The following is a 55,632-nucleotide window of genomic DNA, read 5'->3' as shown; positions in this document are numbered from 1 at the left end:
AACGCCAGGCGTCACCCGCACGTTCTGCCCGGACTGTGGAAGCTCGATAGGCTATAGCGACGAAGGCCTGCCGGACGAGTTCTATGTGACCATCGGCTTCCTCGACAAACCTGAAGGTTTTCGGCCGCAAGCCCATGCCTATTGGGACCTGAGGCTACCGTGCATCGAGTTTGATGACAGCCTGCCACGCATCGACCGATATTCGAGGAAGCGCGACCCGACGTTCGGCAACCCGCGCGACCGGTAGTCGCGGTGCGAGCCGCGAGGGCATCGGCGGAACCTGACTACCGCTAGCGGGTTATTCGGGCAGACCCGTCGGGTGCCACCATGCCATCGACCGTGATCCAAAACACACAATACGATCCCGCCACCAAGATCCTCTCGGTCTGGTTTGTGCCGAGCGGCAGACGTTACGATTATGAGGGTGTTGCGCCGGCAACTTATGCCGCTTTCACCAAAGCCTCCTCAAAAGGCCGCTTCTTCAATGAATTCATCCGAGATCGCCATCGATACCGCCGCGTGGCGTGACAAGTTCAGCCATGAGCAGGCGATGCACGGAACCTGACCGGCATCGTCTCGTTGACGTCTCGTCGAAGCAAACCAGGCAACGACAGTTCATCTGGATATGGTCGGGCGTTGGCACCGGCAAAGATCGATCGGAACAGGGCTTCAAGGGAGTTCAAGAGCCATGACGGCCAAGAAGCAGAAGACCGAAAGCAAGGACAAGAAGGCGCTGCGCTTGGCAGAGACCACCGACGTCTCACCCAAGCAGGCCAAGGAGCTCATGCGAAAGCATGGCAAGGACAGCCCCAAGGTCGAGAAAGAAGCCAGAAACTTCAAGGCGGAAGGATAGGATCCGCATTGACGCCCGACCTGTATGACCCTGCAAGCGATCGGCCGCCAGGCAATTCGGTATTAAGGGGGTGCCCCGGCCTTTTCGGCCGCGAGCGCAAAGGGGAAGCGCAGCACCAGGTTGCGGTTCTCGTCAAAAATCTCGAAGGCCAATCCGGTACGCAGCGGCTTGCCATGCAGCAGCTCTTCGGCGAGGATTTCCTTCGCCGACGCCATCGCGTTTTCCTCGGCGCTCGCGAGATCAGGAAATTCCTGGCCCTCCGGATCCTCCTGCAAGCTTCCGCTCTCATCTCGAAGGTCGAAAAAGTATCTGGACATGCCGACTGAACTCCTGCTCATCGCGATGGTGGCCTCGGAAGCGCCAGCCTCAGATTTCAGTGCCTGATATACCCGGATTGTCGAAGAGCACGGCGAGGCCATGCTCTATGGCGCAGGCCGCAATCAGATCATCGAAGGCCTTTCCCGAAAGCGGGCAACTTGGCATCACCTCTCGGATTGCGGTTCCGGCGTTGGCTGTAGAGATCACATCGTGGCGCTTCTTGCGTGTCTCGACATATTGCTCGACCAGGATTTTCAGGCGCCTCACCGCAACGTCGTCCGTAAACATGGATTCCTCAGCCAAAGCCTGAAGTAAGGCTGTCGGCCTGATCATCGTGCCGACGGTCTCGGGGTTAGCCGGGATTGCTCGCACAATATTTCCATGGGCAGTTGGTTCCCCCGACCGCTCGCTTGGTAATTTTCGTACAGGGAATACCCTTGCCCGCGCTTTTGTCGGGCCGAACCGACAGCCGACTTCAGATGCCGATGGCGAGCCTTCAGGCTTGCATCACCTTGCGGCTGTGACGTGCAACGACACTTTCCTCATCGGTCGCAATCACGCGCACCTCCACCTTGCTCTCCGACCGACTGATGATTTCGGCGTGGGTGTCGTTGGCGTGTTCTTCAAGCACCACGCCAAGCCAGGTCAATTTTTCGCATATGGCGTTGCGGATAGACGCGGACCGTTCGCCGATGCCGGCGGTGAACACGAGGCATTCAAGACCACCCATCGTGTTTGCAAGCGCCGCGGCCTCTCTCGCGGCGCGAAAGGCGAAAAGCGCCATCGCCTCATGAGCGCGAGGATCATTGCTCGCTTCCAGCGTCCTCATGTCGCCCGAAATACCGGATACGCCGAGCAGTCCCGACTTCTCGTAGAGGATTGTCTGCAGTTCCTCAGCCGCGATGCCTCTTTCCAGCAGGAAGTACAACAGCACGCCGGGATCGATGGCGCCGCACCGCGTGCCCATGACGAGGCCATCCAGCGCCGAAAACCCCATCGTCGTATCGATGCTCTTGCCCTGCTGCAAAGCGCAAAGGCTGGCACCATTGCCGAGATGGGCGACGATGGTGCGTTTCGTCGCAAGAGTTGGCGATATCCCGCTGAGTCGCCCGGCGATGTATTCATAGGAGAGACCGTGAAACCCGTAGCGGCGCAAGCCTTGCCCTTCATACTGGCGCGGAAGGGCGAAGCGCCGCACGAGCGGATCGATCGTCTGGTGGAAAGCGGTGTCGAAACAGCCAACCTGTGGCAAGTCCGGTTGCAAGGCAGCTATCGCGCGGACCGGCGCGAGACTGCGAGGCTGATGCAGCGGAGCAAGCGGCGTCAACCTGTCGATGGCGTCGATGATGTCTGGGGTCAGACGGACAGGTTCGATGAATTCGCTTCCGCCATGCACGACGCGATGGCCGGCGCAGAGCAGGTTTCTTTCGCCAATTTCGCTCTGCACCCAATTCAGCATCTCGCCTATGGCCGCATCACGCGGCTTGTCGGCGGCGAGCTGCCGCTCGCACTGCACCGTTCCGTTGGCCGCTTTTGCGCGGAGTGTGGGTGTGTCGCCCAAGTCCAACGTGCCGCGTGAAACGAGCTGCAGATCCTGCGACGAGGCAATATCGTAAAGCGCGAACTTTATGCTGGACGAACCGGCATTCAGCGCCAGGATCGACCGGCGGGTCATCGGCGCGCCTTTGCCGCGCTTTTGCCGGGCCAGCTCCATTCCTGGATTTCGGGCATGTCTTCGCCGTGCTCGCGGACATAGGCCCTGTGCTTCACCAGCCGGTCGTGGAGTTCGCCCGCAAGCCCTTCGGCCCTTTCGGCCAGTCCCGGCACGCGTTCGATGGCGGCGAGCGCGAGGTGGTAGCGATCGAGTTCATTGAGCACCACCATGTCGAACGGCGTCGTCGTGGTGCCCTCCTCGCGGAAGCCATGCACATGCATGTTGTCATGGTTGGCGCGACGGTAGGTCAGGCGATGAATGAGATAGGGATAGCCGTGATAGGCGAAGATGACAGGCCGTGTCTTCGTGAACAACGCGTCGAAGTCTCCATCGGCAAGGCCGTGCGGGTGCTCCGTGTTCGACTGCAGCGTCATCAGGTCGACAACATTGACGACGCGGATTTTCAGGTCGGGGATTGCGGAGCGCAGAATGTCGGTCGCAGCAAGTGTCTCTAGCGTCGGCACATCGCCGGCGCAGGCCATGACCACATCGGGCTCCTCGCCCTGAGCAACCGTACCGGCCCATTCCCAGATGCCCGCCCCCGCCTTGCAATGCGCTTCGGCTTCTTCAATGGACAGCCATTGCGGTGCCGGCTGCTTGCCGGCGGTAATGACATTGATGCGGTTATAGGTTCTCAGGCAATGATCGGTGATCCACAGCAGGGTGTTGGCGTCCGGCGGAAAATAGAGCCTTACCGTATCGGCCTTCTTGTTGGCGACCAGATCGGCAAAGCCCGGATCCTGATGGCTGAAACCATTGTGGTCCTGCCGCCAGACATGGGAGGTCAAAAGGTAATTGAGCGAGGCGATCGGCTTGCGCCAGGCAAGCTCGCCGGAGGTCTTCAGCCATTTGGCATGCTGGTTGACCATCGAATCGACAATGTGGATGAAGGCTTCATAGCAGGAGAACAGGCCGTGCCGGCCGGTGAGCAGATAGCCTTCGAGCCACCCTTGGCAAAGATGCTCACTGAGCACTTCCATGACACGTCCGTCACGGGAAAGATGGACGTCGTAGGGTTCGATGCGCTGCATCCAGGTCCGATCGGTAACTTCGAACACCTCATCGAGGCGGTTGGATGACGTCTCGTCCGGCCCCATCAGGCGAAAATTCCGCGCCTCGGCATTGAGGCGGAACACCTCGCGAAGATAGCTTCCGCAAATCCGCGTCGCTTCAGCGATAACGCCACCTGGACGCGGCACTTCCAGCCCCAGGCTTTTCCAGTCTGGAAGCACAAGATCGCGCTTCAGCAGTCCGCCATTCGCGTACGGGCTTGCACCCATGCGCTTTGTCCCTGTTGGGGCAAGTGCCGCTAGCTCTGGCAACAGGTGTCCGCTTTCATCGAACAGCTCTTCCGGTTTGTAGCTTCGCATCCAGTTTTCGAGGATCGTGCGGTGGTCCTCATTTCCGCGTGCGTTCGACACCGGCACTTGATGCGAGCGCCAGAAACCCTCAACCTTCTCGCCATCGACCTCCTTGGGACCTGTCCACCCCTTGGGGCTGCGCAGCACGATCATCGGCCATTGCGGGCGTTGACCATGCCATCCCGGAGCCCGTGCCTGCTCCTGAATGGACCGGATGCGATCGAGCACCGTGTCGAGCGTCGCGGCCATCGACTGGTGCATGGAAAGCGGCTCGTGGCCTTCGACGAAGAACGGTTCGTAGCCATAGCCGGCGAAAAGCTTTCGCAATTCCTGGTCGTCCATGCGGCCGAGGATCGTTGGGCTGGCGATCTTGTAGCCGTTGAGATGCAGGATCGGCAGGACGGCGCCGTCCGACATCGGGTTCAGGAACTTGTTGGAATGCCACGCCGCCGCGAGCGGACCGGTCTCGGCTTCGCCGTCACCAACGACGCAGGCAACCACCAGGTCCGGATTGTCGAAGGCCGCACCGAAGGCATGGACCAAGGCATATCCCAGTTCACCGCCCTCATGGATTGAGCCGGGCGTCTCGGGCGCGGCATGGCTTGGCACGCCGCCGGGGAAGGAAAACTGCCGGAACAGTTTCCTGAGGCCGTCTTCGCCCTGCCCGATATCGGGATAGATCTCGCTATAGGTGCCCTCGAGCCAGGTGTTGGCAACCATTGCGGGACCGCCATGGCCCGGGCCGCAGATAAACAGAACATCAAGGTCGCTTTCGCGGATAACGCGGTTCATATGCAGGTAGAGAAAATTCAGCCCCGGCGTCGTGCCCCAATGTCCAAGCAGCCGCGGCTTGACATGTTCGGCCTTCAACGGTTCGCGCAACAGCGGATTGTCGAGCAGGTAGATCTGGCCGACCGAGATATAATTCGCGGCGCGCCAGTAACGGTCCAAGAGGTCGATCCGTTCGTGGCCGATAGCCTGCGGCGTCGCGGCTGCCTTGTCGTTCATCGACATCTCCAGCTTCGGTTCGCTGGTGATAACTGGGGCATCTTTGCGCTTGATCAACCCCCGACTGCCGCCGTCCGGGGCGGCGTCGCGACCCGCGCAGCCAAGAGACCGGACGCTATCCCGGCGGGCACACGGCTCTGTCCGCAGATAGTCGGGAACCTTGAAGTCTTCTGGCGGTTAGAAACTGGAATCGCGAAGGCAGGCTCAAGGCAGGTACCGCGAAGGATCGCCTCGAAGCGTTGCACCAAAGGGGAGCTAAAAGATGCTCGATCTTCCTCGTGCCCGTGATCGAATGGTCAAAATCCATGTCGGCCGGCGCGGCATCCATGACCGTGAGATTCTGCAGGCTATGCGCGAAGTTCCACGCGAGGCCTTCGTCGAACCCGGCTTCGAGGAATTTGCTTATGAAGACACGCCGCTGCCGATCGCCGACGGCCAGACCATATCGCAACCCTACATCGTCGCGTTCATGATCGAGATGGCGGATGTCAAACCGGGTGACCATGTGCTCGAAATTGGCACCGGCTCGGGGTACGCGGCCGCGGTGATGAGCCGGATCGTCGAACAGGTCTACACGATAGAGCGTCATCCCAGTTTGGCCGAAACCGCGAAGCGGCGGTTTGAAAAACTCGGCTACCAAAACATCGAGGTTCGGACAGGCGATGGCACCAAGGGCTGGCCGCAGGCGGCGCCGTTCGATGCCATCGTGGTGACAGCCAGCGGTCCCGGCGCACCGCTCGCCCTTCAGGAGCAACTCGATGTCGGCGGCAGGCTCGTCATTCCGGTCGGCGACGACCCGGATTTGCAACGTCTGCTCAAAGTCACCCGGACAGGCGCCGCAACCTATAGCGAGGAGGATTTCGGTGGTGTGCGCTTCGTCCCTCTGATCGGCGAGCAGGGTTGGTCGGAAAACGGCACGGTCACCGACGTCGGTCGTCCGCTTCGACATCCCCATCCGATCAGCCTGCCTGATATGATCGCGGCCGCGGCCGAACCCCTGCCCGATTTCGACGATCCGGCCTTCGGCGCATTGTTCGATCGGTTCGCCGACCGGCGCATTGTTCTGCTTGGCGAGGCAAGCCATGGCACGTCCGAATTCTACAGGGCGCGCGCGGCAATCACCCGCAGGCTCATCGAACGCCACGGCTTCACCATCGTCGCGGTCGAAGCGGACTGGCCCGACGCGGCGGCGATCGACCGCTACGTTCGCCATCGTCGGCCGCGAACCGGCACTGGTGCGCCATTCCAGCGATTTCCGACGTGGATGTGGCGCAACACCGATGTCGCGGCCTTCACCGACTGGATGCGCCGTCACAACGAGAAGCTAGAGCCTTCGGAGCAAGCAGGGTTCTACGGCCTCGACATCTACAATATGAGCGGTTCCATCGGCGCGGTCCTCGACTATCTCGACCGGGTCGATCCCCAGGCAGCCAAGATCGCGCGCGAACGCTATGGCTGCCTGACGCCCTGGCAACACGAACCGTCCACCTACGGCCGCGCGGTGCTCACCGCCGGCTATCAAAAATGCGAAAAAGCGGTGCTGGAACAATGCCGGGACTTGCTCGCCAAACAGCTCGAATATGCAAAAAGGGACGGCACCGACTTTCTCGATGCCAGTCAGAATGCCCGGCTGATCGCGTCCGCCGAACACTATTACCGGATCATTTACTATGGCGGTGCGGAGTCCTGGAACCTGCGCGACACGCACATGTTCGAAACGTTGGAACATTTGCTGCATGCCGGCGGCCCCAACGCCAAGGCCGTGGTGTGGGCGCACAATTCCCATATCGGCGATGCCCGCTTTACCGAGATGGGCGTCGTCAGGGACGAACTGAACATCGGCCAACTCTGCCGGCAGCGTTTCGGGGATGAGGCAGCGCTGATCGGTATGGGCACGCATTCCGGCACTGTAGCGGCCGCCAGCAACTGGGATGGCAAAATGGAGGTGAAGCAAATTCGCGCGTCGCACGCCGACAGCTACGAACGGCTTTGCCACGATTCCCTTGTGTCGCGGTTCCTGCTCGACCTCGGGCGCGACACAACGCTGCGTGAGCGGTTGCTGGAACGCAGGCTGGAGCGATTTATCGGCGTGATCTACCGGCCGGAAACCGAGCTGGGCAGCCACTATGCGGACGCTTCCCTGCCCCGGCAGTTCGACGCGTTCGTATGGTTCGACAAAACCGCGGCAGTGACGCCGCTTGGCCCGGAGCATGCAAGAACCGGCGTTCCCGACACCTATCCATTCGGGCTTTAGGCGGCGCGCGGCGAACCAATGAAGAAGCCGAGGCGTGGAACCGGAACGAATTATCCGGTCTGCGATTTCAAAACTGCAATCCCCGTCGAAGGAGTTTTCTCATGACCGGAACCAAACATCCGAAATGGAAAAAACCAAGCGATGCCGACTTGGCGAATAATCCTGGTATCGGGACTTCCAAGGGAACGATCAAGGAAGGCGAAGAGTTCGAGCTTGAAGGCGAGAACACGGTCGAAGGTGACGTCGAAAACGACACGACCGCCGCTGGCGGGATCGATCCAAGACAAAAGATGCGGACCAACAAATAGCTGCCCTGCGCGTCGCTGGGATCAACTTCGCCGGAAGGAGTGAACCATGCCACTTGCCCTTAGCAGTGCCGCCTTTGCCGAAGGCGGACAAATTCCCGAAAGATACACACGAGACGGCAAAAACGTATCGCCGCCGCTGAAATGGTCTGGAGTGCCAGATGAAGCAAAGAGCCTCGTTCTCGTCGTTCAGGATCCTGACGCGCCGAGCGGAACGTTTGGTCATTGGGCGGTGTTCAACATCTCCCCGGACACAAGGGAACTTCCCGAGGCCGAAAGCGGCAAGCCGGGTCCGGGCGCACTCAGGCAAGCAACGAACGATTTTGGCAACGCCTACTACGACGGCCCTGAACCACCCGTCGGACATGGCGTTCACCACTACCATTTCCGGTTGGCCGCGCTCGACACGCCGAGCCTCGCCATTCCGGCCAGCGTGGGCATCGAGCGCATCTGGCGGGAGGCGCAGAAACATTCGCTCGAGCAGGCTGAACTCATCGGAACCTACGAACGCAATCCGTAAGTTGATGACCGAGGTGGCATTGCCCTGCTGCTGCGCGGAACGGTTCTCCTCCTCGCCGGTTGTCTGGGAAAGGAGATGCCGCCATGTTTGGAGATATCATGTGGTTGGTCGTCGTTGCCGGCGGCCCATTGCTGCTGATCGTGCTGATGGCCTATGCCGTTATCGCACGTCGTCGGCGTGGACCCGCCGAACGAAGGGAGAGCGACCGAGCGACCGACCGGCTATACCAGGACAAGCGTTGATCCGCATCGGCGAGACCTCCGATTGGCAAGACATCCAATCGGCAAGACATCCAATCGGCAAGACAGGGGATCGTATGCCGCACCGAAGCGACGACGATCCCCAACTACGGTCAGCGCATTATCCTTTGCCGCAACCACGCAAAGAACCTGCCGCTGATGGCTGAGCGGACCCGCGTCGCAGCCCAGCGCGCTTTCATGGTTGAGCCGACGTGGCAATCGCAGACGATGTCGTGCAACTGCCAGTCGTTCAACTCGAAAAAGCGCTTTGCCTCACCATATGTGTCGTCTTTCAAACCCGATGCGCGCAGCACTGGATCTTCGAAGGCAACCGAAATTGCCGTACCCTCGCCCCGCATCATCGCACGTGCTTCAGGGTGCAAATGTTCAGTGGCTGCAAAGGCCCCAAGGCATCGCTCGGGATTACGCTCCAGCAGTTCAGCCCAGCGCTCTACGCGCTGATTTCGTGTCATTGCGGAATAGGCAGCCGACGATTCAATCTTGGCGACGGCATGCAGTTGGTCGAGTGTTTGATGTTTCATGGCCAGCTCCTGTTGAGGCAGCGAAGCGCCCACGCCTTCAAGGGAATTACCGCGCGTTAATGCTTCGACAAGAGCGCCAGGCTGGAGAATTCGACACAACCGGATTGGGCCGGCGGGATCATAAACACGCCGGCTGCGTTCATCGACGGGGCTGCTTGTGACAAGCTACTGATCCGCGACGGGATGCATCCATGTTCATCCAGCCAATCGACTATTTCCTTGCCGTCTGGTTCGCTCTTGCCGCCGCCTCGACGCTTTATGTCGGCTTCGATCAATACCGCAACAATCCCGAACCGGTGGTGATGAAATGGGGTTTCATCCTGGTGACCCTCTATATGGGTCCATTGGGGCTGCTGCTTTATGTGCTTGCAGACAAGGAGCCACGGCCGGGCGAGCATGAAGACTTTACCAGGCCGCTGTGGAAACAGGGGGTCGGTTCGACCATCCACTGCGTTGCCGGCGATGCGACCGGCATCATTCTCGCCGCAGTCATCACGGCAACGCTTGGCTTGCCGATGTGGCTCGACCTCATCGTCGAATATCTGGCGGGCTTTGCCTTCGGCCTGTTCATCTTCCAATCGCTGTTCATGAAATCGATGATGGGCGGCACCTACCGGGAGAACGTGCGCAAGAGCTTCCTGCCCGAGTTCATCTCGATGAATTTCATGATGGCCGGCATGGCACCCGTCATGAGCTTTCTGATGATGGGGCGCGACATGCGCGCCATGGAGCCGAACGAGCTTTTGTTCTGGGGCGTGATGTCGATCGGCGTCATCGCTGGCTTCACGCTCGCCTATCCGGCCAATGTCTGGCTGGTCGCGCGCGGGCTGAAGCACGGATTGATGACGCAGCGCCCGCAGGCGAACGAAACGAGCAGTGGAGAGCCGACCGCCCACCAACAGCATGCTATGCATCACCCCAACGCCGGCGACGGCCGACGAAGCCGCAACACCTCCCATAAGTCCAAACGCAGCGGCCACCAGATGGAGACGGACGCTACCACGCCGCAGATTGCGGCCCTCGGTATTGTGTCGGTGTTGGCGCTGGCGATCGGCATGGCCGCGCCGGCCAACTGGCTGAACCTGACGCTTTCGGCGCGTGACGTCGGCGGCGCGATCATGCCGCAAGGCATGATCATGGGTCGCGACACGCCGGCGGAGGCCATGCGTGACATGGCTGCAACCGATCCGCGTCGCGTTACCTCGTCCTATGCTCTTGCCGCCAAGGGCGACCAGGAACTGCCATTCCGCCTGGAGAACGGCGTCAAGGTGTTCGAGCTCAGACCATCGGTGGTCCGCTGGCAGATCCTGCCCAACGTCGCGGTCGACGCCTATGCCTACAATGGCCAGATTCCCGGTCCGCGCATCCACATTCGCCAGGGCGATAAGGTTCGCATCGACGTCACCAACGACCTGCCCGAAGAAACCACGGTGCATTGGCACGGCATGATTCTGCCGAACCAGATGGATGGGCCTGCCGAGATCACCCAGCCGCCGATCGAACCTGGACAATCCTATTCCTATGCATTCACCGCGACCCAGCACGGGACCTATTTCTATCATCCGCATGCCAAGCCGGACCGCACCCAGGCGCTGGGGCTTTATGGGGCGCTGATCATCGATCCCGCCAATCCTGCCGACGAGGTTCCGGCTGACCACGACTATGTCATCGAACTTCAGGAATGGCTGGTGCGTGATGGGCTGACCTACCCCTCAATGCCAATGGAAGGCGGCATGCCGAACTTCTTCACCATCAACGGTAAGGCCTATCCCGCAACCGACACCATTCCTATGAAGGTGGGCGAGACGCTGAAGGTGCGTTTCATCGGCACCAACAACGGCTTCGTCCATCCAATGCATATCCATGGCGGACCCTTCGAGGTCGTCGCCCGTGACGGAGACGCTTTCTCCCTCGGCACGCTTCCTGGCCGATACCATCAATGTCGGACCGGGACAGCGCTATGACGTCGTGTGGAAGGCGCTGCGTCCCGGCAAGTGGCTCATTCACTGCCACATCCCGCATCACACGACGAACAACAATGTCGAGGAGAAGGGCGGCGGCGGGTTGATGGTCGTCATCGACGTCGGCTAGATCTGCCAACCCCTGTGGATTTACCGATGTTATTCGGAGGCCGCGTTGTTGCGCGCTACTTCTTGATAATGGTTCCGTTGCGCAAGTCGAATGCTTCGGTACCGCGAGCCTGACGGTAGAAATCGTCCTGCAATTCGCCCCACTCGCCGAGAAAGGCGCCGCAATTGCTGCAATGAATTGGCGTCGATTCCTCCGCGTTGTCGGGAATGTCCATTTGGATAGTCCCACAAGCCTTGCAATCGAGTTTGTCGTCCAACCGTCGTCCCATTTCCCAATGATTGCGCATTTTCGGCCATGAGCCAATTGTCGATTTCGTACCAAATCGCTTCAACCGCCGGTGAGTCCTCCAGCCATGGCTCATCGGTCAATCGCGAGAGTCAAAAAGGACGGCCAGCCCCAGTTCCCGTGCCAGCTCGACGATCGTCTCCATCAACTCATCGTCTGTGTCCTGCAAATAAGGCGCGTCCCTGCGAGCGGCCTCTATCGCCGCTTTGACCGAAACAATGTCGCCGTATCGCGCACTTCGAAGCTCCTCTGCCAGAAACGCCTTGGCGGTACCGACAGGTCTTATTGCCCATCTGGCGATGCTCATGCGGCTCCCTCCCATGGTCACCTCTGCTTGATTTTGATCCTGTCCAAGGTGCAGATCAATCGATGGTACGATTCCGTACGAAACCGCCCAACCGGTTGGGAGACAGCCGTGTGACGGACGCCCTGGCCAAGGTTTTCGGCGTCTCTCTGGGGTGAGTTGGGACGAAATCGCCCGGCGGGACCAGCCCCGCGGGAACCATCGCTCAGCATGGGGGTTTCTTCAAAATCTCCTCGAGGATGCAAGGAGCGACCATGCGCATGTTGACGATAGCTCTCGCACTTTCCGGGGCGGTCATCATTCAGCCCGTCTACGCCCAAACTGTTGGCCCGCAGCCTCCCCAGGTGACGCCACCGCAGGGCGAAGTGCAACCGGAGCTGGCGCTGCCAGATCCAGGCTCTGCTGATTTGAATTTCACCGGCGTTGCCATTATCGCCGTCGAGGATTTGCCTGACGAAATCAAGGCGCAGGCGGATGCCGTGATCAATCAAACCAGCGCCGAAGATTTGCTTCGCCTGCAAAACTCAGTCGATGCTTCGCCTCAGGCGACATCGGCTTTGAGGGCGAATGGGCTCAATTCCTCGCAGGTTGTCGCTGCAAACATAGATGGCGATGGCACGCTGACCCTGATCATCCAGACGACGACTTGAGGCGCCGAAGCAACCATTCAACTTTGCCGATCTGCAGGCGATGGGCTTTCTGTCTCGAGGTTGCGCACTTGCCCCGCGATAAAGAAGCTCCCCTTCGTCTATGCGTGGACGGGAGGCTCTTCATTCTCGTCGGGATTGGGCAGCGGGGTCTCGTCCGGGAGCCTTTCCGGTTCGGGTTCCTCGATCGGCTGGGGCTTCCATGTTGGAGGCGGCACGGGCACATCGCGATTTGGGTCTGGCTGTCTTGGCTGTGGCATCTAACTATCTCCGTTCAGTCGGAACAACTCGTGCGCCGTGGCATGGTTCCTGGCAGAATCCAGCCATCGAGATCGTTACGCCCTCAGGGCACGCGCATGTTGGTCCGCCCAGGTGCCGGCCCAAAAGTTTGCAGATCGTTCGGAACCGGTCGGATTTTCGAGCCGTTGTCATCGACAGGGATCAAGGAGAAGCGCGATGAAGGACAAGCAAGGAAATATCGACCATACATTGCCGCAGGTCGCCATCGACGATCAGCAGGTGCGACAACTGGCGGCCACGACCGATTTGCCGTCCAGGCAGGCTCGCGAACTGGTGCGCCGTCACGGCAACGATCCCCGGAAGCTGGAAGAGTTGGCGAAGTCGATCAACGCCACCAATTGAGTTCAGGCCAATGGGCACCACGGCGCATGCCGCTGGCGTCAGATTTCGAGCAAGGCGTAGGGGCGGCCGCTTGGCTTGGTCACATGCATGGCGACGTTGTAGACCTTGGCTCCGCCAGGCGTTTGACCTTCGTAAGAACCGCGATGTGCATGACCGTGCACGACAGCACTAACCTGGAATCGATCGATCGTCTCCGCCAGGCGTGAAGAGCCCAAAAATGGAAATATCTCCGGCGGTTCTCCCGCGACTGTGTCGGCAATCGGCGCATAGTGGAGGATCACCAGCGTGCGCTTCGCCCGCACCTGGCGCATCGCGTTTTCAAGTCGCATTGCCTCGTTCACGCTTTCGGCGACCATCGTCTTGATGGCCGGTTCACCGAATGAGCCGAGCATGCGTGACCCGAAGCCGCCTATGAATCCCTTCACGCCGACAAAACCCACCTCTTCGATTTCGACTGCCTGCCCGTCGAGGAGATGAACATGCGCCTGGCGCAGGATGTTCGTGACGTCTTCCACCGCACCAGACTCGTAGTCATGATTGCCGAGCACCGCCACGACCGGGATCGAGCAGTTGCGCAGATCCTCGGCCAGCATCTCCGCTTCACGAGGCTTGCCGAGATTGGTCAGATCTCCCGTGAGAACGAGAATGTCCGCTTCGCTCGAAATTTCGCCGAAGAGGTTTCGATACGAGGTTTGCGCATCTTCCCGCACATGGAGATCCCCGACCGCGGCAACTTTGAGCGCGCGTGCGCCGTCCTTGGGCCCGCTGCTCTTGACGGGATCAGCCATCACGGAATTCTCCCACACCACCGACGCCGGCGAAGCCCCATTCCTTGACGTCGATTTCGTAATCGGTTTGCGAAAGCAGCCGCCCACGGCAGATCTTCATCCTTGGAGACGGCAACTGCCGTTGCTTGGCGAGGCGGTCGAGCAATTCATCGAGCAGCCACGCCGGGATATGATCGCGCTCGCTCGGATAGATCCATCTGAAATTGATAAGCTGCATCAACAGAACCTCCCAATGAACCTCCAGATAAGAAAGCAGCCGGTGCCAATCGATCTGATCGCCCGCCTTGAGAATCGTATGAGCGATATCGGCGCCATCGTGTCGCCCTCTGTCCTGGATAAAGCATTTGGACCAGATGAGTTCGGTCGGGCCGATGATCCGCACCCTGCTGCCCAACAGCTCTGTTTGGCGGGCGTGTTCCAGCCACAGGTCGCCAACAGGCACCGTGCCGTTGGCCGAGCCGAATATGACGTCGAAGAAATGCGTGCCCTTGAACACCTTGCCGAGCCACCGGTCATCCTCGATTTCGACGGCATATCCAAGCTGCTTGAAATGGGCGAGGATCCGCGCGTAATCGCCTGCCTTGCAGAAAATATCGAGGTCCTTGGTCTGGCGGGTGACACCCGTATAAGCGCTTACCGCGTAAGTCCCGGCGACCAGAAAGGGTATGTCGGTGGCGGTAAGCTCGCGGATTGCTTCCGTGTAAAATACCTCCGCCTCGGCATTTTTGAGCGTCGGCGCCGCTTTTGCATCTATCTTGGGAAGCGAGACCAGAACGTTTTCAGGCAATGGACCATTGGTCATGAAACGATGACTCCGAATCCGGCAACCGGTAGTCGCCCGCTGTGGTAACAACGTGAACCTCGCCTGGTTCCGCTACCAGGCGACCAGCCAAGGTTCATTCTCGTCACGCACTGGAAATTTCGGGATCGCGCCTGCCGATCCAAACCGCCAACGTCCTCGTCGGCAGCGCAATGTCGCCTCGAGATCGGCCCATGCCACCGCCAATGTCCCATTGGCCCAAATTTGAAACACCAGGTGGGTGATCGATCTCGATTGTTTTAGAGTTTATTGGGCTTACCCAATCGGCCCACAAAGCTGAAGCCGAGGCGCTTGACTTAGACGCAACCGATTGGCGTGCGCTAAGCCATCATCAGGATCCATCAAGCCATGACACCCTCGCCTCCCTTTCTCGGCTTTCCCGATCGCCTGACAGATGGTCACATGCCCCGCGCAGTGATCTTCGGAGCCGGTCACGGCAGCACTTATCCCGGCAAGGACAGCCGCGGCCATGCCTTGGCGGCGGATGCCATCCGAACTGCGAGCCAGGACGATGCCGCGCTCGTCGAGCACTGGGATTTCGATCTCGGTGGCCCGCTGTTCGACGGCAAGCCGGCCTCTTGCATCGACGTCGGCGATATCTTGACCACCATGCATGACAATGCCGGCAACAGGGTCAGGATCGAGGCAAAGACGCGCGAAATCCTGGTATTGCCGGCCGTGCCGATCCTGATCGGCGGCGACTGTTCCATGACCATTCCCTTCCTCTCCGGCTTTGCGGAGCACGGGCCGGTCTGGGTCCTGCAGATTGACGCCCATATCGACTGGCGCGACGAGGTGCATGGCGAACGCTACGGCTATTCGAGCCCGATGCGCAGGGCGAGCGAGATGCCGCATGTCGGAGGCATGGTGCAAGTCGGCCTGCGCAGCGTCGGCAGCGCACGCATCACCGAGATCGAAGCGGCACGGCGCTATGGCAGCCGCTTCGTGACCGCCCGCGAGGTTCACGCTCAGGGCGTCGAAGCCGCGCTCCGGCATATTCCGGAAGGCGCGCGGGTTGTCGTCACCCTCGACTGCGACAGCCTTGATCCAAGCATCATGCCGGGCGTGGCGGCGCGTACACCCGGCGGCCTCACCTACATGGAGGTGATCGACCTGATCGCCGGCCTCGGCAGACGGGCCCGGATCGCAGGGTTCGACCTTGTCGAGTTCTATCCTCCGGCTGACATTGACGACCTGTCAGCGCTGACCGCCGCGCGCCTTCTCGTCAATGTGGTCGGCACCGTCGTCCGGCAGGTTTGACGTCAAAATCCTGCTCTCCGCCGCAGACCTGCCCAAAAGCGCGTGAGCGAGCTTGCGGTTGAAATGCCCTTTTCCACACCTGGGTATTCGATCCTGCCTTGTCCGACCGGCTCGTCGCTCCAGACCAAGTTGAAAGCAATGCCCTTGAGCCCAAGCTCCCCGATCCGGCGTACGATCGTCTCCTGCAGATAGATATCGGATATTCGCACCCCGTCCGCACGCTCGGGCAGCTTGAATATCTCGGTACCGCCGATTGCGTCCGCTCGAAGGACGAGGCTTTCGATCACCATTATGCCGCCATCGTCAAAGCGAACGATCTTTGAACGTTCCTCGTCCAGCGCATCGATCACGGTGGTGACATTGCAGAGCGATATTGGCTCGTCAGCACGAAGCGGCAGGAATTCACCGTACGGTTCGAGGGTTGGCCGAAGCAACTTCAACGCCCTCGCCGCAGGATGAGCACATGCTCGCCAAGCCATGGAAAATCTGAATATTGCCGGAACGTACCGTCGTCGTGTTCGCGCAGGATCTCCATCCCGGGCGGATGCCATTGTGTCTGCTTCCGGCCGCAGAGCGTCGAAAACAGCTGGTAGTCGTCCGCCTGTCGAGGAAGGACCCATTCCTGTCCTTCGACCACACTCAGGACATAGATATTCATCCGATCCCCCGCACATCATTGCCTTGGTAGACTCGGCCTGCTGCGCGGCTCTTCGCGCGCGTTCTCACCGCTGGTCCGCGACAGCCGTTTGCGGCACCGGCGGCAATTCGGGTGCATCCATCCCCTTGAAAGGGTCACGCCAGGCGTCGATGTCTTCAAGCCGACGGTACCAGCGGCTGACAGAGGAATAATCGTCGAGCGGCAATCTGGCGGCATCGTTGAACGGCAGAAAGGTCGCCATTCGAAAATCGGCATAGGAAACCGAATTCCCGACCAGCCACTGCCGCTCGGCAAGCACGGCGTCGAGTATTGCCGCGGCCGTATGGAATTGGTTTAGGCCCTCCTCCACCCGCTTCTGATCGATCGGGCCGATGCCGTACCGCTGTTTGGTCCCACGTTCGAAATGCACCGTGTCGCAAGCGAGTGCGAAGTGCTCCTTGCCCCAGCTGAGCCAACGGATCATCTCGGGTTCGTCATCGCCGGTGCGCCAGAAATCCGAATGCGCGTCGCGCGAGAGCCTGCAGGCTATGGCGTCTGCCTCCCAGAGGCTCTTTCCCTCATCATCCACAAGGATGGGCAGTGAGAGATTGGGATTTAACGGCCGATATTTCTCCGCCTGCCCCGGAGCGAAGGGCGAGGCGAATTCAAATTCGACTTTCGCGTCGAGATGGAGTGCCGCCGCGACCGCCAATCGAGGATTGGGATTGCGGCTGAAATACAGCTTCATAGGGCACCGACGGTCTGAGCGACCACCACGCAATGGTCGATCATGGGCTTATGCAGCTTCGAAGTCAGGCCGTGCGCCCATGTATCCTGACGGACTGGGCTCGCCTTTCATCATCGTTTTTCGCCAAGCTTCCTGTTCGGCATTTATCAGAGCCAATTCCCAAACACAGGCAATAACAGGTCGCTTTACCGTATCCATCGGTACGGTAGCGAAATACAGCTTCCGATAGATGTGCTGACAAAGCACCGAACCTTGTATCCACCAGTGAACTAAGATGGACACGCCGAGCTCACCCGGATGAATGATCACAAAGCCCATGCCATTGTCGCCACCCTCGTCCACCACACGCGGCAGAACCTCCTGTCGCACGATTGACTGCGCCAGAGTCGCCAGGGGGCCGTCGACCTTCTTGTTGTCTGCGACGAGGCCATAGACTTTGAGCTTGAGACCCTCAATGTCCCATTCGCCCAAATTCGAAACACCACGTGGATGGTAGATCTCGATTGTTTCAGAAGTCACGGGGCTCACTCCAATCGGCTGTTGGCGCATACCGCGGCAGCAGCCGTATCTGATAGCTCATCACGCGCCTTGCACCCGGCGCGATCAGCATCAGGCCTGGTTTGTCGACAAAATCACCATCGAAATCCACCGGGCTTGCAAGGCCGTGCCAGGGTTCGATGCAAAGGAATGGCGCGCCGCCCGGCTTTGACCAGACGCCCAACTCCCGAACCCCTTGCCAGGACATCTCCAGAGCCGGGCCACGCTCGGCGGCATAACGCACGCTGGAGCTGGCGGGCTGGTCCATGATCACCGCGTCCTCGTCGAACAACCGCTCAGAGAGCGGGAGTATGTTGCCTTCGACAGGCGTCGGCTGTGGCGTTTTCAGCAGCAGTCCGTCCTTAAGGCGGCGGATCGGCGCCGGCTCATCATCGGCAAAGATCAGCCGGTAATCCGTCTTGGCCAAATCCGGCTGCAAGGGCCAATTGAATGCCGGGTGCGCCCCGATCGATGCCGGCAGGAGCTCATCACCGGTGTTGGTGACGTCGAAAGTCACATCAAGCTGCTGGCGGACCAGCGTATAGGTCACTTCAAGCCGAAAGGCGAACGGATAGCGCGCCCAGGTGTCGGCGTCGTCAGTGAGCACCAGCGTGCAGGATCTCGCCCCCTTCTGCGTCCAGGCAAACGGCTTGTCGCGCCCAAACCCGTGCTGCGTCATTGGATAGGTCCGGCCGCGATGGCGCAGATGATCGCCCGCCAGCCGCCCCACGATCGGGAACAGCACCGGCGAGTGCCGCCGCCATTCTGGCCCCGCCTGCCACAGGAATTCAAATCCGTGCGCGTCTTGCAGCGAAATCAGTTCGGCACCCTGCGCGACGATGGTCGCCGAGATGCCGTCGCCATGAAGCGTTTGGCTGTCCTGTGCCACATTTCCTCGCGGGTCGTTGTTGAAGGCCGGCGCGGTCGGCAGACTAGCAAAAGCTCTTGGGGACTCAAGGTGTAGCCTGGTTCTGCAGGAACGAATTGTGGCCGGAGGATCTCCCTCCGGCCACCTCTCCGCATCAAGAGCAATAACCCTCGCTCTTGCCCACAGCGAATAGTCGTTATTCGCGTTCGCCGGTAAAATTCAGCAGCAGCTGGAAGATGTTGATGAAGTTCAGATAGAGCGAGAAGGCGCCGAAGACGGCAAGTTTCTGGCGCGATTCCGCGTCGAAATTCTCGGCATACTGTTCTTTGATCGTCTGCGTATCCCAGGCGGTCAGGCCGATGAACACGGCGATGCCGATCACCGAGATGGCGAACTGCAGCGCGGTCGAGCCGAGGAAGATGTTGACGATGCTGGCGATCACCACGCCGATCAGGCCCATGATCAGGAACGACGAGAACTGGGTCAGGTCGCGCTTTGTCGTGTAGCCGTAGAGACTGGTGGCGCCGAACATGGTGGCGGCGATGAAGAAGGTGCGCGCGATGCTGGTTCCGGTGAAGACCAAGAACACGGAGGCGAGCGACAGGCCCATGACCGCGCAGAAGGCCCAGAACATCGCCTGGGCACTCGCCGCCGACATGGTCTGCATTTTGAACGAGAACAACATGACGAAGGCGAGCGGTGCCAGCATCACCACCCATTTCAGCGGGCTGGAGAAGATCGGCACGTAGAGCGCCGGCGTCGATGAGATCATGAAGGCGACGAGACCGGTGACCACAAGGCCGACGCCCATGTAGTTGTAGACGCGCAGCATATGCTGGCGCAGGCCCTCGTCGAAGATGGCTCCGGTTTGGGCGCCGGCGCCGACGCGATATCCCAGATTGGGGGTGTTCATTTGCGTTCTCCTTTGTGGATCGATCAGTAAAGCGTCTTGGCAAGCGTCTCGGCGGCGCGGTCGAGGTCGTGGACCTCGCTTCGTCCGACCACCGCATAGGCGACATCGCCGATCTGGAAATAGGCCGACGAAATGTCGCCCGAGGGCGCTATCGTCGGCTTGACGACGTCGAAGGTTCCGGGCCGGATCGCAAACAGCGACACCAGCCCCATGTCTTTCGTCTCGACCGCCATCTCGACGCTCGGCCCAAAGCGCGACGGATAGATCTGCACGTCGCGCACCCTCCAATCCGTCGGCAGCGACGGCATGACGATGGCAGTGGCGGCGCGGATTTCGCCGGCGTTGTAATTGGGCGCTTCCGGCTGCGAGGGCATGCTCTCGCGCACCAGCGTCGTCCTGTGGGCCTGCACCGCCTCGTCGACATAGGCGGGCGGCTGCGGCGAGGCGACGACCTTGGTCACCGACATCGGCCCGATGATGCCGTTTGCCAGCCAGCCGGCGGCGACGAAGCCGGCGACCGCCGCCGCGCGCTGCAACACGCCGAAGAGCCGGCCGCGGGCAAGCCCCCTCTCCAGCCGCCGCGCGGCATCGGCGGTCGCGGACCGCGCCATGCCTTTGGAGCCGGCCAAACCTGCGGAACCGGCAAGCGCCACGCGCAGTTCATCGCGGGTCCTGAGATCCGACATCACGCGCGCCGCCGCCTCCGGGCGAGCGGACAAGAATGCTTCGACCTCGATGCGGCGGGTGACGTCGACCTGATCGTCGACATAGGCGTCGAGGTCGATATCGGTCACGGGATCGACAGTTGCGGTCATGACGGGCCTCCAACGATCCTGAGATGGTTTTTTGCCTTCGCCGGCTCCTCCATCTCGCGCAGTGCGGCGCGCGCCCTGCCGATGCGTGACATCAGCGTGCCGAGCGGCACGCCGCTGGCATCGGCGGCCTGTTGATAAGAGAGGCCTTCGATGGCGACGAGGTGCAGCGCTGAACGCTGTTCTTCCGGCAGGCTGAAAAAAGCCTCGCGCACCTGCGCTAGGCGCACCGAATGTTCCTGTGGTGCCGGCGTGCTGCCGTCGGCCAGGTATCCAGCCTGTTCGACGCGCGACGCTTCGGACTTGCGGGACCGCATCTTGTCGATGAAGGTGTTGTGGACGATCGACAGCAGCCACGCGCGCAGGTTTCCGCCGGAGCGGAACGTGCTGCGCCGCTCATAGGCGCGCACCAGCGCGTCATGGACAAGATCCTCGGCGTCGGTGCTGTCGCGCGTCAGCGAGCGCGCATAGCGACGCAGCGAACCGAGCTGTCCTAGGATGTCAAAGCGTGGCATCGACGGTTTCATGTCCTGTTTACGGAGCATGTGGGGATTTTAATCCCTGCCCTGCCCATTTTTTCCCTTTGAGGACATCGTTCGCCTCTACCCTCGCCTCGCAGCATCGAGCGGCTATCCCTGGAACCGCATGATGAAGCCGAGAAATACAAGCTCCCGGAATCGTTGTGCGGGTGATTTCCATCGGTGCATCGACGGCAGGCATGGCGGCAGTGGGCCCAATGTGGCGACTGGAATGCAGTAGATCGTGCCTACTTCACACGCCTCTTCTCCAGCTTCCTCGCCAGCGTCCGGCGGTGCATGCCCAACCGTCGTGCTGTCTCGGAAATGTTGAAGTCGGCCTCCACCAGCATTTCGTGGATGCGCTCCCATTCGAGGTTCTTTATCGAGGTTGGTCGCTCGGCGAGCGGCACCGAAGCATTGCCCTCGACCTGGCCGAAAGCGGCTTCAATGTCGTCGGTGTTGGCGGGCTTGGCAAGATACTGGCAGGCGCCGAGCTTGATCGCCTCGACAGCGGTGGCGATGCTTGCAAAGCCGGTCAACACGACGATCCGCATTTCAGGATCGTGCTCGTGCAGCGCCCTGACGCATTCCAGGCCCGAGCCGCTGGCAAGCTTGAGATCGACGACGGCATATTGGAAGGCAACGGTGCCGATCAGCGCATGCACGCCGTCGACGCTCCGGCAGCTATGCGTTTCGTAGTCACGCCGTTCGAAAGACCGGCGCAGTGCGTTGGCAAAGGCGATGTCGTCCTCGACGATCAACAGCGTGCGTTTAGTCGGCATTGTGCCCTCGCGGAGACAGAGCAGCCAGCGGCAGATGCAACGTAACCGAAGCTCCCCCCTCGGTTCTATTTCTTACGGTGACGCTACCCCCCAGCTTGCGGATGACATTGACGACCAGAAACAGGCCGAGCCCGCTACCTGGCCGGTTTTTGGTCGACGTATAGGGCTTGCCGAATTCAGCAAGCATGGCTTCTTCAAATCCCGGTCCCGCGTCGACAACTTCGACGATAAGATCGTCAGCGTGGCGGCTGACGATCAACCCGACCCATAGAGGCGACGCTTCAAGTGCGTTGTCCAGTACATTGAACATCACCTGTTTGAGCGCAGGATCGGAGACGATCTCCTGGTTGGCGCCGAAACGCCTGGTGTATTCGAAACCTTGCGGCAGCCGTGTCGATTTCCATTCGGCCACCAGCTCCGCCAGGAAGGTGTCGACGGAGGTGCGAACCGTGCCTTCGCCGCGCAATTCGCCCGACGACATCAGGATTCCCGAAACGATCTTCTTGCAACGGTCCAACTGGCCCTGCATCTCCCGGATTTCCTGCGCCAGATCCGGATCGGCCTCGAGAGCCGGCATGCGCTGCCAGTCGTTGAGGATGACCGAAAGCGTGGCCAGCGGCGTGCCGAGCTCATGCGCGGCGCCAGAGGCGAGCAGGCCCATCCTGACGATGTGAGCCTCCTCCGCCGACTGCTGGCGCAAATCCGCAAGATGGGCGTCGCGGGTGCGAATGTTGTTCTGGACCCTGGTGATGAACAGCACCAGAAGCGTTGCCGCCAGGACGAAACAGATGAACATGCCTTGGATGTGCAAGCTGAACAGCCCGGCACCGTGTGCGGCGGGCAGGCTGATCTCACGGTAGAAAGTGGTCAGCGCGATGAAGCACGTGCTTGCAATGAGAACAAGGGCCCAGACCGACCATGTCTCCAGCAGCACCGCGCCCAGGATGACCTGGAGCAGGTAAAGCGAAATGAAGGGATTGGACGCGCCGCCGCTCAGGTAAAGCTGGACCGTCAACGCGGTGACGTCGAGCAGCAGCCCAAGAAACAGCTCGGTGTTGGTGATCGCGTCCTGGCTGCTGTGCCGGCGCAGGCTGGCGACATTGAGAGCGATCAGCAGCAGGATCACCACCGCCATCGGCACCAGCGGCAGGCCGATGCCAAGCGCGTAGCGGACGAACAGGATCGTCACGATCTGACCACCGACCGCGATCCAGCGCAGTTGGATCAGAAGCAGGAAATTCTGTTTGTTGGTCTTGTCGTGCAGAGTCATTGGGCCGGGAGGTCCCCAGCCCTGGCCAAGCAGGTCACTCAAGCGGGCGTCCGATCCAGGCGCTGGTTGAGCCTCAGCGCCAGCAACGTGCACAGCGCTCCCGACAACAGATAGGCGCCTGACGAGATCAGCCCGAAATGGGCGGACAGGAACAGGGCGACTATGGGGGCGAAGCCGGCGCCGAACAGCCAGGCGAGGTCCGAGGTCAGCGCAGCACCTGTATAGCGGTAGGTCTTTGAAAAGTTCGAGGCGAGTGCTCCTGAAGACTGGCCGAACGACAGGCCGAGCAGGACGAAGCCCAATACCATGAAGACGGACTCTCCGACGAAGCCGCCATCGAGCAGCTGTGGCGCGAAACCGCTGAAAACGGCGATGGCCACCGCCGAGCCTCCTAGCAAGGGCCAGCGCCCAACCCGGTCGGCGACGAAGCCCGAGATCGCGATTGCCGCCAGGCCGAAGAAGGCTCCGATCGTCTCGATGACCAGGAACCGGGCCGGTCCCTCGCGCGTGAACAGGAAAATCCAGGACAGAGGAAACACCGTCACCATGTGGAACAGGGCGAAGCTCGCCAGCGGCGCGAAGGCGCCGAGCACGACAGTGCGCCCTTCGGCGCGCAACGTCTCGCGGACGGAAGTCGGCTCCAGTTCCTGGCCTTCGAACAGTTTGGTGTATTCCGGCGTCACCACGATGCGCAGCCGTGCGAACAGGGCGACGACATTGATAGCGAAGGCGACGAAGAACGGGTAGCGCCAACCCCAGCTGAAGAAGTCTTCGGCCGACAGGTTGCCGACGAAATATGCAAACAGGGCGCTGGCAACGATGAGCCCGAGTGGTGCGCCCAGCTGCGGGATCATCGCATACCAGCCGCGGCGCTTTTCGGGCGCATTCAACGCCAGCAGCGAGGCAAGTCCATCCCATGTCCCGCCCAGCGCCAGTCCCTGACCGATCCGGAACATGGCCAGCAGCCAGGCCGAAGCCGGGCCGATCTGGTCGTAGCCGGGCACGAAGGCGATCGACACGGTCGAGGTCCCCAGCAGGAACAGCGCGATGGTGAGTTTGGCGCTGCGTCCGTAGGCGCGGTCGAGCGCGGTGAAGATCGCCGTCCCGATCGGCCGCGCGATGAAGGCAAGCGCGAAGATGGCGAAGGAGTAGAGCGTGCCGGTCAACGGGTCGGCATAAGGAAATACGAGCTTCGGAAAAACGATGACGGAAGCGATCGCGTAGACGAAGAAGTCGAAGAATTCCGACGTCCTGCCGATGATGACGCCAACGGCGATTTCGCCGGGCTTCACCTCATGATGCCGCGCGTTGATCCGTCTTGCGTCGGCTTCCATCTTCGAAGTTGGGCTCACAGCATTCTCCGTCGCCCCGCCGCGGTGTCATACGATCGCTTGCCATGTGCGCGGGCCAGATGCTTTGATGACGCCTGCCGCGTCATTGCGGCATTGGACAAATTGTCCAATGCCTTCATTGCCGCGGTGCGGCTAGCACTGGGGGGAACAACCGACAGGTCATACATTGAGCCGTCTCCGTACCCTTTTCCTGCTGCCCCTGCTGGCATCGCTCGGCTCCTGCAGCATGGTCGTCATGAACCCTGCCGGCGACGTCGCCGCGCAGCAGCGCGACCTGCTGATGGTGTCCACGGCACTGATGCTGATCGTCATCATACCGGTGATGGCTCTCACCATATTCTTTGCCTGGCGATACCGCCAGTCCAACCGCGAGGCGCGCTACGAGCCGGATTGGGACCACTCGACCCATCTCGAGCTCGTCATTTGGGCTGTGCCGCTTCTGATCATCATCTGCCTGGGCGCGGTGACGTGGATGGGGACGCATCTGCTCGACCCCTATCGGCCGATCGGACGTGTATCGGCCGGCAAGCCGCTGCCGCCGGACGTGCGCCCGCTTGAGGTCGAAGTCGTCGCGCTCGACTGGAAATGGCTGTTCATCTATCCGGAGTACGGCGTCGCCATGGTCAACGAACTGGCTGCGCCGGTCGACCGGCCGATCAGCTTTCGCATCACCTCCGCATCGGTGATGAACTCCTTCTACATTCCAGCACTGGCCGGCCAGATCTATGCGATGCCGGGTATGGAAACCAGGCTGCACGCCGTCATAAACAAGTCCGGCGACTATGAAGGGTTCTCCGCCAACTACAGCGGCGCCGGCTTCTCGGGAATGCGCTTCGCGTTCCACGGCCTAGACGATGCCGGTTTCCAGGCATGGATCGCGAAGGCAAAGGACGGCGGCGGCAAACTCGACCGAAACGGCTATCTGGAGCTCGAACAGCCCAGCGAGAACCAACCCGTGCGCCATTATGCGGCGGTGGATGCCCATCTCTACAAGGCGATCCTCAACATGTGCGTCGAGCCCGGCAAGATGTGCATGAGCGAGATGTCGCAGATCGATGCCAAGGGCGGTCTGGGAATGGCCGGCATCCGCAACACCCTGCCGCTGCTGTATGACAAGTTCGCCCGGCGCGGCACGATATTCGGCCCTGCCCCATCCTATGTCGCCAGCATATGCACGACCGAAGAAGCACTGGCGGCTTCGAAGGCTGATCAATCCGCCACGCCGATGACCTCGACGCCGATAGTCGGCGCTGGTCTGCAACGGCCACCGCCCCTGTCGATCCGACTGCCGTCACCTTCCGCAACCGGCACGCTTCGGTCGCCCTTCAACTCCTGAGGCGCCACGCAAGACATGTTCGACAATCCTGCTCTTCTCAAGGCGATCTTCGGCCGGCTCACGCTCGAGTCGCTGCCGCTGCACGAACCCATCGTGGTCGCGACCTTCGTAGTCGTCGCGCTGGGCGGCATCGCCCTCGTCGGCGCGCTGACCTATTTCAAGCTCTGGGGCTATCTGTGGCGCGAATGGTTCACCAGCGTCGACCACAAGCGCATCGGTGTGATGTACATGGTGCTCGGCATCGTCATGCTGCTGCGCGGCTTCAGCGACGCCATCATGATGCGGCTCCAGCAGGCGATGGCCTTCGGCGGTTCGGAAGGCTACCTCAATTCGCATCACTACGACCAGATCTTCACCGCGCACGGCGTGATCATGATCTTCTTCGTGGCGATGCCGCTGGTGACGGGCCTGATGAATTTCGTCGTCCCGCTGCAGATCGGCGCGCGCGACGTGTCGTTTCCGTTCCTCAACAATTTCAGCTTCTGGATGACGGTCGGCGGCGCGGTCATCGTCATGATGTCGCTGTTCGTCGGCGAATTCGCCCGCACCGGCTGGCTTGCCTATCCGCCGCTGTCGGGTATCGGCTACAGTCCCGATGTCGGTGTCGATTATTATATCTGGGCCCTGCAAGTGGCGGGCGTCGGCACGCTGCTGTCGGGCGTGAACCTGGTCTGCACCATCGTCAAGATGCGCGCGCCAGGCATGACCATGATGAGAATGCCGATCTTCACCTGGACCGCGCTCTGCACCAATGTGCTCATCGTCGCCGCCTTCCCGGTGCTGACGGCGGTGCTGGCCCTGCTGGCTCTCGACCGCTATGTCGGCACCAACTTCTTCACGAACGACTTCGGCGGCAATCCGATGATGTACGTGAACCTGATCTGGATCTGGGGCCACCCCGAGGTCTACATCCTGATCCTGCCGGCCTTCGGCATATTCTCCGAAGTGACCTCGGCCTTCTGCGGCAAGCGGCTCTTCGGCTACACATCGATGGTCTACGCAACCATCGTCATCACCATCCTGTCCTACCTGGTCTGGCTGCATCACTTCTTCACCATGGGATCGGGAGCGAGCGTCAACTCGTTCTTCGGCATCACAACGATGATCATTTCGATCCCGACAGGCGCCAAGATATTCAACTGGCTGTTCACCATGTACCGTGGCCGCATCCGCTTCGAACTGCCGATGATGTGGACGGTCGCCTTCATGCTGACCTTCGTGGTCGGCGGCATGACCGGCGTGCTGCTCGCGGTTCCGCCAGCCGACTTCGTGCTCCACAACAGCCTGTTCCTGGTCGCGCATTTCCACAACGTCATCATCGGCGGCGTGCTGTTCGGCCTGTTTGCCGGCATCAGCTACTGGTTCCCCAAGGCATTCGGATTCCGGCTTGATCCGTTCTGGGGAAAGATGTCGTTCTGGTTCTGGGTGGTCGGCTTCTGGTTCGCCTTCATGCCGCTCTACATCCTCGGCTTGATGGGCGTAACGCGCCGGCTGCGCACCTTTGAGGATCCCTCGCTGCAGATCTGGTTCATCATCGCCGCCTTCGGCGCCTTCCTGATCCTGCTTGGCATCCTGTCCTTCCTCATCCAGATCTTCGTCAGCGTGCGCCGGCGGGAGCAGCTTCGCGACGATACCGGCGATCCGTGGGACGGGCGTACGCTCGAATGGGCGACGTCCTCGCCGCCGCCGGCCTACAATTTCGCCTTCACGCCGGTCGTCCACGATCTCGACGCCTGGACGGACATGAAGAATCGCGGCTACCAGCGTCCGTTGACGGGCTTCCGCGACATCCACATGCCGCGCAACACCGGAGCCGGCGTCGTCCTGGCCGGGTTGAGCGTGGTGCTTGCCATGGCGCTCATCTGGTACATTTGGTGGCTGGCGATCGTCAGCTTCGTCGCCCTGATCGGCTACGCCATCGCGCATACTTTCAACTACGACCGGGACTTCCACATTCCGTCCAGTGACGTCACCCGCGTCGAGGACGAGCGGACACGCCTGCTCGCAGCCACCAGCCAGGCGGGATAAGCACCATGGCACACGCCGACACGGTGATCGACGACACAGTCTTCCACCTGGAAGACGACCACGGCCATGCCGAGAGCGGCAGCAGCACCATGCTCGGCTTCTGGATCTATCTGATGAGCGACTGCCTCATCTTCGCGATGCTGTTCGCGGTCTACGGCGTGCTCGGTGGCAATTACGCGGCCGGACCCGCGCCGAAGGACCTGTTCGATCTTCCGCTGGTCGCGCTCAACACCACGATGCTGCTCCTGTCCTCCATCACTTACGGCTTCGCGATGCTGGAGATGGCGAAGGGAAGGGTGAAGCCCATGCAGGTGTGGCTGGTGATCACTGGCCTGTTCGGCCTCGCCTTTCTCAGCATCGAACTCTACGAATTCGCCCATTTCATCCACGAGGGGGCGACGCCGCAGCGCAGCGGCTTCCTGTCGTCGTTCTTCACGCTGGTCGGAACGCACGGCCTGCACGTCACCTTCGGCCTGATCTGGCTGGTGGTGCTGATGGTGCAGGTCTCCAGGCATGGGCTGATCGTCGCGAACCAGCGGCGCCTGATGTGCCTGAGCATGTTCTGGCACTTCCTCGACGTCATCTGGATCGGCGTCTTCACCTTCGTTTATCTGATGGGAATGTTGCGATGAGCGCCGGGCATCAAACAGACACCAGCGACCAGAGCCACGCGCATCACGGCGTCGATCACGGCTCGCTGCGCGGCTATCTGACAGGCTTCGGCCTGTCCGTCGTGCTGACCGCCATTCCCTTCTGGCTGGTCATGACCAACGCGCTCGGCAATCAGATGGCGTCGGCGATTGCCATCATGGCCTTCGCCGTCGTGCAAATCATCGTCCACATGGTGTTCTTTCTGCATATGAACACCAGGTCGGAGAACGGCTGGACCATGATGGCCCTGATCTTCACCCTCATCCTGGTGGTGATCGCGCTGACGGGCTCACTCTGGGTCATGTACCATCTGAACGTCAACATGATGCCCGGCCATGACATGAGTCAGATACCCTGAGAGAGGGACCTGGCTTGGATGAACAGGCACGGACGACACCGCATTCGAATACAGGCGACGGCCAAAGGGTTACGCGTTCACCATGGACGCTGTTGGTGCTTTGCCTTTGCGGGGCCATCGGCATTACCGGCTCTTCGGCGCTTGGTGTCTGGCAGCTGGAGCGCCGCGTCTGGAAACTCGACCTGATCGAGCGTGTCGACCAGCGTCTCAAGGCAGTACCTGTGGCCGCCCCGGCGCCTTCGGCCTGGCCAGAGATCAACGCCAGGGATGACGAGTATCGCCAGCTTGCCGTCACGGGCCGGTTTCTCGGTGATCGCGAAACCCTGGTCCAGGCGGTCACCGATCGCGGCGGTGGCTTCTGGGTAATGGCGCCGTTCCGAGCGGATGATGGCTTCACGATTCTGGTGAACAGGGGCTTCGTGCCGACGGACAAGCGCGATCCGGCAACCCGCCTCGCAGGCAAGCCCTCGGGCAATCACACCGGAATTCACGGCCTGCTGCGCATCAGCGAACCGAAAGGCGGCTTCCTGCGTACCAACGATCCGGCCGCCAACCGCTGGTATTCGCGCGATGTGCAGGCGATCGCCACGACGCAAGGCCTCGGGCAGGTCGCTCCTTATTTCATCGATGCCGATGCCACGCCCAATCCGGGAGGGTGGCCGGTCGGCGGCTTGACGGTGGTTTCGTTCCACAACAACCATCTGGCCTATGCCCTGACATGGTTCGGGCTGGCCTTGATGGTGCTGGGCGCGGTCGCCTATCTGTTGCGGCAGGCTGTGAAAGACAGGCACGGTGGGGGCTGACCACTGGCCGTGGCAAAGCCGAAATTTGCGCACGGAAGCGCTCATGCCGGCGCGGACGATGGCGTGGTGGCTCTGTTGATGTTGGCTGGTCATTTTCCCACGCGCATCAATGGGTTCCGCACCGAACCCCGTCCATATCACGGGGAGCGTGCAGGGCAGGCTTCCCGGCACCCCCGTCTCAGGCTGGATCACCTAGCTAAAACCGCTGGCGAAACGCGACCGATTTGCGTATCACTCCGCCGCCATTGGAGCCGTATCGATGTTTGAAGCCCTGCAGCCCGCCCCCGCCGACAAGATCCTGGCCCTGATCGGCCTTTATCGCGCCGATCCGCGCCCCGACAAGGTCGACCTCGGCGTCGGCGTCTACAAGGATCGCGACGGCAAGACGCCGGTCATGCGCGCCGTGCGCGAAGCCGAAAAGCGGCTCTTGGAGGGTCAGGACACCAAGACCTATCTCGGCCTTGCCGGCGATACCGGCTTCAACACAGTGATGGCCAAGCTCGCCTTCGGTCCAGGCGCCGACATGACGCGCATCCGCGCCGCACAGGCGCCCGGCGGTTCCGGCGCGCTGCGGCTGGTGGCGGAACTGCTGAAGCGGACGCGCTCGGATGCAACCATCTGGCTATCGGATCCGACCTGGCCGAACCACATGCCGGTGATGCGCGCCGCCGGCCTGCAGATCCGTGAATATCCCTATTTCGATGCGGCCTCGGGCGCCGTTCGTTTCGACGACATGCTGGCCGCGTTGCGGACGGCAAAGAGCGGCGACGTCGTGTTGCTGCATGGCTGCTGCCACAACCCGACCGGCGCCAATCTGGATGCGGCACAGTGGGCAGCCGTTACCGATCTGGTCGTCGAGCGCGAGCTGCTGCCGTTTGTCGACATCGCCTATCAGGGCTTTGGCGATGGCCTTGAGGCCGATGCCCTCGGCTTGCGCCTGCTGGCCGCGAAGGTTCCGGAAATGGTCGTCGCCTCAAGCTGCTCGAAGAATTTCGCCGTCTACCGCGACCGCGTCGGCGCGGCGATGATCCTGGCCAGGGACGGCGCACAGGCGGACGTGGCGATGAGCCAGATGCTGTCGGCGGCGCGCGCCATGTATTCGATGCCGCCGGACCATGGTGCGGCCGCGGTGCGCATCGTGCTCGAAGACGCCACCTTGCGCGCCGACTGGGAAGCCGAGCTCGAAGAGATGCGGCTGCGCATGCTCAGGCTTCGGGTCCAGTTCGCCGAGGCGCTGCGCCGGCAGTCCAATTCCGACCGTTTCGATTTCGTCGCCAGCCATCGCGGCATGTTTTCTCGCCTTGGCCTCACCGAAGCGCAGGTCGAGCGGTTGCGCGCCGAGCACGGCATCTACATGGTCGGCGACAGCCGCATCAATGTCGCCGGCCTACCCGAGGACGGCATGGACGAACTCGCCAAGGCGATCGTTTCGGTTCTTGATTGACGCGGCTCATCTGTGGACAAGGCTCCCGCGCCGACTGACAGCGTTGGCCGCGCGGCCGGTCGCGGGATAGCATCCGATAGACTGTTTTGACGCAATTCCGGACAGAAAACCGTTCCACACTTTTCCTGGAATAGCTCTAGATGACGCCATCGAAAGACATTTCGCGCCTGATCGAGATCATGGCGGCGCTGCGGGCGCCGAAGACTGGCTGCCCCTGGGACATCGAACAGGATTTCTCGACCATTGCGCCCTATACGATCGAGGAAGCCTATGAGGTGGCGGACGCCATCGCGCGCGGCGACCTCGACGATCTGCGCGACGAGCTCGGCGATCTTCTGCTGCAGGTCGTCTACCACGCGCAAATGGCCGAGGAAGCCGGTGAATTCGCCTTCTCTGACGTGGTGCAAGCCATCACCACCAAGATGATCCGACGCCATCCGCATGTCTTCGGCGACGAAGAAGCCCGTAGCGCCGGCATGGCCAAGGGCATGTGGGAAAAGATCAAGGCAGAAGAGAAGGCGGAGAAACGAAGCGCCCGCCTCGCGCGTGGTCTCGATCCCGAAGACAATGGCAAGGGGTTTCTGGACAGCGTGCCGGTCGCCCTGCCCGCACTGACCCGGGCGCTGAAACTACAGGAGAAGGCCGCCCGCGTCGGCTTCGACTGGAGCGAGGCGGCGCCCATCCTCGACAAGATCGAGGAAGAGATCGGCGAATTGCGCGAGGCACTGGCCAAGGGCGACACCGCCTCGATCAAGGACGAGTTCGGCGACATGCTGTTTGCCGTCGTCAATCTCGGCCGTCATCTCAAGCTCGATTCCGAAGCAGCGCTGAGCGGCACCAACGAAAAATTCCGCTCGCGCTTCCACTATGTCGAACAGGCATTGGAGAAAGCCGGCAACACGCTGGACAAGGCTGATCTGGCCGAGATGGAAGCACTATGGCAGGAAGCAAAGATTGCGAAGTAAGTTACATTAGCCGTTGTTTTTACGACGCAATCTGCTTTCGATCTCTTCGCGGGCGCTTTGCGTGGCCTTGAGCGAGATGGTGGCGCTGCCATCATCATTGTCGCTTCGCGAAACGACATCGCCATTGCGGTAAAGCCAGTCGACAAGGCCGAACTGTGCCGGCTCGATCGTCACGGTGAGGTCTTCGAGTTCGCCCGCCATCCGCGTTTCGATGATCGCCTTCAGCGCATCGATGCCCTCGCCGGTCACCGCCGACACCGCGATCGGCGGCGCCTTGTTGGCATCGGCGCCGTCGGCAAGCAGCCGGGTCCGGTTGCCTTCGTCGAGCCGGTCGATCTTGTTCCACACTTCGATCACCCGCTTGGCGTCGCCGGCGTCAACACCGAGGTCGGCCAGGATACGCTCGACATCTTCGGCCTGGGCGGCCGTGTCCGGATCCGAAATGTCGCGCAGATGAAGCACGAGATCGGCCTCGACTACCTCTTCCAGGGTGGCGCGGAAAGCCGCGATCAGATGCGTCGGCAGATCCGAGATGAAACCCACAGTGTCAGATAGGATGATCGGCGTGCCATGTGGCAGGCGCACGCGGCGCAGCGTCGGATCGAGCGTGGCGAACAGCATGTCCTGCGCCAGCACATCCGCCCCGGTCAGCCGGTTGAACAGCGTCGACTTGCCGGCATTGGTGTAGCCGACGATCGCCACCACCGGGAACGGCACCTTCCTGCGCTTGGCGCGGTGCAAGTCGCGCGTGCGCCGCACCGTTTCCAGCTCCTGCTTCAGCTTGATGATCTTTTCCTGCAACTGCCGCCGGTCGGATTCGATCTGTGTTTCGCCGGGCCCCCCGAGGAAGCCGGCGCCACCGCGCTGGCGCTCCAAATGGGTCCAACTGCGCACGAGACGGCCCTTCTGGTAATTGAGATGGGCGAGCTCGACCTGCAGCGTGCCTTCCTTGGTGCGCGCGCGCTCGCCGAAAATCTCGAGGATCAGCCCGGTGCGGTCCAGCACCTTGGCGTTCAGCTCCTTCTCCAGATTGCGTTGCTGCACCGGGGTCAGCGGATGGTCGACGACGACCACCTCCGCGTGTCCCTCTTTGACGATTTCGGCGAATTCGGCGACCTTGCCGCTGCCGAGCAACGTCGCCGGGCGCGGATCGTTGATGGTAACCACCGCAGTGTGGACCAGGTCGAGGTTGATGGCGCGGGCAAGGCCAACTGCCTCGTCATGACGAGCATCAGCCGAACGCATCAACCGAGGACGGTTGGTCTCGTCGTCGTTGCGCTGGTGGCGGGTAAGGACGGGCACAATGACAACAGCCCGGGTCGGGCCCTTGGCTTCCGTCCCGGGATGATGTGTTGGTTTTCCGCGAACGGTGGCGTCCGCGTCTTTCTCACGTGCCAATCAGGCGCCCTGGCTTTCCTCACCATCGAACATCTGAACCGGCTGGCTCGGCATGATCGTGGAAATGGCGTGCTTGTAGACGAGCTGGGAGTGACCGTCGCGGCGCAGCAGGACACAGAAATTGTCGAACGAAGTGACCACGCCGGTCAGCTTCACGCCGTTGATGAGGAAGATGGTGAGCGGGTTCTTGCTCTTGCGAACTGAATTCAGGAACAGGTCCTGAAGGTTTTGCGATCGTTCCGCCATTGTTCTTGTCTTTCGCCGATCCCCTTCGGTTTGCAAGCCAATGCGCCAAATTAACGGGCGCATGTCAAGCTCGCAAACACCGTCTTGTCGTCAGTAACGACAAGCAGAACGAGATATATTGATGTTCATTCCACCTGTGCGGTTATCAGGCTGGACTTTTTTCCGCAATGTCAAAAAAGGCCTGCCGCAACGAAAGTGTTATTGAGCCGGGGTGCCCATTGGCGACCGTATCGCCGTCGATGGCCACCACCGGCATGGCGATTGTCGTTGCGGAGCTGATGAACGCCTCGCGTGCCGCCTTGGCCTCGGCGACGGAAAAGCCGCGCTCCTCGATCTTCAGGCCAAGCTTGGCCGCCACTTCGAACATGGTCGTGCGGGTGATGCCGCGCAAGATGCCGTGCTCGGCCGGCCTGGTGACCAGGACGCCGTCCCGGGTGACGATCCAGGCATTGGACGAGCCGCCTTCTTTTACGTTGCCTTCATCGTCGACGAACCAGGCTTCCTGCGCACCGGCTTCCTTGGCCTTCTGCTTGGCCAATACATTGGGCAGCAGCCCGACGGTCTTGATGTCGACGCGGTCCCAGCGGTTCTCCGGCACGGTGATGACCGCGATGCCGGTCTCGGCTCGCTTCGCTCCAGCCGCTGGGTCGGCCTTCCTGGCGGTGACTACCAGGGCCGGCTTCGTGTCGGCGGAAGGGAAGGCGAAGTCGCGGCTGGCCACGCCGCGCGTCACCTGCACGTAGACCAGGCCATTGGCGACCTGGTTGCGATTGACCACCTCGCGCAGAATGAGTGGCAGCACGCGGGAGGTGACCGGCCAGGCGATCGACAATTCGGTCAGCGAGCGGTTCAGCCGGGACAGATGGCGCGGCATGTCGACGATGAAACCACGCGCCACCTCGCAGACCTCATAGACACCGTCGGCGAACTGATAGCCACGGTCCTCGATATGGACGGCGGCATCGGCGTGCGTGACATAGCGCCCGTTGACATAGGCAATGCGCGGCATGGGCAACCTCTAGATATTCTCGGGGCTTTCTTATGCGATTCCACCGCCGCCGTAACCGGCAAATGCTCGGCCCGGGCGCGGCGGCTGGATATGTCGCGCTCAGACGCCCAGCGACTTCAGCTTGCGATGCAGAGCGGAGCGCTCCATGCCGATGAACTCGGCGGTCTTCGAGATGTTGCCGCCGAACCGGTTGATCTGGGCGATCAGGTAATCCTTCTCGAACTGCTCACGCGCTTCGCGCAACGGCAGCGCCATGATGTGCTGGTCGGATTGATTCGGCGTGCGCGGCATGACATCGCCGATCTCGGCCGGCAACAGGTCGGCGGTGATCGGCGCATCGACGTCGTCGCCGCGCGCAAGGATCATCAGGCGCTCGACATTGTTGCGCAGCTGGCGAACGTTGCCCGGCCAGTTGTGCGCCTGCAGCACGGCCAGCGCGTCGTCGCCGATGCGGCGCGGCTTGATGCCGGCCTGGCGGGCGATCTGCTTCATGAAATTATCGACGAGGTAGGGAATATCCTCGCGCCGCTCGGCCAATCCCGGCACGATGACCGGAACCACCGCGAGGCGATGGTAAAGATCCTCGCGAAAACGCCCGTCGGCAATCATCGCTTCGAGGTTCTGCGAGGTCGAGGAGATGATGCGGACATCGACCTTGACCCGCTTGGTTCCCCCTACCCGCTCGAACTGCTGCTCGACCAGCACGCGCAGGATCTTGTTCTGCGTCTCGCGCGGCATGTCGGCCACCTCGTCGATGTAGAGGATACCGCGATGGGCCTCCTCCAGCGCCCCGACCTTGCGCTCGACGCCATTCGATTCGGTGCCGAACAGCTCGATCTCCATGCGCTCGGGCGTGATGTTGGCGGCGCTCAGCGTCACGAAAGGTGCGCTCTTGCGCGCCGACAGCGTGTGGATGGCGCGCGCGGCCAGTTCCTTGCCCGAGCCAGACGGTCCGATGATCATCACGCGGCTGTTGGTCGGCGCTACGCGTTCGATGGTCTGGCGCAACTGGCTCATCGCCGACGACATGCCGATCAGATCGAAGGTTTCGCCGCTGCGCAGCTTGAGGTCGGAAACCTCGCGCCGCAATTTCGAGGTCTCCAGCGCACGCTCGGCAATAAGGATCAGCCTGTCGGCCTTGAACGGTTTTTCGATGAAGTCATAGGCGCCGCGGCGGATGGCGGAGACCGCCGTTTCGATGTTGCCGTGGCCGGAAATCATCACCACCGGCAAGGTCGGATGCATGGTCTTGATCTCGTCGAGCAGCGCCAGCCCGTCCAGGCGCGAGCCCTGCAGCCAGATATCGAGGAAAATCAGCCGCGGCGCGCGATCAGCTATAGCAGCGAGCGCGCTGTCAGCATCGAATGCCGTGCGGGTTTCGTGACCTTCGTCGCTCAGTATGCCCGCGACGAGCTCACGGATGTCTTCCTCGTCATCGACGATGAGAATATCAGACGCCATTACCGACCTTTTCAGTTTCTCTTTCGTTTTCCGCCCTGCTTTCGCCGCGCGGAGCCGTTGCGGCCGCAGGCGGCAGGATGATGCTGATCATCGCGCCGCGCCCATCGTGGAAGTCCGCTGGAGCATCGTGTAGTTCCAGCCTGCCGCCATGGTCCTCCACGATCTTCTTGACGATAGCGAGGCCAAGTCCGGTGCCCTTCTCGCGTGTGGTCATGTAGGGCTCGAGCAGCCGTTGGCGATTCTCGCGCGGCAGGCCTTTGCCATTGTCGATGACGTCGATTCGAATCGCACCATTCTGGCGCCCGGCTTGAATCCGGATTATGCCGTGCGAACCATCCTTCTGTTCCAATCCGTCGATTGCCTCGGCGGCGTTCTTGATCACATTGCCGAAAGCCTGCGCCATCAGGCGGCTGTCGAACGTGCCCTTGAGCGGCTCGGTGCCAAAGATCCGCTCGAAAGTGATGTCGGCGCGGCTGACCTCGACCAGGAACGAGGCCTCACGCAGCGATTCGCGCAGATCTATCGCCTTCATCTCGGGCTTTGGCATGCGCGCGAACGCCGAGAATTCGTCGACCATACGGCCGATATCCTCAACCTGACGGATGATGGTGTCGGTGCATTGGTCGAAAACCTCGCGGTCCTCGGTAATCACCTTGCCGTAACGGCGCTTGATACGTTCGGCCGAGAGCTGGATCGGCGTCAGCGGGTTCTTGATCTCGTGGGCGATACGCCGCGCCACGTCCGCCCAGGCCGACGAGCGCTGCGCCTGAACCAGGTCGGTGATGTCGTCGACCGTCACCACATAGGATTTTTCCTCCGAGCCGTCGTCGCCGGCCTCGATGGTGATCTGCACGTTGAAGGTCCGCTCGGCACCGGCGCGGTAAAAGGTCACCTGCTCGCGATAGACGGGTTTGCCGGACTTGCGGCCGATCTCGAAGACGCGGCCGACATGCGGCAGCACGGCGGAAAGATTCTGCCCAAGGGCTGCGCTGGCCGAAATCGCCAGCATCGCCTCGGCCGAGCGGTTGACGATGGTGACGATGCCGTAGGGATCGACGCCGATGACGCCAGCGGTAACGCCGGCAAGCACGGCTTCCGAGAAGCGGCGCCGTTCGTCGATCAGGTCCTTGGCGGACAGGATCTCATTGCGCTGCGATTTCAGTTCGAGAAGCATCTTGTTGAACGTATCGCCGAGCGACGCGACATCGCCGTCCGAAGGCCTGACGGGAACCGCGACGTCGAGATTGCCGGTCGCGACCTCGTCGGCGGCGCCGATGAGCTGGCGAATGGGCCGCACCAGACGGTCGGCGACCGCAATGCCGGTCCAGATCGCGGACAGGATAATGATGAGCGTCAACGACAGATAGGGCAGCGCGAAGGCCACCTGAGAGGTACGGCGGTTATCTTCCAGCCCCCGATATTCGTCGGTGTTGGACCTGACGATCTGCCTTGCCTTGATCACTTCGGGGTCGACGAGCCGAATGGTGTAGAGGTAGAGTCCTTCGATCTCCCGCAGCTTGACGATGGCACCCATGATGTTGCGCGTTTTCGGTTCGATCAGCACCGGCTTGCCGTCGGTAGCGCTGGCCACCGCGCCTTCCGGCGGCTCGGGCATGGCGAAATCCGTATCGGTCTTGGCGCTCATGACGAAAGAGCCGTCCGGCTTGATCAGCGCCGCATGGGCCAGCGAACGGCCCACGGCTTCCTTGTTCATCAGGTCGAGAAAGCCGGTACGATCAAGGCCGTAGAGCGTGCGCGACGCATCGAGATCATAGGCCATGGACAGCGTCGTGCCCTGGAGGTTGCGGGCATTTTCCTGGACATAGGCGTCGGCGATCGACAGCGATGAATTGACGATCGTCTTGGTGCGGATCTCGAACCAGCGGTCGAGGCCGATGTCGAGCGTGATCGACGCGATGATGGCCACCATGATGGCTGGAATGGCAGCAACCAGGGCGAACATGGCGACAATGCGCACATGCAGCCGCGAAGCGGCCTTGCCATGCCGGCGCGCCATCAGGATGCGGTGCACCTCACGCCCGACCAGCGCGATAAGAAACAGGACGAAAGCCGTGTTGAGGGCAATCAACGCCAGCGTAGTCGACTCGTTCGGTGTGATCGGCGTGGCGCCAACGAGGATGGCGAACGAGATCGCCGCCGTCATCAGCGCGCCGACGACCGCGATCACGCCTGGCAGCGCAAGCAGCCGGCGCCCGTCACGAGCGCCGGGTTCGCTGAAAAGCGGTTGGTTTGTTGTCGGTGCCTGCGGAGCCATGTCGCCGTCTAGAGCCATGATTGCGTCGGATGTATGCAACGCATTGTGGCGATTATGCAACAAGTGTGACCGAGACGGAAATCTTTCGCGAGCCGATCCCCTGAAAAGAGCGCGGGCTCAGATCAAGGCTCAGCCCTGCCGCGATGATTTGTAGACGTTGACGCCGAGCTCGCGAATCTTCTTGCGCAGCGTGTTGCGGTTCAAGCCCAGCAGTTCCGCAGCCTTGATCTGGTTGCCACGCGTTGCCGTCATCGAGGCCAGGACAAGCGGAAACTCGACCTCGGACAGGATGCGCTGATAGAGCCCGGCAGGAGGCAAGTCGCCGGCAAACGACGCGAAATAGCGCTGCAGGAAATGCTCGACCGCCTGGCCAATCGACAAATCGTCGGGAATGAGGTTACCGCCTCCCGGCACTACGGGGCGCTCGCCGGTCTTCAGCTCGGCCTCGATGATCTCGGCGGAAATCTCGTCCTGCGAATAGAGCGCGGCAAGCCTGCGAACCAGGTTTTCCAGTTCGCGAACATTGCCTGGCCACGGATAGCGCTTCATCAACTCGATGCCGCCGGAAGAAATGCGCTTGGTCTGTAGGCCTTCCATTTCGCCGAGCTTGAAGAAGTGGCGGACGAGGTCCGGCACGTCCTCGGAGCGCTCGCGCAGCGCTGGCAGCCGGAGCGGCACGACATTGAGGCGATAGAAAAGATCCTCGCGGAAAAGCCCCTGGTTGATCAGCGTGCGCAGATCCTTGTTGGTGGCGGCGACGATGCGCACGTCGGTCTTGATCGGCGTGCGTCCGCCAACCGTCGTGTATTCGCCCTGTTGGAGCACGCGCAGCAGCCGCGTCTGCGCCTCCATCGGCATGTCGCCGATTTCGTCGAGGAACAGCGTGCCGCCTTCAGCCTGCTCGAAGCGCCCGGTCGAGCGATTCTGTGCGCCGGTGAAGGCACCCTTCTCGTGACCGAACAGTTCCGATTCGATCAGGTCGCGCGGGATCGCCGCCATATTGATGGCGACGAAAGGGCCGCCGCGGCGGCGGCCATATTCATGCAGCGCGCGCGCCACCAGCTCCTTGCCGGTACCGGATTCGCCCGAGATCATCACCGTCAGGTCGGTCTGCATCATGCGCGCCAGCATGCGGTAGATGTCCTGCATGGCGGCCGAGCGGCCGACCAGCGGCATTGCATCGGGCTGCTCTTCCGGCCGCGCGTCGATCTTCGGCCGACGCGGCTCGGAAAGCGCGCGGTTGACGATGTTGAGCAGTTCGGTCAGGTCGAACGGCTTAGGCAGATATTCATAGGCGCCGGTTTCGGAGGCGCGGATCGCCGTCATGAAGGTGTTCTGAGCGCTCATGACGATGACCGGCAGCTCCGGCCTCGCCTTCTTGATGCGCGGCAGCATGTCGAAGGCGTTCTCGTCCGGCATGACCACATCGGTGATGACAAGGTCGCCCTCGCCCGCCGCCACCCAGCGCCACAAAGTCGAAGCATTGGAGGTGACGCGCACCTCGTGGCCGGCGCGCGAAAGCGCCTGGTTGAGGACGGTACGGATCGCCGCGTCGTCGTCGGCGACGAGAATATTGCCGCGAACGGTCATTTGCGGTCTCCTTCACCGTCATCATCGGCGCCGTTTGGCGCTTCTTTCCAGGCCGGCATCAGGATGCGGAATGTGGTGCCGCGCGGCGTCGATTCGCATTCGATGATGCCGCCATGCTCGCCGACGATCTTGGCGACCAGCGCAAGACCCAACCCGGAGCCGTTCGGCTTGGTGGTGATGAACGGGTCGAACAGGATCGGCAAGATGTCTTCCGAAACGCCGGAGCCGTTGTCGCGCACGCAGAATTCCAGCGGCAGCGACACGCGGTCCTGCGTGCCCGGAACGGAAACACGGATGCCTGGCCGGAAGGCGGTCGACAGCACGATCTCGCCCTGCGGGTCGCTGCCGATCGCCTCGGCGGCGTTCTTGACCAGGTTGAGGAACACCTGGATCAACTGGTCGCGGTTGGCAAACACCGGAGGCAACGAAGGATCATAATCCTCCAATATCTTGATTCTCTTGGCAAAACCGTTCTTGGCAATCGCCTTCACATGGTCGAGAACGACATGGATGTTGACGGGGTAGCGGTCGATCGGCCGCTCGTCGGAAAACACCTCCATGCGATCGACCAGCGACACGATGCGATCGGTCTCGTCGGTGATCAGCCGCGTCAGCGCGCGGTCTTCGTCGGAAGCCGACAGTTCGAGCAACTGGGCAGCGCCGCGGATGCCTGAGAGCGGGTTCTTGATCTCATGGGCAAGCATCGCCGCCAGACCGGTGACCGAACGTGCCGCGCCCCGATGCGTCATCTGCCGGTCAATCTTGTCGGCCATCGACCGTTCCTGGAACATAACCACCACCGAGCCCGGAAATTCCGGTACCGGCGCGACATAGAGATCGACGACCTTCTCGATGCCGAGCCGCGGCGACGACACGTCGACGCGGTACTCGTTGACCGGAGCCCGGCGCTCGCGCACCTGGTCGACCAGTGTCAGCAGCGGGCTGCCGAAGGGAATGAGTTTTGACAGCGTGTTGCGGGCGAGCATGGTCGCGCTCGAGCGAAAAAAGTCTTCCGCATCGGCGTTGGCGAAGGTGATGAACCCCTCCTCGCTGATCATGATCACCGGGCGGCGGATGGTGTTGAGCACGATTTGGGCGGCATCCGCCATTTCGGCGCCCTGGCCGGCGGCGGCGTTCATGCGGCGCTCCGCAGGTTCAAGGGTTGCGGATCGCGCGAAAACACATCGCGCAGCAAGGCAATAACGCGCGCGGGCTCGAATGCGGTCAGTATAGCCTTTCGGCTGTCGTCGGCGACGCCGCCGGCATGCCGATCAAGATACCAGCCAAGATGCTTGCGCGCCTGGCGCAGGCCGCTTTCGGCGCCGTAGAGCGCCAGCATGTCCTCGTAGTGGGCCACGATGTAGTCGGCGACCGCGGTCGAGTCCCGTGGCATGTTTGGCGTCGCCTCGCCGGTCGCCGCGGCCGCAATGCCGCCTGCGATCCAGGGCGCGCCATAATGGGCACGGCCGATCATCACGGCGTCGGCACCCGATTGATCGAGAATGTCGGCCGCTTCCGCCGGCGAAGAGACGTCACCATTGGCGACGACCGGGATGGACACGGCTTCCTTGACGCGGGCGATGGCGCGCCAGTCGGCCTTGCCCTGGTAGAACTGGCAGCGCGTGCGGCCGTGCACGGTCACCATGCTGACACCGGCCTGCTCGGCGCGGCGCGCGAGCATCGGCGCGTTGAGCGCGCCTTCGTCCCAGCCAAGCCGCATCTTGACCGTCACTGGCACCTCGACCGCGCCGACAACGGCGTCGATCAGCGACAGTGCGTGGTCGAGATCCAGCATCAATGCCGAACCCGCATAACCGCCGGTAACCTTCTTGGCCGGGCAGCCCATGTTGATGTCGATGATGTCGGCCCCCTCACCGGCTGCGATTCTGGCACCTTCGGCCATGTGCATCGCCTCACGGCCTGCAAGCTGAACCATATGGACGGGCAGGCCGGAGTGGCGTATGCGCAGGTTGAAACCGGCCCTGCCCTTGGCGAGCTCTCCGCTGGCAACCATTTCGGACACGACCAGGCCTGCTCCATGCGCGTGGGCACGCTGCCGGAACGGCTCGTCCGTAATCCCCGACATTGGTGCGAGGAACACGCGATTGCGGAGTCTCACACCGCCGACATCAAGCGGCCCTGCCAATTTGGTCAAGTCAGGCAATTTGGTCAAGTTAACCATGCACAAAAACCAAGCATCTTCATTCGTTGCACATTCTCTAGCCAGAACCGGCGCAATGTGCAACGCGGAATGACGCCACATTTAGGCGCAATTGGGAAAATGCTGGCCTTCGGCTTTGGCCGCGACCAAAGCGCCGCGCGTCCCTCAGGACGCGCAAAGGACGCTTTGGAATTTCATACTTAGCGCACGATCTTTCCGAAAACCGATTACACTTTTCGGGATCGTGCGCTAGGACCAAACGGGCATGACTGACGCAAGTGAAAATCACGTTTCGGATGCGGATGGCAAGGTCGCGGTGGTGATCGTTGCGGCCGGCCGTGGTGCGCGCGCCGGACAGGCCAACGGACCGAAGCAATATCAACACATTGGCGGCTTTGCCGTCATTGCACACACGCTGGACATTTTTCTGGCCCACCCGCGGACCAGCGAGATCGTCGTCGCCATTCATGCCGATGACCACGAGCTGTTCCGGCAGGCGGCGGGCGCCAATGTAGAGCGCGTCACCGCCATCATGGGCGGGGCGACGAGGCAGGAATCCGTCCGGCTCGGCCTGCTTGCCCTTAGAGGCCACGCGCCGGCGCAGGTTCTGATCCACGACGCCGTCCGCCCGTTTGTCGATGCGGACCTGATAGATCGCACCATCGCCGCCATCGGCGAGCGCGAGGGCGCGTTGCCCGCTTTGCCCGTCGCCGACACGCTGAAGCGCGAATCGGCCTCCGGCGTGGTTGGCGAAACCGTTTCGCGCAGCGGTCTTCACGCGGCGCAAACGCCACAGGGCTTTCCGTTCTGGCCCATTCTTGCCGCGCACGAGAAAGCCCATCATCTGGGAAGAATGGATTTTACCGACGATGCCGCGATCGCCGAATGGGCGAATATTCCGGTCAAGATCGTTCCGGGCTCGCCGGACAATGTCAAACTCACCTGGGCACGGGATATTGCGATGGCGGACCAGCGGCTTTCCGGCGAACGCGTGCGCTTTCCCGATATCCGTACCGGCAATGGCTACGACGTCCACGCCTTCGAACCGGGAGACCATGTCACTTTGTGTGGCGTCGCCATTGCACACGACAAGAAGCTGTCCGGCCATTCCGACGCCGATGTCGGTCTGCACGCCTTGACCGATGCGCTGCTGGCGACTTGCGGCGCAGGCGACATCGGCACGCATTTTCCGCCATCCGACCCGCAGTGGAAAGGCGCTGCGTCGCGCATATTCGTCGAGCATGCGGCAAGGCTGGTGCGCGCGCGCGGCGGCCGCATCGCCAATGCCGACATCACGCTGATCTGCGAAGCGCCGCGCGTCGGGCCGCATCGCGAGGCCATGACCGCAGCCCTTTCTCAGATGCTGGCGATTACGCCGGATCGCATCTCGATCAAGGCCACAACCAATGAGAAGCTCGGCTTTGTCGGGCGCGAGGAAGGCATAGCGGCGATTGCCACCGCCAGCGTGGTGTTTCCCGGCGAGGTGCCGGAATGAGCAACAACGAGCTGGCAAATGCGCTGCTGCAAGCCTGCCAGAAGCGCGGCATCATGCTAGCAACGGCGGAAAGCTGCACCGGCGGCATGATCATCTCCGCGCTCACCGACATCGCCGGTTCCTCGGCCGTGGTCGATCGCGGCTTCATCACCTATTCCAACGAGGCCAAGATGGACATGCTCGGTGTCTCCGCCGCCACGCTTGAGGCGCACGGCGCGGTTTCGCGCGAGACGGCGATCGAGATGGCAACAGGCGCGCTTGTCCGTTCGCGCGCCGGGCTGACCCTGGCGGTCACCGGCATTGCCGGGCCTGGCGGCGGTTCGGCGGGAAAACCGGTCGGCCTGGTCTGGTTCGGGGTTGCGCTGGACGGCCGACCGATTGTCGCCGAGCACCAGCTCTTTGCAGACAAAGGCCGCGATTTCATTCGTCGCGAAACGGTCCGGCAAGCGCTGGAACTGGGCCTACAAGCACTCGGATAGGGTTATAAAAACGTTGGGCGGGCGGGCCCGAAAGCTGGATTGCGGTTACGTTTTCGATTCCGGGCTGCTTTGCCCTAAGCGTGGCTCCGTCCCAGCCAGCAGCCGCTGAATGTTGGCACGATGGCGCGCAATCACGTAGATGCTGCCCGCAATCACCAGCAACCGATAGGCCAACGGTTGCTCCAGGCCACAGATGAGGGCGATCGCGGTCAACGCCGCTACCATCGAACTCAGGGAAACTATCCGAGACGTAGCCAGCACAGCACCAAAAGCCGCCGCAGCCCCCACACCTACCGGCCAAGACAGAGCCAGCAACACGCCAAGCCCCGTCGCAGCGGATTTGCCACCTGTAAAATTCAGCCAGATCGAACGGCCATGTCCCAACAACACGGCAATTCCGGCCAGGCAAACAGCCCAAGGCACCCAGGTTTGCAGGTCAAGCGGGGTCGATGGCGTAACCAACGGCAACGTGATGAACCAGGGATAGAACCAGCGGGCAAAAACGATCGCCGCCGCGCCTTTCAGCACATCCAGCAGCAACACCACCAACGCAGGCCATTTTCCCAAGACCCGCAAGACGTTCGTTGCCCCGGTGGATTTGGAGCCATGCTCCCGGATATCGATGCCCTTGAGCAGCTTCCCCGCCAGATAACCCGTGGGCATGGTACCGAAGAGATAGGCGATTGCCAGTCCAACGGTGCTCGCTATCCAGAAAAGCATGCGCAGGGCCTCAAGACGGTTTTGCACCGTAGATGACGTCGGCGCGCTTCTCAAAGGCTTCGGCGAACATGCGGAAGGCGCGATCGAACATGGTTCCCATGACCGCGCCCAGAATACGGCTCTTGAACTCGTAGTCGATGAAGAAGCGGACGGCGCAACCGGCGCCGTCGGGTTCGAAACGCCAGACATTGCTCAAATATTTGAACGGCCCGTCGATGTATTTCACGTCGATGGCGTTCTCGGCGGGCTTCAGCAGCACCTGCGTCGTGAAGGTTTCGCGGATGGCCTTGTAGCCGATGCTCATGTCGGCAAGCAGAACAGTGCGCCCGTCACGCTCCTTGCGCGAGCGAACCGTCAGCGCTTCGCAAAGCGGCAGGAATTGCGGATAGGATTCAACATCGGCGACCAAAGCGAACATCTGCTCGGGTGTATGGGATACGCGTCGGGTGGCTTCGAATTTTGGCATGGAACCAGCGAGTTAAGCTGATTTCTTGAGAATCGCTTCCCGTGCCGCGCGCAGCTTGGCAAAATCGTCGCCGGCGTGATGCGATGAACGCGTCAGCGGGCTAGATGCCACCAGCAGGAAACCCTTGGTCCGGCCGATCGTCTCAAAGGATTTGAACTCCTCCGGCGTGACGAAGCGGATCACCGGGTGGTGCTTCTTCGACGGCTGCAGGTACTGGCCGATGGTCATGAAATCGACATTGGCGGACCGCAGATCGTCCATCAGCTGCAGGATTTCATTCCGTTCCTCGCCCAGCCCCACCATGATGCCGGACTTGGTGAAGATTGACGGATCAAGCTCCTTGACCCGCTGCAACAGCCGGATCGAATGGAAATAGCGGGCGCCCGGACGAACCGTCAGATAGTTCGACGGTACGGTTTCGAGATTGTGGTTGAAGACGTCGGGCTTGGCGGCCACGACGATCTCCAGCGCGCCGTCCTTGCGCAGGAAGTCGGGCGTCAGGATTTCGATCGTCGTCGAAGGCGTCGCGGCCCGGATGGCACGAATGACTTCAGCGAAATGCTGCGCACCGCCATCGGAGAGATCGTCACGGTCCACCGATGTGATGACCACATGGGTAAGGCCCATCTGCTTGACCGCATGCGCGACGCGGGCCGGTTCATCCGGGTCAAGCGCTGTTGGAATGCCCGTGGCGACGTTGCAGAAGGCGCAGGCGCGGGTGCAGATCTCGCCCATGATCATGAAGGTGGCGTGCTTCTTTTCCCAGCATTCGCCGATGTTAGGGCAGCCGGCCTCTTCGCAGACCGTCACCAGCTTGTGCGATTTGACGATTTCGCGCGTTTCGGCATAGCCCTTCGACACCGGCGCCTTGACGCGGATCCAGTCGGGCTTGCGCAGCACGTCCTGATCAGGCTTGTGCGCCTTTTCCGGATGCCGCAAGCGCGGGGCGTTGGCGATCGTATCGAGGACAGTGACCATCGGGAAACCTGGTTCATTCGCGACGCCAGTCAGGCGTTCGCTGTCATAACGTCATCTAAGACTTTTCAACGCAAAGAAAAAGGCCGCCACGGCGCATGCCGCAACAGCCTTTTTCGCATAGCAACTCTTCAGTGATGCTAACGGCGCACCAGACGCCCGGCCCAGATCAGCAGGCAGGCACCGATAAAGCCGGTGATCAGATAGGCAATCCAGCCGACGCCGAACGGGCCAAAATTGAGAGCCTGCAGAATGGCGTTCAGCACGACCGCGCCGACGATGCCCATGACGATGTTCATGAAGATGCCGGTGTTGCTCTTCATGAACATTTCGGCGAACCAGCCTGCCAGGCCGCCGATGATGATGGCTGCTATCCAGCCGACGCCATTCAGGTGCATATGCCTTCTCCTTGTGGGATACGTGAAAACGCATTCGCAAACGAAGTACCTTGCCGCCGGGTTCCATCTGTAGCAGCGCTTTCAATCTATCAGGCGTTGAGCGCGCGGCCATAGGCGTCGAGCACGCTTTCCTTCATCATCTCCGACAGCGTCGGGTGCGGGAAGATGGTGTGCATCAGCTCTTCCTCGGTCGTCTCCAGGTTCATCGCCACGACAAAACCCTGGATCAGTTCGGTCACTTCGGCACCGACCATGTGGGCGCCGAGCAATTGACCGGTCTTCTTGTCGAAGATGGTCTTGATGAAACCCTGATCCTCGCCGAGCGCAATGGCCTTGCCATTGGCGGCGAACTGGAAGCGCCCGACCCGGATGTCCTTGCCCTCGGCCTTGGCCTTGGCTTCCGTCAGGCCTACCGAGGCGACCTGCGGATTGCAGTAGGTGCAGCCCGGAATCTTCAGCTTGTCGGTGGCATGCACGCCAGGAAAATCTGCGATCTTCTCGATGCACACGACCCCCTCATGTTCGGCCTTGTGAGCGAGCATCGGCGGGCCGGCGACATCGCCGATGGCGTAGATGCCCGGCACGTTGGTCTTGCCGTAACCATCGATGACGACGCAGCCACGCTCCGTTTTCACGCCAAGCGCCTCGAGCCCGAGGCCCTCGATGTTGCCCTGGACGCCGACGGCCGAGATCATCCGATCGGCGGTGATCTTCTCGACCTTACCGTCCTTCATCTCGACATGCGCGGTGACCGAGTTGGCACCCTTCTCGACCTTGGTCACCTTGGCTTCGAGGATGATCTTCATGCCTTGCTTCTCGAACTGCTTCTGCGCGAATTTCGAGACTTCGGCATCCTCGACCGGCATCACCGCAGGCAGCAGCTCGACCACCGTCACTTCGGCGCCCATGGTGCGGTAGAAGGAGGCGAATTCGATGCCGATGGCGCCCGACCCCATGACCAGCAGCGACTTCGGCATCTCCTTCGGCACCATGGCTTCAAAATAAGTCCAGATCAGCTTGCCGTCCGGCTCGATACCGGGCAGTGCGCGCGGCCGGGCGCCGGTCGCCAGGATGATGTGCTTGGCGGTATAGGTGCCTTCGCCTTTGACGCCTTTCGGCACTGGCGGCTGCGGCTCCATCGGCTTCTTGGCCGTCTTCGACACGACGATCTCGCCCGGCTTCGAAAGCTTGGCCTCGCCCCAGATGACGTCGACCTTGTTCTTCTTCATGAGGAAGGCAACGCCGCCATTGAGCCGCAGCGACACCTTGCGCGAGCGGTCGACCACGGCTGACGCATCGACGCTGACCTTGCCGTCGAGCTTCAGCCCGTAATCCTTCAGGTGGTCCGAATAGTGCATGATCTCGGCCGAGCGCAGCAGCGCCTTGGTCGGGATGCAGCCCCAGTTGAGGCAGATACCGCCGAGATGCTCGCGCTCGACGATCGCCGTCTTGAAGCCGAGTTGCGCGGAACGCACCGCGGTGACATAGCCGCCAGGGCCGGAGCCGATGATGATGACGTCGTAGTTCTCAGCCACGGTTTTTCTCCTTCACAATTCCAGCATGACGCGCACGACGGGTGCCAGCGCCTTGCCGATGTTTCGCGTGTTTTCGGCATCGAGATGGACGCCGTCGAGCGGGGTGGTTTGCGCCACGCTGCCGGCGTCGAAGAAGCCGCAGCCGGCCTCATCGGCAAGAGCGGCATAGAGCGGCGCCAACCGCGTCGAAGCCTCGTCACCGCCGGCGAACATCTCCTTGAATTCGGCATTGTCTGTACGGCTGACCACAGGCGGCGAAACGATCAGGATCTGCGGCGCCGGCCAGTCGAACGGATAGTCGTGACCGCGCACGATGTCGATCAGCCGCTGGATGCCCTGCTTGGCCGCGACGGGATTGCCGTGGATCCACGGCTTCATGTCGTTGGCGCCGAGCATGATGACAATCAGGTCGATCGGCGCATGGGTCGTCAGGACGGTTGGTAGCAGTTTTGCACCGTTGCGGTCCGCACCGGCCAGATGATCGTCGAAGGCCGTGGTGCGGCCGTTGAGGCCATCGGCAATCACTTGCACGTCGGCGCCTAACGCTGCCTGCAGCACGCTCGGCCAGCGGTCTTCCAGCGCATGGCGGCCACCTTCGGCATTGTAGCCCCAGGTCAGCGAGTCGCCGTAACAAAGAACCGTCTTCATGCGCCCACCTGTGCGTTAATCGAGCCGCGCCTCAACCGCCAGCGCACGAACAGCCAGTGAACCAGCACAGTGGCCAGGTTCGGCAAAACCAGGCCGGCGACGATCGGCAGGTCACCTTCCCACTGGCGCTTATCGACCGGCTGAGAGAACGTCCAACCGATCAGGCCGAGCCCGATCAGCACGAACAGGACAATTGCGCAGAGGCCCAGCCAGTTGATGATCGACGGTGCGTTCGAAAAAAGCTGCGCGATGAAAAACACGATCGTCGCGACAATGGTGACAAGCACCGACGTCATGAACACCAGAATGTATTCTTCCTGCGCATGGGTTGCGACCGCCAGCTGTTGAGCAACCAAGCCGCCTGCCAATCCTGACAGGAAAAACGCCATAAGGGAGGTGAAGAAGATCCGCACCGCCCTCTCCGTCCTAAACCAGCATGCCCATCGGGTTCTCGATCAGGCGCTTGAAGGCGACCAGCAGTTCGGCACCCAGCGCGCCGTCGACGGCGCGATGGTCGGTCGACAGCGTCACCGACATCACGGTGGCGATTTTGATCTCGCCGTTCTTGACCACCGCCCGCTCCTCGCCGGCACCGACGGCAAGGATCGTCGCATGCGGCGGGTTGATGACGGCGGCAAAGTCCTTGATGCCGAACATGCCGAGGTTGGACACCGCCGTGGTGCCGCCCTGATACTCTTCCGGCTTCAGCTTGCGGCTGCGCGCCCGGCTGGCCAGATCCTTCATCTCGTTGGAGATGGTGGACAGCGTCTTTTCGTCGGCATGCCGAATGATCGGTGTGATCAGGCCGCCCGGGATCGACACGGCGACGCCGACATCGGCATGCTTGTGCTTGACCATGGCGCTTTCGGTCCATGAGGCATTGGCATCCGGCACCGCCTTCAGCGCCATCGCCATCGCCTTGATGACCATGTCGTTGACCGACAGCTTGTAGGCGGGCGCATCGCCTTTGTCGGTCTTCTTTACCGGGGCTGCGGCGTTAATCTGCGTGCGCAATGCGAGGAGTGCATCGAGCTCGCAGTCGAGCGTCAGGTAGAAATGCGGGATGGTGGTCTTGGCCTCGACCAGGCGGCGCGCAATGGTCTTGCGCATATTGTCATGCGGGACGAGATCGTAGGAGCCAGCCTCGAACAGCTTCAGCACCTGATCGTCGGACATCGCCTTCACAGCAGGAGCAGTTGCCGGAGCCCCGGCGGGTGCTGCCTTGGCGGCAGGCTTGGCGCCGCCACCGGCAATCGCGGCGTCGATATCTGCCTTGACGACGCGGCCATGCGGGCCGGTGCCGGTCACGGCAGACACATCGACGCCGGCTTCCCTGGCGATGCGACGTGCGAGCGGCGAGGCGAAGGTGCGCTCGCCGGCCGCATGACCATTGGCAACTGGAGCCGCCTCTGCCTTGGGTGCGGTCGCGACCGGTTCCGCCTTTGATGCTTCCGCCTTTGATGCTTCCGCCTTTGGTGCGTCAGCCTTGGGCTCCTCCGCTTTCGGCGCCTCGGCTTTCGCTGGTGCGGCACCGCCACCGCTTTTCGCGACGGCGCCTGCATCCTCGCCCTCTCCGGCGAGCACGGCGATCAGCGCATTGACCTTGACGCCCTCGGTGCCGGCGGGAACGACGAGCTTTGCAACCGTGCCCTCATCGACAGCTTCGACTTCCATCGTCGCCTTGTCGGTCTCGATCTCGGCAATGACATCGCCCGGCGAAACCTTGTCGCCTTCCTTGACGAGCCACTTGGACAGATTGCCCTCTTCCATCGTGGGCGACAGGGCCGGCATGGTGATGTTGATTGGCATTTTGTCCTCCCGCCCGGTTCAGCGATACGTGACGGCTTTGACCGCCTCGATGACTTCGCCGACATTCGGCAACGCCAGCTTCTCGAGGTTGGCCGCATAAGGCATCGGCACATCCTTGCCGGCGATGGTGATGACCGGCGCGTCCAGAAAGTCGAAGGCGCGCTGCGACACCTGGTTGGCGATATGGTCGCCGACCGAGTTCTGCGGATAACCTTCCTCCACCACCACCAGGCGGTTGGTCTTCTTGACCGAGGCGATGATGGTGTCGAGATCGAGCGGCCGGATCGTGCGCAAGTCGATGATCTCGGCATCGATGCCAAGGCCACGCAGTTCCGCTTCAGCCTTGACCGCATAGGTCATGCCGATGCCGAAGGAGACGATGGTGACATCCTTGCCTGATTTATGGATGCGCGCCTTGCCGATCGGCAACACGAAATCGTCCAGCTTCGGCACGTCGAAGGACTGACCGTAAAGGATTTCATTCTCGAGGAAGATGATTGGGTTCGGATCGCGGATCGCTGCCTTCAGCAAGCCCTTGGCGTCAGCGGCGGTGTAGGGCATCACCACTTTCAGGCCCGGAATGTGGCTGTACCAGGCGGCATAGCACTGCGAGTGCTGGGCAGCGACGCGGGCGGCGGCACCGTTCGGTCCACGGAACACGATCGGCGCGCCCATCTGGCCGCCGGACATATAGAGCGTCTTGGCGGCCGAGTTGATGATCTGGTCGATCGCCTGCATGGCGAAGTTGAAGGTCATGAACTCGACGATCGGCTTCAGGCCGGCCATCGCCGCACCCACGCCAACGCCGGCAAAGCCATGCTCGGTGATCGGCGTGTCGACGACGCGCCGCGGCCCGAATTCCTGCAGCAGGCCTTGCGTGATCTTGTAGGCGCCCTGGTATTCGGCAACCTCCTCGCCCATGACGAAGACATCGCCGTCGCGGCGCATTTCCTCGGCCATCGCATCGCGCAGCGCTTCGCGCACCGTGGTCGAGACCATTTCCGTGCCGGCCGGAATGTCCGGATCGGCGGCGATTTCCGTCTTCGGAGCAGCAGCCACCGGCGCAGCCGGCTTTGCGGCCTCCGCCTTATCCTCTGCGGCCGACGGAGCCTCTGCCTTTGCAGGCGCTTCCGCCTTGGCGGGCGCCGCGGCCTTGCCGATATCCCCGGCACTTTCGCCGTCCTGCAGCAGCACAGCGATCGGTGTGTTGACCTTGACGCCTTCGGTACCGGCGGCGATCAGGATCTTGCCCAGCGTGCCTTCGTCAACAGCTTCGACTTCCATCGTCGCCTTGTCGGTCTCGATCTCGGCGATAACGTCGCCGGCCACGACCTTGTCGCCCTCGTTCTTCAACCACTTGGAAAGATTGCCCTCTTCCATGGTCGGCGAGAGAGCGGGCATGAGAATTTCGATCGGCATGTCCTTGCCCTCCCGTTACAATACGATATCGGTCCAGAGCTCGGACGGATCCGGCTCCGCGTCGTTCTGGGCAAATTCGGCGGCGTCGGCGACGATGTCGCGGACCTCCTTGTCGATGGTCTTGAGCTCGTCCTCGGTCGCCCACTTCTTTTCCATCAGCCGTGCCTTGACCTGCTCGATCGGGTCATGGTCCGAGCGCATCTTCTGCACTTCTTCCTTGGAGCGGTATTTTGCCGGATCGGACATCGAGTGACCGCGGTAGCGGTAGGTCTGCATTTCGAGAATGATCGGCCCGTTGCCGGCGCGGCACCATTCGGTCGCCTGGTCGCCGGCAGCCTTGACAGCGCGCACGTCCATGCCGTCGACCTGGATGCCTGGGATCTTGAACGAGGCACCACGATGCGAAAAGTTGGTTTCCGCCGAAGAGCGCGACACCGAGGTGCCCATCGCATAGCGGTTATTCTCGATGATGTAGATCACCGGCAGCTTCCACAGCGAGGCCATGTTGAAGCTTTCATAGACCTGGCCCTGGTTGGCCGCGCCGTCGCCGAAATAGGTCAGCGAGACATTGTTGTTGTCGCGGTAGCGGTTGGCGAAAGCCAAGCCCGTGCCCAGCGACACCTGCGCGCCGACGATGCCGTGGCCGCCGTAAAAGTGCTTTTCCTTGGAGAACATGTGCATGGAGCCGCCCTTGCCCCGGGACAGGCCGCCGCGACGGCCGGTCAGCTCGGCCATGACGCCGCGCGGCGACAGCTCCATCGCCAGCATGTGGCCGTGGTCGCGATAGGCGGTGATCATCTGATCGCCGTCGATCAGCGCCATCTTCATGCCGGTGACGACCGCTTCCTGGCCGATATAGAGGTGACAGAAGCCGCCGATGAAACCCATGCCGTAAAGCTGGCCGGCCTTTTCCTCGAAACGACGGATGAGCAGCATGTGCCGGTAAGCGGCAAGCTCTTCGTCCTTGGTGAACTCGGCGGGCTTGGGGGCCGAAAGCCCCGATTTGCCGTCGGATTTGGATTTGGCAGGCGCTTTTCTGGCGGCGGTGGCCATGCATCACTCCCTGTGGCGTCTCTTTGTGGACATTAGAGCAGGACGAAATCTGCTCTGGGGAGATCAGCTCCTCCCCACCGATTTCGGGAGGCTAACACGCGTTAAAGCGTTGCGCCATGCCGAATTTGCATAGCTGGCATGCGCCTAAGCGATTAAAATCATTGAAAATATTGATGATTAACTAAATATCGGTTATTTCACCGAAGTCGGCAACATAATGGTGATTTCGTCAGCCTGGGACAGATTGAGCGCCTTGCGTGCCTGCTCATCGAGCATGTCCTTCTCGAGCGTGCCTTCATGCATCAGCCGAACGCGGCGCTCGAGTTCCATGCGGCGCGCCTTGATCGCATCGAGCTGGCCTTGCAGCGCCACCGTCTGGGCTTCCAGCTGATATTTCGAATAGATGCCGAATTCGCCATGATAGGCGTGAAAGCCGAAATAGGCCAGGAACGCCACGCAAAGCGAGGGAATGATCAGCCGGCCGGTGTTTCTCTGCTTGTGCTGACGCGTCCACATCGCCCGATTCCTCTAGAGCGTGATGCCGAAAAGTGTGAAGCGGTTTTCGGACGACAACATGCTCTATCTCTTTGATTTAGAGTCGGATTCAGATTTCAGGTCGAACAGACCTGAAATCATCCGGCTCTAGCCCGCGAACTCAGGCGGCTCACGATCTTTTTCGCCCGATTGTGCTTAACGGACGGTTACGGGAGACCTGTTTGGCGGCACCGAAACGAAAAAGGGCGGGAATGCTCCCGCCCTTTTGTCCGGTATCGATGAGCCGGTGTTCCGGATCAGCCCTTGATCACCGACTTGCCGGCATAGCTTGCCTGCTTGCCGAGTTCTTCCTCGATGCGGATCAGCTGGTTGTACTTGGCCATGCGGTCGGAGCGCGACAGCGAGCCGGTCTTGATCTGTCCGCAATTGGTGGCAACCGCGAGATCGGCGATGGTCGAATCCTCGGTTTCGCCCGAGCGGTGCGACATGACGGCGGTGTAGCCGGCCTTGTGCGCGGTCTCGACGGCGTCGAGCGTTTCCGTCAACGAGCCGATCTGGTTGACCTTGACCAGGATCGAATTGGCAACGCCCATGCGGATGCCGTCGCGTAGCCGCGCCGTGTTGGTGACGAACAAATCGTCGCCGACCAGCTGCGTCTTCTTGCCGATCAGGTCGGTCAGGTACTTCCAGCCTTCCCAATCGTCCTCGGCCAAGCCGTCCTCGATCGAGATGATCGGATAGTCGGCGGCAAGCTTGGCCAGATATTTGGCCTGGGCCTTGGGATCGCGCGTCTTCTTCTCGCCCTCATAGACGTAGTTGCCGTCCTTGAAGAACTCGGTCGCGGCGCAATCGAGGCCGAGCGCGATCTCGTCGCCCGGCTTGAAGCCGGCCTGCTCGATCGATTCCATGATGAAATCGAGCGCCACCGGGGCGCTTTTCAGGTTCGGGGCAAAGCCGCCCTCGTCGCCGACATTGGTGTTGTGGCCGGCATCCTTCAGCTTCTTGCGCAGCGTATGGAAGATTTCCGAACCCCAGCGTACACCTTCGCGCAGCGTCGGCGCGCCGATCGGCAGGATCATGAATTCCTGGAAGTCGATCGGGTTGTCGGCATGCGCGCCACCATTGATGATGTTCATCATCGGTACCGGCAGGAGATGCGCCTTGGTGCCACCGACATAACGGTACAGCGGCAGGCCGGCAGCATCGGCGGCCGCCTTGGCCACCGCCAGCGACACGCCGAGAATGGCGTTGGCGCCAAGCCGGCTCTTGTTGGGCGTGCCGTCAAGCTCGATCATGGTCTGGTCGATATGGATCTGGTTTTCGGCTTCCATGCCGCCGATCGCCTCGAACAGTTCGCCGTTCACCGCTTCGACGGCCCTGAGCACACCCTTGCCGAGATAGCGGGCACCGCCGTCGCGCAGTTCGACGGCCTCGTGGGCGCCGGTCGAAGCACCCGATGGCACCGCCGCGCGGCCCATTGAGCCATCTTCGAGAATGACATCGACCTCGACGGTCGGATTTCCACGGCTGTCCAGGATTTCACGCCCGACAATGTCGATGATGGCGGTCATTTGCGATGTCCTCGATTGATCTGAAGAATGCCGCACGTCTTAGCCAAAGTGCTGCAAAAGGCAATCGGCCGGCTGGCAATTATTGCCGCGGCATCAGCCTCCGAACGATTCACGAAGCGCAAATCGCTGTCATCATAAGTCATGTACGGCAGGCCGGCTTGTGGCTATGGTGCGGGGGCGCGGGGCGAAACAGGAGGAGTTTCGCCATGTCCCAGTTGAGTGGTATCGTGAGTCTGTTCCTGATCGCGGCGGCATTCCTGACGTCGTGCGACAATCAGCAGTCGCCGCCGAAGGCGATGGCCCCCTTATACGTCAGCGAATAAGCCAGAATCCAAAGCGGGCCCCCCCCGCCGCCGGGGGGGCGGGGTGGGGGGTGTGGTATAGGGATAACCGGGGCAGTGAATAAAATATTTGAGTTGATTTTACAAACAAAGAGCGACCCACACAACGAGAAGG

Annotated in this window: 59 protein-coding genes and 1 pseudogene (1 of these 60 only partly in view); 20 read left to right on the top strand and 40 right to left on the bottom strand. The window is 61.5% G+C overall.

Going from position 1 to position 55,632, the window contains the following annotated elements:
• From NKH95_RS20865 to NKH95_RS20855, 3 genes are all read left to right on the top strand, one after another.
• Positions 1–247 carry the 3' portion of a GFA family protein gene (locus NKH95_RS20865; RefSeq protein ID WP_023811990.1) on the top strand. Its footprint begins 188 nt before the window's first position, so only the last 247 of its 435 coding nucleotides appear in the window; its start codon lies off the left edge, out of view; its stop codon occupies positions 245–247.
• 80 nt (positions 248–327) lie between these two features.
• The gene (locus NKH95_RS20860) at positions 328–528 is read left to right on the top strand and encodes a KTSC domain-containing protein (RefSeq protein ID WP_023811991.1); all 201 of its coding nucleotides are present in this window, start codon (positions 328–330) and stop codon (positions 526–528) included.
• Positions 529–688: 160 nt separating this feature from the next.
• Positions 689–853, top strand: coding sequence for a hypothetical protein (locus NKH95_RS20855; RefSeq protein ID WP_023811992.1), 165 nt, complete (start codon positions 689–691; stop codon positions 851–853).
• A gap of 62 nt (positions 854–915) precedes the next feature.
• Here the strand turns inward: NKH95_RS20855 and NKH95_RS20850 are convergent, their stop codons facing one another.
• The 4 genes from NKH95_RS20850 to NKH95_RS20835 form a co-directional block, all read right to left on the bottom strand.
• Positions 916–1,170 (bottom strand): DUF6894 family protein, encoded by a 255-nt coding sequence (locus NKH95_RS20850; protein ID WP_023811993.1) that lies wholly within the window; start codon positions 1,168–1,170, stop codon positions 916–918.
• A gap of 49 nt (positions 1,171–1,219) precedes the next feature.
• Positions 1,220–1,459, bottom strand: a complete 240-nt coding sequence (locus tag NKH95_RS20845) for a hypothetical protein (protein ID WP_031213489.1) — start codon at positions 1,457–1,459, stop codon at positions 1,220–1,222.
• A gap of 208 nt (positions 1,460–1,667) precedes the next feature.
• Positions 1,668–2,846: an acetate/propionate family kinase gene (locus NKH95_RS20840; RefSeq protein WP_023811995.1), complete on the bottom strand. Its 1,179-nt coding sequence runs from the start codon at positions 2,844–2,846 to the stop codon at positions 1,668–1,670.
• Entirely contained in the window at positions 2,843–5,254 is a 2,412-nt protein-coding gene (locus NKH95_RS20835) for a phosphoketolase family protein (protein WP_023811996.1), read from the bottom strand. The genes NKH95_RS20840 and NKH95_RS20835 overlap by 4 nt, the downstream gene beginning before the upstream one ends.
• Positions 5,255–5,516: 262 nt before the next feature.
• Between NKH95_RS20835 and NKH95_RS20830 the strand changes: the two genes are divergently transcribed.
• The 4 genes from NKH95_RS20830 to NKH95_RS20815 all read left to right on the top strand — a co-directional run bounded on the left by NKH95_RS20830 (position 5,517) and on the right by NKH95_RS20815 (position 8,575).
• Positions 5,517–7,508, top strand: coding sequence for a protein-L-isoaspartate(D-aspartate) O-methyltransferase (locus NKH95_RS20830; RefSeq protein ID WP_352892814.1), 1,992 nt, complete (start codon positions 5,517–5,519; stop codon positions 7,506–7,508).
• A gap of 101 nt (positions 7,509–7,609) precedes the next feature.
• Entirely contained in the window at positions 7,610–7,816 is a 207-nt protein-coding gene (locus NKH95_RS20825) for a hypothetical protein (RefSeq protein ID WP_013531530.1), read from the top strand.
• Between the two features lie 46 nt (positions 7,817–7,862).
• On the top strand, positions 7,863–8,333 hold the full coding sequence (locus NKH95_RS20820) for a YbhB/YbcL family Raf kinase inhibitor-like protein (RefSeq protein ID WP_127294495.1): 471 nt from the start codon (positions 7,863–7,865) through the stop codon (positions 8,331–8,333).
• Positions 8,334–8,416: 83 nt separating this feature from the next.
• Positions 8,417–8,575, top strand: coding sequence for a hypothetical protein (locus tag NKH95_RS20815; protein WP_128304463.1), 159 nt, complete (start codon positions 8,417–8,419; stop codon positions 8,573–8,575).
• 110 nt (positions 8,576–8,685) lie between these two features.
• On the opposite strand, the gene NKH95_RS20810 is transcribed toward NKH95_RS20815, so the two are convergent.
• Positions 8,686–9,114 carry a hypothetical protein gene (locus tag NKH95_RS20810; protein ID WP_352892813.1) on the bottom strand — a complete coding sequence of 143 codons (429 nt, stop codon included), beginning with the start codon at positions 9,112–9,114 and terminating at the stop codon, positions 8,686–8,688.
• Positions 9,115–9,305: 191 nt separating this feature from the next.
• Here NKH95_RS20810 and NKH95_RS20805 point away from each other — a divergent pair.
• Positions 9,306–11,205 (top strand): annotated as a pseudogene (locus tag NKH95_RS20805) (multicopper oxidase domain-containing protein).
• Positions 11,206–11,260: 55 nt separating this feature from the next.
• Here NKH95_RS20805 and NKH95_RS20800 read toward each other — a convergent pair.
• The gene (locus NKH95_RS20800; RefSeq protein WP_023812002.1) at positions 11,261–11,419 is read right to left on the bottom strand and encodes a hypothetical protein; all 159 of its coding nucleotides are present in this window, start codon (positions 11,417–11,419) and stop codon (positions 11,261–11,263) included.
• Positions 11,420–11,569: 150 nt separating this feature from the next.
• A complete protein-coding gene (locus NKH95_RS20795; RefSeq protein ID WP_023812003.1) occupies positions 11,570–11,797 on the bottom strand; it encodes a hypothetical protein in 228 nt (75 codons plus the stop codon).
• Between the two features lie 251 nt (positions 11,798–12,048).
• Between NKH95_RS20795 and NKH95_RS20790 the strand changes: the two genes are divergently transcribed.
• Positions 12,049–12,444, top strand: a complete 396-nt coding sequence (locus tag NKH95_RS20790; protein WP_023812004.1) for a hypothetical protein — start codon at positions 12,049–12,051, stop codon at positions 12,442–12,444.
• Positions 12,445–12,897: 453 nt separating this feature from the next.
• On the top strand, positions 12,898–13,083 hold the full coding sequence (locus tag NKH95_RS20785) for a hypothetical protein (RefSeq protein WP_023812005.1): 186 nt from the start codon (positions 12,898–12,900) through the stop codon (positions 13,081–13,083).
• Between the two features lie 38 nt (positions 13,084–13,121).
• Here the strand turns inward: NKH95_RS20785 and NKH95_RS20780 are convergent, their stop codons facing one another.
• A complete protein-coding gene (locus NKH95_RS20780; RefSeq protein WP_023812006.1) occupies positions 13,122–13,871 on the bottom strand; it encodes a metallophosphoesterase family protein in 750 nt (249 codons plus the stop codon).
• Positions 13,864–14,673 (bottom strand): nucleotidyltransferase family protein, encoded by an 810-nt coding sequence (locus tag NKH95_RS20775; protein WP_023812007.1) that lies wholly within the window; start codon positions 14,671–14,673, stop codon positions 13,864–13,866. Before NKH95_RS20775 ends, NKH95_RS20780 begins: the two co-directional genes overlap by 8 nt.
• A 366-nt stretch (positions 14,674–15,039) precedes the next feature.
• Here NKH95_RS20775 and NKH95_RS20770 point away from each other — a divergent pair, with 366 nt between their 5' ends.
• On the top strand, positions 15,040–15,951 hold the full coding sequence (locus NKH95_RS20770) for an agmatinase (RefSeq protein ID WP_352721409.1): 912 nt from the start codon (positions 15,040–15,042) through the stop codon (positions 15,949–15,951).
• Positions 15,952–15,953: 2 nt separating this feature from the next.
• Here NKH95_RS20770 and NKH95_RS20765 read toward each other — a convergent pair whose 3' ends face one another.
• The 11 genes from NKH95_RS20765 to NKH95_RS20715 form a co-directional block, all read right to left on the bottom strand.
• On the bottom strand, positions 15,954–16,391 hold the full coding sequence (locus tag NKH95_RS20765; protein WP_352892811.1) for an imm11 family protein: 438 nt from the start codon (positions 16,389–16,391) through the stop codon (positions 15,954–15,956).
• Positions 16,388–16,609 carry a hypothetical protein gene (locus tag NKH95_RS20760; RefSeq protein WP_352892810.1) on the bottom strand — a complete coding sequence of 74 codons (222 nt, stop codon included), beginning with the start codon at positions 16,607–16,609 and terminating at the stop codon, positions 16,388–16,390. The genes NKH95_RS20765 and NKH95_RS20760 overlap by 4 nt, the downstream gene beginning before the upstream one ends.
• 64 nt (positions 16,610–16,673) lie before the next feature.
• Positions 16,674–17,336, bottom strand: a complete 663-nt coding sequence (locus tag NKH95_RS20755) for a glutathione S-transferase family protein (protein ID WP_352721405.1) — start codon at positions 17,334–17,336, stop codon at positions 16,674–16,676.
• Between the two features lie 48 nt (positions 17,337–17,384).
• Entirely contained in the window at positions 17,385–17,855 is a 471-nt protein-coding gene (locus NKH95_RS20750) for a hypothetical protein (RefSeq protein ID WP_352892809.1), read from the bottom strand.
• Positions 17,845–18,762, bottom strand: coding sequence for an aldose 1-epimerase family protein (locus tag NKH95_RS20745; protein ID WP_352775136.1), 918 nt, complete (start codon positions 18,760–18,762; stop codon positions 17,845–17,847). Before NKH95_RS20745 ends, NKH95_RS20750 begins: the two co-directional genes overlap by 11 nt.
• Positions 18,763–18,937: 175 nt before the next feature.
• A complete protein-coding gene (locus NKH95_RS20740) occupies positions 18,938–19,654 on the bottom strand; it encodes a Bax inhibitor-1/YccA family protein (protein ID WP_023812012.1) in 717 nt (238 codons plus the stop codon).
• Between the two features lie 23 nt (positions 19,655–19,677).
• Positions 19,678–20,469: an anti-sigma factor family protein gene (locus NKH95_RS20735; protein ID WP_128304461.1), complete on the bottom strand. Its 792-nt coding sequence runs from the start codon at positions 20,467–20,469 to the stop codon at positions 19,678–19,680.
• Positions 20,466–20,981 (bottom strand): sigma-70 family RNA polymerase sigma factor, encoded by a 516-nt coding sequence (locus NKH95_RS20730; RefSeq protein ID WP_245273246.1) that lies wholly within the window; start codon positions 20,979–20,981, stop codon positions 20,466–20,468. Before NKH95_RS20730 ends, NKH95_RS20735 begins: the two co-directional genes overlap by 4 nt.
• 251 nt (positions 20,982–21,232) lie before the next feature.
• On the bottom strand, positions 21,233–21,766 hold the full coding sequence (locus NKH95_RS20725) for a response regulator transcription factor (protein ID WP_023812014.1): 534 nt from the start codon (positions 21,764–21,766) through the stop codon (positions 21,233–21,235).
• Positions 21,756–23,036, bottom strand: coding sequence for an ATP-binding protein (locus NKH95_RS20720; RefSeq protein WP_031213491.1), 1,281 nt, complete (start codon positions 23,034–23,036; stop codon positions 21,756–21,758). The genes NKH95_RS20725 and NKH95_RS20720 overlap by 11 nt, the downstream gene beginning before the upstream one ends.
• Before the next feature lie 38 nt (positions 23,037–23,074).
• The gene (locus tag NKH95_RS20715; protein ID WP_164780145.1) at positions 23,075–24,370 is read right to left on the bottom strand and encodes an MFS transporter; all 1,296 of its coding nucleotides are present in this window, start codon (positions 24,368–24,370) and stop codon (positions 23,075–23,077) included.
• Positions 24,371–24,554: 184 nt separating this feature from the next.
• On the opposite strand from NKH95_RS20715, the gene cyoA reads away from it, so the two are divergent.
• From cyoA to mazG, 7 genes are all read left to right on the top strand, one after another.
• Entirely contained in the window at positions 24,555–25,724 is a 1,170-nt protein-coding gene (cyoA, locus tag NKH95_RS20710) for a ubiquinol oxidase subunit II (RefSeq protein WP_128304460.1), read from the top strand.
• Between the two features lie 15 nt (positions 25,725–25,739).
• Complete coding sequence (cyoB, locus tag NKH95_RS20705; RefSeq protein ID WP_352630633.1) at positions 25,740–27,752, top strand: cytochrome o ubiquinol oxidase subunit I; 2,013 nt, start codon at positions 25,740–25,742, stop codon at positions 27,750–27,752.
• A 5-nt stretch (positions 27,753–27,757) separates the two neighbouring features.
• Positions 27,758–28,384, top strand: a complete 627-nt coding sequence (cyoC, locus tag NKH95_RS20700) for a cytochrome o ubiquinol oxidase subunit III (protein ID WP_352630631.1) — start codon at positions 27,758–27,760, stop codon at positions 28,382–28,384.
• Complete coding sequence (cyoD, locus tag NKH95_RS20695; RefSeq protein WP_352892801.1) at positions 28,381–28,761, top strand: cytochrome o ubiquinol oxidase subunit IV; 381 nt, start codon at positions 28,381–28,383, stop codon at positions 28,759–28,761. Before cyoC ends, cyoD begins: the two co-directional genes overlap by 4 nt.
• Positions 28,762–28,856: 95 nt before the next feature.
• Positions 28,857–29,564 (top strand): SURF1 family protein, encoded by a 708-nt coding sequence (locus NKH95_RS20690; RefSeq protein WP_352892874.1) that lies wholly within the window; start codon positions 28,857–28,859, stop codon positions 29,562–29,564.
• A gap of 259 nt (positions 29,565–29,823) precedes the next feature.
• A complete protein-coding gene (locus tag NKH95_RS20685; protein ID WP_352795546.1) occupies positions 29,824–31,008 on the top strand; it encodes an amino acid aminotransferase in 1,185 nt (394 codons plus the stop codon).
• 140 nt (positions 31,009–31,148) lie between these two features.
• Complete coding sequence (gene mazG / locus NKH95_RS20680) at positions 31,149–31,973, top strand: nucleoside triphosphate pyrophosphohydrolase (RefSeq protein WP_352892799.1); 825 nt, start codon at positions 31,149–31,151, stop codon at positions 31,971–31,973.
• A gap of 6 nt (positions 31,974–31,979) precedes the next feature.
• Here mazG and hflX read toward each other — a convergent pair whose 3' ends face one another.
• The 8 genes from hflX to dusB all read right to left on the bottom strand — a co-directional run bounded on the left by hflX (position 31,980) and on the right by dusB (position 42,116).
• Complete coding sequence (gene hflX, locus NKH95_RS20675) at positions 31,980–33,371, bottom strand: GTPase HflX (protein ID WP_023812024.1); 1,392 nt, start codon at positions 33,369–33,371, stop codon at positions 31,980–31,982.
• The gene (gene hfq / locus NKH95_RS20670; protein WP_006202172.1) at positions 33,372–33,617 is read right to left on the bottom strand and encodes an RNA chaperone Hfq; all 246 of its coding nucleotides are present in this window, start codon (positions 33,615–33,617) and stop codon (positions 33,372–33,374) included.
• 145 nt (positions 33,618–33,762) lie between these two features.
• Positions 33,763–34,626, bottom strand: a complete 864-nt coding sequence (locus NKH95_RS20665) for a D-amino-acid transaminase (RefSeq protein ID WP_128304455.1) — start codon at positions 34,624–34,626, stop codon at positions 33,763–33,765.
• Positions 34,627–34,725: 99 nt separating this feature from the next.
• Entirely contained in the window at positions 34,726–36,087 is a 1,362-nt protein-coding gene (gene ntrX / locus NKH95_RS20660; protein WP_023812026.1) for a nitrogen assimilation response regulator NtrX, read from the bottom strand.
• Entirely contained in the window at positions 36,077–38,362 is a 2,286-nt protein-coding gene (locus tag NKH95_RS20655; protein ID WP_023812027.1) for a sensor histidine kinase NtrY-like, read from the bottom strand. The genes ntrX and NKH95_RS20655 overlap by 11 nt, the downstream gene beginning before the upstream one ends.
• Before the next feature lie 129 nt (positions 38,363–38,491).
• Positions 38,492–39,952: a nitrogen regulation protein NR(I) gene (gene ntrC / locus NKH95_RS20650; RefSeq protein WP_023812028.1), complete on the bottom strand. Its 1,461-nt coding sequence runs from the start codon at positions 39,950–39,952 to the stop codon at positions 38,492–38,494.
• Positions 39,949–41,091: a two-component system sensor histidine kinase NtrB gene (locus tag NKH95_RS20645; RefSeq protein WP_023812029.1), complete on the bottom strand. Its 1,143-nt coding sequence runs from the start codon at positions 41,089–41,091 to the stop codon at positions 39,949–39,951. Before NKH95_RS20645 ends, ntrC begins: the two co-directional genes overlap by 4 nt.
• A complete protein-coding gene (gene dusB, locus NKH95_RS20640; protein WP_352611759.1) occupies positions 41,088–42,116 on the bottom strand; it encodes a tRNA dihydrouridine synthase DusB in 1,029 nt (342 codons plus the stop codon). Before dusB ends, NKH95_RS20645 begins: the two co-directional genes overlap by 4 nt.
• Positions 42,117–42,378: 262 nt before the next feature.
• On the opposite strand from dusB, the gene NKH95_RS20635 reads away from it, so the two are divergent.
• Positions 42,379–43,608 carry a bifunctional 2-C-methyl-D-erythritol 4-phosphate cytidylyltransferase/2-C-methyl-D-erythritol 2,4-cyclodiphosphate synthase gene (locus NKH95_RS20635; protein WP_352611735.1) on the top strand — a complete coding sequence of 410 codons (1,230 nt, stop codon included), beginning with the start codon at positions 42,379–42,381 and terminating at the stop codon, positions 43,606–43,608.
• On the top strand, positions 43,605–44,087 hold the full coding sequence (locus NKH95_RS20630) for a CinA family protein (RefSeq protein WP_352611734.1): 483 nt from the start codon (positions 43,605–43,607) through the stop codon (positions 44,085–44,087). Before NKH95_RS20635 ends, NKH95_RS20630 begins: the two co-directional genes overlap by 4 nt.
• 45 nt (positions 44,088–44,132) lie before the next feature.
• On the opposite strand, the gene plsY is transcribed toward NKH95_RS20630, so the two are convergent.
• The 12 genes from plsY to eno form a co-directional block, all read right to left on the bottom strand.
• Positions 44,133–44,807 (bottom strand): glycerol-3-phosphate 1-O-acyltransferase PlsY, encoded by a 675-nt coding sequence (plsY, locus tag NKH95_RS20625; protein WP_352552030.1) that lies wholly within the window; start codon positions 44,805–44,807, stop codon positions 44,133–44,135.
• A 10-nt stretch (positions 44,808–44,817) separates the two neighbouring features.
• Positions 44,818–45,273: a type II toxin-antitoxin system RatA family toxin gene (locus tag NKH95_RS20620; RefSeq protein ID WP_127294439.1), complete on the bottom strand. Its 456-nt coding sequence runs from the start codon at positions 45,271–45,273 to the stop codon at positions 44,818–44,820.
• A gap of 12 nt (positions 45,274–45,285) precedes the next feature.
• On the bottom strand, positions 45,286–46,251 hold the full coding sequence (lipA, locus tag NKH95_RS20615) for a lipoyl synthase (protein ID WP_023812035.1): 966 nt from the start codon (positions 46,249–46,251) through the stop codon (positions 45,286–45,288).
• A 137-nt stretch (positions 46,252–46,388) separates the two neighbouring features.
• Positions 46,389–46,646: a GlsB/YeaQ/YmgE family stress response membrane protein gene (locus NKH95_RS20610; protein ID WP_023812036.1), complete on the bottom strand. Its 258-nt coding sequence runs from the start codon at positions 46,644–46,646 to the stop codon at positions 46,389–46,391.
• Between the two features lie 89 nt (positions 46,647–46,735).
• Entirely contained in the window at positions 46,736–48,181 is a 1,446-nt protein-coding gene (lpdA, locus tag NKH95_RS20605) for a dihydrolipoyl dehydrogenase (protein WP_352441534.1), read from the bottom strand.
• Between the two features lie 12 nt (positions 48,182–48,193).
• The gene (locus NKH95_RS20600) at positions 48,194–48,829 is read right to left on the bottom strand and encodes an SGNH/GDSL hydrolase family protein (RefSeq protein ID WP_128304447.1); all 636 of its coding nucleotides are present in this window, start codon (positions 48,827–48,829) and stop codon (positions 48,194–48,196) included.
• The gene (locus NKH95_RS20595; RefSeq protein WP_023812040.1) at positions 48,826–49,242 is read right to left on the bottom strand and encodes a hypothetical protein; all 417 of its coding nucleotides are present in this window, start codon (positions 49,240–49,242) and stop codon (positions 48,826–48,828) included. The genes NKH95_RS20600 and NKH95_RS20595 overlap by 4 nt, the downstream gene beginning before the upstream one ends.
• A 13-nt stretch (positions 49,243–49,255) precedes the next feature.
• Entirely contained in the window at positions 49,256–50,638 is a 1,383-nt protein-coding gene (locus NKH95_RS20590) for a pyruvate dehydrogenase complex dihydrolipoamide acetyltransferase (protein WP_128304446.1), read from the bottom strand.
• 18 nt (positions 50,639–50,656) lie between these two features.
• Positions 50,657–52,057, bottom strand: a complete 1,401-nt coding sequence (locus tag NKH95_RS20585) for a pyruvate dehydrogenase complex E1 component subunit beta (RefSeq protein WP_352892792.1) — start codon at positions 52,055–52,057, stop codon at positions 50,657–50,659.
• A 15-nt stretch (positions 52,058–52,072) separates the two neighbouring features.
• Positions 52,073–53,110 carry a pyruvate dehydrogenase (acetyl-transferring) E1 component subunit alpha gene (pdhA, locus tag NKH95_RS20580; RefSeq protein ID WP_127272717.1) on the bottom strand — a complete coding sequence of 346 codons (1,038 nt, stop codon included), beginning with the start codon at positions 53,108–53,110 and terminating at the stop codon, positions 52,073–52,075.
• Positions 53,111–53,302: 192 nt separating this feature from the next.
• Positions 53,303–53,626 carry an FtsB family cell division protein gene (locus tag NKH95_RS20575; RefSeq protein ID WP_352552016.1) on the bottom strand — a complete coding sequence of 108 codons (324 nt, stop codon included), beginning with the start codon at positions 53,624–53,626 and terminating at the stop codon, positions 53,303–53,305.
• A gap of 275 nt (positions 53,627–53,901) precedes the next feature.
• Positions 53,902–55,176: a phosphopyruvate hydratase gene (gene eno / locus NKH95_RS20570; RefSeq protein WP_023812044.1), complete on the bottom strand. Its 1,275-nt coding sequence runs from the start codon at positions 55,174–55,176 to the stop codon at positions 53,902–53,904.
• Positions 55,177–55,632 lie beyond the last annotated feature (456 nt).

Source organism: Mesorhizobium sp. M0848 (genome assembly GCF_040319805.1).
Taxonomy (GTDB): Bacteria; Pseudomonadota; Alphaproteobacteria; order Rhizobiales; family Rhizobiaceae; genus Mesorhizobium.
This window is presented reverse-complemented; position numbering and strand designations above follow the sequence as displayed.

Coding starts and splice junctions, on each gene's coding strand:
- NKH95_RS20755 (WP_352721405.1), bottom strand. CDS start 17,336: ATGAAGCTGTATTTCAGCCGCAATCCCAATCCTCGATTGGCGGTCGCG.
- NKH95_RS20845 (WP_031213489.1), bottom strand. CDS start 1,459: ATGTTTACGGACGACGTTGCGGTGAGGCGCCTGAAAATCCTGGTCGAG.
- NKH95_RS20790 (WP_023812004.1), top strand. CDS start 12,049: ATGCGCATGTTGACGATAGCTCTCGCACTTTCCGGGGCGGTCATCATT.
- eno (WP_023812044.1), bottom strand. CDS start 55,176: ATGACCGCCATCATCGACATTGTCGGGCGTGAAATCCTGGACAGCCGT.
- NKH95_RS20645 (WP_023812029.1), bottom strand. CDS start 41,091: ATGAACGCCGCCGCCGGCCAGGGCGCCGAAATGGCGGATGCCGCCCAA.
- plsY (WP_352552030.1), bottom strand. CDS start 44,807: ATGCTTTTCTGGATAGCGAGCACCGTTGGACTGGCAATCGCCTATCTC.
- NKH95_RS20590 (WP_128304446.1), bottom strand. CDS start 50,638: ATGCCAATCAACATCACCATGCCGGCCCTGTCGCCCACGATGGAAGAG.
- NKH95_RS20775 (WP_023812007.1), bottom strand. CDS start 14,673: ATGACCAATGGTCCATTGCCTGAAAACGTTCTGGTCTCGCTTCCCAAG.
- NKH95_RS20720 (WP_031213491.1), bottom strand. CDS start 23,036: ATGACTCTGCACGACAAGACCAACAAACAGAATTTCCTGCTTCTGATC.
- pdhA (WP_127272717.1), bottom strand. CDS start 53,110: ATGGCCACCGCCGCCAGAAAAGCGCCTGCCAAATCCAAATCCGACGGC.
- NKH95_RS20735 (WP_128304461.1), bottom strand. CDS start 20,469: ATGACCGCAACTGTCGATCCCGTGACCGATATCGACCTCGACGCCTAT.
- lipA (WP_023812035.1), bottom strand. CDS start 46,251: ATGGTCACTGTCCTCGATACGATCGCCAACGCCCCGCGCTTGCGGCAT.
- NKH95_RS20830 (WP_352892814.1), top strand. CDS start 5,517: ATGCTCGATCTTCCTCGTGCCCGTGATCGAATGGTCAAAATCCATGTC.
- NKH95_RS20635 (WP_352611735.1), top strand. CDS start 42,379: ATGACTGACGCAAGTGAAAATCACGTTTCGGATGCGGATGGCAAGGTC.
- NKH95_RS20730 (WP_245273246.1), bottom strand. CDS start 20,981: ATGCCACGCTTTGACATCCTAGGACAGCTCGGTTCGCTGCGTCGCTAT.
- NKH95_RS20655 (WP_023812027.1), bottom strand. CDS start 38,362: ATGGCTCCGCAGGCACCGACAACAAACCAACCGCTTTTCAGCGAACCC.
- NKH95_RS20800 (WP_023812002.1), bottom strand. CDS start 11,419: ATGGACATTCCCGACAACGCGGAGGAATCGACGCCAATTCATTGCAGC.
- ntrX (WP_023812026.1), bottom strand. CDS start 36,087: ATGGCGTCTGATATTCTCATCGTCGATGACGAGGAAGACATCCGTGAG.
- NKH95_RS20810 (WP_352892813.1), bottom strand. CDS start 9,114: ATGAAACATCAAACACTCGACCAACTGCATGCCGTCGCCAAGATTGAA.
- NKH95_RS20780 (WP_023812006.1), bottom strand. CDS start 13,871: ATGGCTGATCCCGTCAAGAGCAGCGGGCCCAAGGACGGCGCACGCGCG.
- NKH95_RS20860 (WP_023811991.1), top strand. CDS start 328: ATGCCATCGACCGTGATCCAAAACACACAATACGATCCCGCCACCAAG.
- NKH95_RS20585 (WP_352892792.1), bottom strand. CDS start 52,057: ATGCCGATCGAAATTCTCATGCCCGCTCTCTCGCCGACCATGGAAGAG.
- NKH95_RS20685 (WP_352795546.1), top strand. CDS start 29,824: ATGTTTGAAGCCCTGCAGCCCGCCCCCGCCGACAAGATCCTGGCCCTG.
- NKH95_RS20610 (WP_023812036.1), bottom strand. CDS start 46,646: ATGCACCTGAATGGCGTCGGCTGGATAGCAGCCATCATCATCGGCGGC.
- NKH95_RS20835 (WP_023811996.1), bottom strand. CDS start 5,254: ATGAACGACAAGGCAGCCGCGACGCCGCAGGCTATCGGCCACGAACGG.
- NKH95_RS20665 (WP_128304455.1), bottom strand. CDS start 34,626: ATGCCGCGCATTGCCTATGTCAACGGGCGCTATGTCACGCACGCCGAT.
- cyoB (WP_352630633.1), top strand. CDS start 25,740: ATGTTCGACAATCCTGCTCTTCTCAAGGCGATCTTCGGCCGGCTCACG.
- NKH95_RS20740 (WP_023812012.1), bottom strand. CDS start 19,654: ATGAACACCCCCAATCTGGGATATCGCGTCGGCGCCGGCGCCCAAACC.
- cyoC (WP_352630631.1), top strand. CDS start 27,758: ATGGCACACGCCGACACGGTGATCGACGACACAGTCTTCCACCTGGAA.
- NKH95_RS20855 (WP_023811992.1), top strand. CDS start 689: ATGACGGCCAAGAAGCAGAAGACCGAAAGCAAGGACAAGAAGGCGCTG.
- mazG (WP_352892799.1), top strand. CDS start 31,149: ATGACGCCATCGAAAGACATTTCGCGCCTGATCGAGATCATGGCGGCG.
- NKH95_RS20825 (WP_013531530.1), top strand. CDS start 7,610: ATGACCGGAACCAAACATCCGAAATGGAAAAAACCAAGCGATGCCGAC.
- NKH95_RS20725 (WP_023812014.1), bottom strand. CDS start 21,766: ATGCCGACTAAACGCACGCTGTTGATCGTCGAGGACGACATCGCCTTT.
- ntrC (WP_023812028.1), bottom strand. CDS start 39,952: ATGACCGTTCGCGGCAATATTCTCGTCGCCGACGACGACGCGGCGATC.
- NKH95_RS20850 (WP_023811993.1), bottom strand. CDS start 1,170: ATGTCCAGATACTTTTTCGACCTTCGAGATGAGAGCGGAAGCTTGCAG.
- hfq (WP_006202172.1), bottom strand. CDS start 33,617: ATGGCGGAACGATCGCAAAACCTTCAGGACCTGTTCCTGAATTCAGTT.
- cyoD (WP_352892801.1), top strand. CDS start 28,381: ATGAGCGCCGGGCATCAAACAGACACCAGCGACCAGAGCCACGCGCAT.
- NKH95_RS20795 (WP_023812003.1), bottom strand. CDS start 11,797: ATGAGCATCGCCAGATGGGCAATAAGACCTGTCGGTACCGCCAAGGCG.
- NKH95_RS20770 (WP_352721409.1), top strand. CDS start 15,040: ATGACACCCTCGCCTCCCTTTCTCGGCTTTCCCGATCGCCTGACAGAT.
- NKH95_RS20715 (WP_164780145.1), bottom strand. CDS start 24,370: ATGGAAGCCGACGCAAGACGGATCAACGCGCGGCATCATGAGGTGAAG.
- NKH95_RS20575 (WP_352552016.1), bottom strand. CDS start 53,626: ATGTGGACGCGTCAGCACAAGCAGAGAAACACCGGCCGGCTGATCATT.
- NKH95_RS20820 (WP_127294495.1), top strand. CDS start 7,863: ATGCCACTTGCCCTTAGCAGTGCCGCCTTTGCCGAAGGCGGACAAATT.
- NKH95_RS20620 (WP_127294439.1), bottom strand. CDS start 45,273: ATGCCAAAATTCGAAGCCACCCGACGCGTATCCCATACACCCGAGCAG.
- NKH95_RS20760 (WP_352892810.1), bottom strand. CDS start 16,609: ATGAATATCTATGTCCTGAGTGTGGTCGAAGGACAGGAATGGGTCCTT.
- NKH95_RS20785 (WP_023812005.1), top strand. CDS start 12,898: ATGAAGGACAAGCAAGGAAATATCGACCATACATTGCCGCAGGTCGCC.
- NKH95_RS20815 (WP_128304463.1), top strand. CDS start 8,417: ATGTTTGGAGATATCATGTGGTTGGTCGTCGTTGCCGGCGGCCCATTG.
- NKH95_RS20840 (WP_023811995.1), bottom strand. CDS start 2,846: ATGACCCGCCGGTCGATCCTGGCGCTGAATGCCGGTTCGTCCAGCATA.
- NKH95_RS20630 (WP_352611734.1), top strand. CDS start 43,605: ATGAGCAACAACGAGCTGGCAAATGCGCTGCTGCAAGCCTGCCAGAAG.
- NKH95_RS20600 (WP_128304447.1), bottom strand. CDS start 48,829: ATGAAGACGGTTCTTTGTTACGGCGACTCGCTGACCTGGGGCTACAAT.